Source organism: Streptomyces sp. NPDC002573, from assembly GCF_042889625.1.
In the GTDB taxonomy this organism is placed as follows: Bacteria; Actinomycetota; Actinomycetes; order Streptomycetales; family Streptomycetaceae; genus Streptomyces; species Streptomyces gibsoniae.
Map to the genome: position 1 here is coordinate 1 of NZ_JBIARC010000054.1, position 53,469 is coordinate 53,469.

Annotated in this window: 49 protein-coding genes and 4 pseudogenes; 33 read left to right on the plus strand and 20 right to left on the minus strand. The window is 68.0% G+C overall.

From position 1 onward, the window contains the following. Nucleotides 1–599: 599 nt before the first annotated feature. A pseudogene (locus ACFYX0_RS35100) lies at nucleotides 600–1,037 on the minus strand (ATP/GTP-binding protein); the annotation flags it as partial. 151 nt (nucleotides 1,038–1,188) lie between these two features. Between ACFYX0_RS35100 and ACFYX0_RS35105 the strand changes: the two are divergent. Beyond that, entirely contained in the window at nucleotides 1,189–1,488 is a 300-nt protein-coding gene (locus ACFYX0_RS35105) for a GNAT family N-acetyltransferase (RefSeq protein ID WP_388976724.1), read from the plus strand. 321 nt (nucleotides 1,489–1,809) lie between these two features. Next, a complete protein-coding gene (locus ACFYX0_RS35110; protein ID WP_355924051.1) occupies nucleotides 1,810–2,481 on the plus strand; it encodes a hypothetical protein in 672 nt (223 codons plus the stop codon). A 275-nt stretch (nucleotides 2,482–2,756) separates the two neighbouring features. Here ACFYX0_RS35110 and ACFYX0_RS35115 read toward each other — a convergent pair whose 3' ends face one another. Further along, on the minus strand, nucleotides 2,757–3,272 hold the full coding sequence (locus ACFYX0_RS35115) for a hypothetical protein (RefSeq protein ID WP_388976648.1): 516 nt from the start codon (nucleotides 3,270–3,272) through the stop codon (nucleotides 2,757–2,759). 692 nt (nucleotides 3,273–3,964) lie between these two features. Here ACFYX0_RS35115 and dnaE point away from each other — a divergent pair. Both dnaE and ACFYX0_RS35125 read left to right on the plus strand, forming a co-directional pair. After that, nucleotides 3,965–7,564, plus strand: a complete 3,600-nt coding sequence (dnaE, locus tag ACFYX0_RS35120; protein WP_388976651.1) for a DNA polymerase III subunit alpha — start codon at nucleotides 3,965–3,967, stop codon at nucleotides 7,562–7,564. After that, complete coding sequence (locus ACFYX0_RS35125; RefSeq protein WP_355924057.1) at nucleotides 7,546–7,920, plus strand: DUF6300 family protein; 375 nt, start codon at nucleotides 7,546–7,548, stop codon at nucleotides 7,918–7,920. Before dnaE ends, ACFYX0_RS35125 begins: the two co-directional genes overlap by 19 nt. 226 nt (nucleotides 7,921–8,146) lie before the next feature. Here ACFYX0_RS35125 and ACFYX0_RS35130 read toward each other — a convergent pair whose 3' ends face one another. Beyond that, a complete protein-coding gene (locus ACFYX0_RS35130; protein ID WP_388976653.1) occupies nucleotides 8,147–8,575 on the minus strand; it encodes a hypothetical protein in 429 nt (142 codons plus the stop codon). Between the two features lie 29 nt (nucleotides 8,576–8,604). Continuing rightward, nucleotides 8,605–8,934, minus strand: coding sequence for a WD40 repeat domain-containing protein (locus tag ACFYX0_RS35135; RefSeq protein WP_355924060.1), 330 nt, complete (start codon nucleotides 8,932–8,934; stop codon nucleotides 8,605–8,607). Between the two features lie 466 nt (nucleotides 8,935–9,400). Between ACFYX0_RS35135 and ACFYX0_RS35140 the strand changes: the two genes are divergently transcribed. The 3 genes from ACFYX0_RS35140 to ACFYX0_RS35150 all read left to right on the plus strand — a co-directional run bounded on the left by ACFYX0_RS35140 (nucleotide 9,401) and on the right by ACFYX0_RS35150 (nucleotide 10,926). Continuing rightward, nucleotides 9,401–9,916, plus strand: a complete 516-nt coding sequence (locus tag ACFYX0_RS35140; protein WP_355924062.1) for a sigma-70 family RNA polymerase sigma factor — start codon at nucleotides 9,401–9,403, stop codon at nucleotides 9,914–9,916. Beyond that, nucleotides 9,913–10,629 carry a hypothetical protein gene (locus tag ACFYX0_RS35145; RefSeq protein ID WP_388976656.1) on the plus strand — a complete coding sequence of 239 codons (717 nt, stop codon included), beginning with the start codon at nucleotides 9,913–9,915 and terminating at the stop codon, nucleotides 10,627–10,629. Before ACFYX0_RS35140 ends, ACFYX0_RS35145 begins: the two co-directional genes overlap by 4 nt. 108 nt (nucleotides 10,630–10,737) lie before the next feature. After that, nucleotides 10,738–10,926, plus strand: a complete 189-nt coding sequence (locus ACFYX0_RS35150; protein WP_355924066.1) for a hypothetical protein — start codon at nucleotides 10,738–10,740, stop codon at nucleotides 10,924–10,926. A 300-nt stretch (nucleotides 10,927–11,226) separates the two neighbouring features. Here the strand turns inward: ACFYX0_RS35150 and ACFYX0_RS35155 are convergent, their stop codons facing one another. Then, complete coding sequence (locus ACFYX0_RS35155) at nucleotides 11,227–12,867, minus strand: pentapeptide repeat-containing protein (protein ID WP_388976658.1); 1,641 nt, start codon at nucleotides 12,865–12,867, stop codon at nucleotides 11,227–11,229. Between the two features lie 119 nt (nucleotides 12,868–12,986). Here ACFYX0_RS35155 and ACFYX0_RS35160 point away from each other — a divergent pair. After that, nucleotides 12,987–13,868: pseudogene (locus ACFYX0_RS35160) on the plus strand (IS5 family transposase). On the opposite strand, the gene ACFYX0_RS35165 reads toward ACFYX0_RS35160, so the two are convergent. Then, nucleotides 13,823–14,407 (minus strand): GNAT family N-acetyltransferase, encoded by a 585-nt coding sequence (locus ACFYX0_RS35165; RefSeq protein WP_355923139.1) that lies wholly within the window; start codon nucleotides 14,405–14,407, stop codon nucleotides 13,823–13,825. The pseudogene ACFYX0_RS35160 and the gene ACFYX0_RS35165 sit on opposite strands and share 46 nt — an antisense overlap. A gap of 199 nt (nucleotides 14,408–14,606) precedes the next feature. Continuing rightward, nucleotides 14,607–15,290 carry a TetR/AcrR family transcriptional regulator gene (locus ACFYX0_RS35170; protein WP_388976660.1) on the minus strand — a complete coding sequence of 228 codons (684 nt, stop codon included), beginning with the start codon at nucleotides 15,288–15,290 and terminating at the stop codon, nucleotides 14,607–14,609. 159 nt (nucleotides 15,291–15,449) lie between these two features. On the opposite strand from ACFYX0_RS35170, the gene ACFYX0_RS35175 reads away from it, so the two are divergent. Continuing rightward, on the plus strand, nucleotides 15,450–16,802 hold the full coding sequence (locus ACFYX0_RS35175) for a serine hydrolase domain-containing protein (protein ID WP_388976663.1): 1,353 nt from the start codon (nucleotides 15,450–15,452) through the stop codon (nucleotides 16,800–16,802). A gap of 227 nt (nucleotides 16,803–17,029) precedes the next feature. Here the strand turns inward: ACFYX0_RS35175 and ACFYX0_RS35180 are convergent, their stop codons facing one another. Next, nucleotides 17,030–18,667 (minus strand): integrase, encoded by a 1,638-nt coding sequence (locus ACFYX0_RS35180; protein ID WP_355923145.1) that lies wholly within the window; start codon nucleotides 18,665–18,667, stop codon nucleotides 17,030–17,032. Nucleotides 18,668–18,831: 164 nt separating this feature from the next. On the opposite strand from ACFYX0_RS35180, the gene ACFYX0_RS35185 reads away from it, so the two are divergent. Beyond that, nucleotides 18,832–19,128 (plus strand): hypothetical protein, encoded by a 297-nt coding sequence (locus ACFYX0_RS35185; protein WP_388976666.1) that lies wholly within the window; start codon nucleotides 18,832–18,834, stop codon nucleotides 19,126–19,128. Next, complete coding sequence (locus tag ACFYX0_RS35190; protein WP_355923149.1) at nucleotides 19,125–19,496, plus strand: fic family toxin-antitoxin system, toxin component; 372 nt, start codon at nucleotides 19,125–19,127, stop codon at nucleotides 19,494–19,496. Before ACFYX0_RS35185 ends, ACFYX0_RS35190 begins: the two co-directional genes overlap by 4 nt. 32 nt (nucleotides 19,497–19,528) lie before the next feature. On the opposite strand, the gene ACFYX0_RS35195 is transcribed toward ACFYX0_RS35190, so the two are convergent. Next, nucleotides 19,529–20,470, minus strand: a complete 942-nt coding sequence (locus tag ACFYX0_RS35195; protein ID WP_355923151.1) for a PIN domain-containing protein — start codon at nucleotides 20,468–20,470, stop codon at nucleotides 19,529–19,531. 66 nt (nucleotides 20,471–20,536) lie between these two features. On the opposite strand from ACFYX0_RS35195, the gene ACFYX0_RS35200 reads away from it, so the two are divergent. After that, nucleotides 20,537–21,274 (plus strand): prepilin peptidase, encoded by a 738-nt coding sequence (locus ACFYX0_RS35200; RefSeq protein ID WP_388976669.1) that lies wholly within the window; start codon nucleotides 20,537–20,539, stop codon nucleotides 21,272–21,274. Between the two features lie 70 nt (nucleotides 21,275–21,344). Here the strand turns inward: ACFYX0_RS35200 and ACFYX0_RS35205 are convergent, their stop codons facing one another. The 3 genes from ACFYX0_RS35205 to ACFYX0_RS35215 all read right to left on the minus strand — a co-directional run bounded on the left by ACFYX0_RS35205 (nucleotide 21,345) and on the right by ACFYX0_RS35215 (nucleotide 23,542). After that, on the minus strand, nucleotides 21,345–22,073 hold the full coding sequence (locus tag ACFYX0_RS35205) for a hypothetical protein (protein ID WP_388976672.1): 729 nt from the start codon (nucleotides 22,071–22,073) through the stop codon (nucleotides 21,345–21,347). Nucleotides 22,074–22,451: 378 nt separating this feature from the next. Then, entirely contained in the window at nucleotides 22,452–22,784 is a 333-nt protein-coding gene (locus ACFYX0_RS35210; protein ID WP_355923159.1) for a PCC domain-containing protein, read from the minus strand. Continuing rightward, the gene (locus tag ACFYX0_RS35215) at nucleotides 22,781–23,542 is read right to left on the minus strand and encodes a helix-turn-helix domain-containing protein (protein ID WP_388976675.1); all 762 of its coding nucleotides are present in this window, start codon (nucleotides 23,540–23,542) and stop codon (nucleotides 22,781–22,783) included. Before ACFYX0_RS35215 ends, ACFYX0_RS35210 begins: the two co-directional genes overlap by 4 nt. Before the next feature lie 482 nt (nucleotides 23,543–24,024). On the opposite strand from ACFYX0_RS35215, the gene ACFYX0_RS35220 reads away from it, so the two are divergent. From ACFYX0_RS35220 to istB, 9 genes are all read left to right on the plus strand, one after another. Next, on the plus strand, nucleotides 24,025–25,221 hold the full coding sequence (locus ACFYX0_RS35220) for a TfuA domain-containing protein (protein WP_355923163.1): 1,197 nt from the start codon (nucleotides 24,025–24,027) through the stop codon (nucleotides 25,219–25,221). Next, the gene (locus tag ACFYX0_RS35225) at nucleotides 25,214–26,356 is read left to right on the plus strand and encodes a YcaO-like family protein (protein ID WP_388976678.1); all 1,143 of its coding nucleotides are present in this window, start codon (nucleotides 25,214–25,216) and stop codon (nucleotides 26,354–26,356) included. Before ACFYX0_RS35220 ends, ACFYX0_RS35225 begins: the two co-directional genes overlap by 8 nt. Further along, nucleotides 26,353–27,222, plus strand: a complete 870-nt coding sequence (locus ACFYX0_RS35230; RefSeq protein ID WP_355923166.1) for a class I SAM-dependent methyltransferase — start codon at nucleotides 26,353–26,355, stop codon at nucleotides 27,220–27,222. The genes ACFYX0_RS35225 and ACFYX0_RS35230 overlap by 4 nt, the downstream gene beginning before the upstream one ends. Next, the gene (locus ACFYX0_RS35235; protein WP_355923168.1) at nucleotides 27,219–28,241 is read left to right on the plus strand and encodes an NAD(P)H-dependent glycerol-3-phosphate dehydrogenase; all 1,023 of its coding nucleotides are present in this window, start codon (nucleotides 27,219–27,221) and stop codon (nucleotides 28,239–28,241) included. Before ACFYX0_RS35230 ends, ACFYX0_RS35235 begins: the two co-directional genes overlap by 4 nt. Nucleotides 28,242–28,306: 65 nt before the next feature. Continuing rightward, entirely contained in the window at nucleotides 28,307–28,660 is a 354-nt protein-coding gene (locus ACFYX0_RS35240) for a hypothetical protein (RefSeq protein WP_355923170.1), read from the plus strand. Beyond that, a complete protein-coding gene (locus ACFYX0_RS35245) occupies nucleotides 28,647–29,501 on the plus strand; it encodes a hypothetical protein (RefSeq protein ID WP_355923172.1) in 855 nt (284 codons plus the stop codon). The genes ACFYX0_RS35240 and ACFYX0_RS35245 overlap by 14 nt, the downstream gene beginning before the upstream one ends. Nucleotides 29,502–29,704: 203 nt before the next feature. Continuing rightward, entirely contained in the window at nucleotides 29,705–29,956 is a 252-nt protein-coding gene (locus tag ACFYX0_RS35250) for a hypothetical protein (protein ID WP_388976680.1), read from the plus strand. Nucleotides 29,957–30,026: 70 nt separating this feature from the next. Further along, nucleotides 30,027–31,058: a hypothetical protein gene (locus tag ACFYX0_RS35255; protein WP_388976682.1), complete on the plus strand. Its 1,032-nt coding sequence runs from the start codon at nucleotides 30,027–30,029 to the stop codon at nucleotides 31,056–31,058. After that, nucleotides 31,055–31,882, plus strand: coding sequence for an IS21-like element helper ATPase IstB (istB, locus tag ACFYX0_RS35260; RefSeq protein WP_355923177.1), 828 nt, complete (start codon nucleotides 31,055–31,057; stop codon nucleotides 31,880–31,882). The genes ACFYX0_RS35255 and istB overlap by 4 nt, the downstream gene beginning before the upstream one ends. Here istB and ACFYX0_RS35265 read toward each other — a convergent pair. After that, nucleotides 31,872–32,447 (minus strand): GNAT family N-acetyltransferase, encoded by a 576-nt coding sequence (locus ACFYX0_RS35265; RefSeq protein WP_355923179.1) that lies wholly within the window; start codon nucleotides 32,445–32,447, stop codon nucleotides 31,872–31,874. The genes istB and ACFYX0_RS35265 overlap by 11 nt on opposite strands. Before the next feature lie 563 nt (nucleotides 32,448–33,010). Here ACFYX0_RS35265 and ACFYX0_RS35270 point away from each other — a divergent pair. Continuing rightward, a complete protein-coding gene (locus ACFYX0_RS35270) occupies nucleotides 33,011–33,349 on the plus strand; it encodes a DUF2079 domain-containing protein (RefSeq protein ID WP_388976685.1) in 339 nt (112 codons plus the stop codon). Between the two features lie 134 nt (nucleotides 33,350–33,483). Here ACFYX0_RS35270 and ACFYX0_RS35275 read toward each other — a convergent pair whose 3' ends face one another. Continuing rightward, nucleotides 33,484–33,600, minus strand: a complete 117-nt coding sequence (locus ACFYX0_RS35275; RefSeq protein WP_355923977.1) for a hypothetical protein — start codon at nucleotides 33,598–33,600, stop codon at nucleotides 33,484–33,486. Nucleotides 33,601–34,068: 468 nt separating this feature from the next. On the opposite strand from ACFYX0_RS35275, the gene ACFYX0_RS35280 reads away from it, so the two are divergent. The 4 genes from ACFYX0_RS35280 (at nucleotide 34,069) to ACFYX0_RS35295 (ending at nucleotide 37,511) form a co-directional block, all read left to right on the plus strand. After that, complete coding sequence (locus ACFYX0_RS35280) at nucleotides 34,069–35,184, plus strand: bifunctional DNA primase/polymerase (protein WP_388976688.1); 1,116 nt, start codon at nucleotides 34,069–34,071, stop codon at nucleotides 35,182–35,184. Continuing rightward, nucleotides 35,181–36,701, plus strand: a complete 1,521-nt coding sequence (locus ACFYX0_RS35285; protein ID WP_388976691.1) for a phage/plasmid primase, P4 family — start codon at nucleotides 35,181–35,183, stop codon at nucleotides 36,699–36,701. The genes ACFYX0_RS35280 and ACFYX0_RS35285 overlap by 4 nt, the downstream gene beginning before the upstream one ends. Continuing rightward, a complete protein-coding gene (locus ACFYX0_RS35290) occupies nucleotides 36,698–37,099 on the plus strand; it encodes a DUF6009 family protein (protein ID WP_355923964.1) in 402 nt (133 codons plus the stop codon). Before ACFYX0_RS35285 ends, ACFYX0_RS35290 begins: the two co-directional genes overlap by 4 nt. A gap of 148 nt (nucleotides 37,100–37,247) precedes the next feature. Beyond that, nucleotides 37,248–37,511 (plus strand): hypothetical protein, encoded by a 264-nt coding sequence (locus ACFYX0_RS35295; RefSeq protein ID WP_388976694.1) that lies wholly within the window; start codon nucleotides 37,248–37,250, stop codon nucleotides 37,509–37,511. A 112-nt stretch (nucleotides 37,512–37,623) separates the two neighbouring features. Here ACFYX0_RS35295 and ACFYX0_RS35300 read toward each other — a convergent pair whose 3' ends face one another. Continuing rightward, nucleotides 37,624–40,188, minus strand: coding sequence for an ATP/GTP-binding protein (locus tag ACFYX0_RS35300; RefSeq protein WP_388976696.1), 2,565 nt, complete (start codon nucleotides 40,186–40,188; stop codon nucleotides 37,624–37,626). 291 nt (nucleotides 40,189–40,479) lie between these two features. Between ACFYX0_RS35300 and ACFYX0_RS35305 the strand changes: the two genes are divergently transcribed. Further along, nucleotides 40,480–40,758 (plus strand): hypothetical protein, encoded by a 279-nt coding sequence (locus ACFYX0_RS35305; RefSeq protein WP_388976699.1) that lies wholly within the window; start codon nucleotides 40,480–40,482, stop codon nucleotides 40,756–40,758. Here ACFYX0_RS35305 and ACFYX0_RS35310 read toward each other — a convergent pair. Then, a complete protein-coding gene (locus tag ACFYX0_RS35310) occupies nucleotides 40,722–42,548 on the minus strand; it encodes a zeta toxin family protein (RefSeq protein ID WP_388976702.1) in 1,827 nt (608 codons plus the stop codon). The two genes, ACFYX0_RS35305 and ACFYX0_RS35310, sit on opposite strands and share 37 nt — an antisense overlap. A 142-nt stretch (nucleotides 42,549–42,690) precedes the next feature. Then, on the minus strand, nucleotides 42,691–43,101 hold the full coding sequence (locus ACFYX0_RS35315) for a DUF4357 domain-containing protein (protein ID WP_388976703.1): 411 nt from the start codon (nucleotides 43,099–43,101) through the stop codon (nucleotides 42,691–42,693). A 209-nt stretch (nucleotides 43,102–43,310) separates the two neighbouring features. On the opposite strand from ACFYX0_RS35315, the gene tap reads away from it, so the two are divergent. Both tap and tpg read left to right on the plus strand, forming a co-directional pair. Beyond that, nucleotides 43,311–45,542 (plus strand): telomere-associated protein Tap, encoded by a 2,232-nt coding sequence (gene tap / locus ACFYX0_RS35320; protein WP_388976705.1) that lies wholly within the window; start codon nucleotides 43,311–43,313, stop codon nucleotides 45,540–45,542. Nucleotides 45,543–45,554: 12 nt separating this feature from the next. Next, entirely contained in the window at nucleotides 45,555–46,112 is a 558-nt protein-coding gene (tpg, locus tag ACFYX0_RS35325) for a telomere-protecting terminal protein Tpg (protein WP_388976708.1), read from the plus strand. 119 nt (nucleotides 46,113–46,231) lie between these two features. Here tpg and ACFYX0_RS35330 read toward each other — a convergent pair whose 3' ends face one another. After that, nucleotides 46,232–47,395 carry an endonuclease domain-containing protein gene (locus tag ACFYX0_RS35330; RefSeq protein WP_388976710.1) on the minus strand — a complete coding sequence of 388 codons (1,164 nt, stop codon included), beginning with the start codon at nucleotides 47,393–47,395 and terminating at the stop codon, nucleotides 46,232–46,234. Here ACFYX0_RS35330 and ACFYX0_RS35335 point away from each other — a divergent pair. Beyond that, nucleotides 47,369–48,097 carry a group II intron maturase-specific domain-containing protein gene (locus ACFYX0_RS35335; RefSeq protein ID WP_388976713.1) on the plus strand — a complete coding sequence of 243 codons (729 nt, stop codon included), beginning with the start codon at nucleotides 47,369–47,371 and terminating at the stop codon, nucleotides 48,095–48,097. The two genes, ACFYX0_RS35330 and ACFYX0_RS35335, sit on opposite strands and share 27 nt — an antisense overlap. A gap of 110 nt (nucleotides 48,098–48,207) precedes the next feature. Continuing rightward, nucleotides 48,208–48,699, plus strand: a complete 492-nt coding sequence (locus tag ACFYX0_RS35340) for a group II intron maturase-specific domain-containing protein (RefSeq protein WP_388976716.1) — start codon at nucleotides 48,208–48,210, stop codon at nucleotides 48,697–48,699. Nucleotides 48,700–48,770: 71 nt separating this feature from the next. Here the strand turns inward: ACFYX0_RS35340 and ACFYX0_RS35345 are convergent, their stop codons facing one another. Beyond that, nucleotides 48,771–49,361, minus strand: coding sequence for a roadblock/LC7 domain-containing protein (locus ACFYX0_RS35345; RefSeq protein ID WP_388976719.1), 591 nt, complete (start codon nucleotides 49,359–49,361; stop codon nucleotides 48,771–48,773). 427 nt (nucleotides 49,362–49,788) lie between these two features. After that, nucleotides 49,789–51,261, minus strand: coding sequence for an amino acid permease (locus ACFYX0_RS35350; protein ID WP_388976721.1), 1,473 nt, complete (start codon nucleotides 51,259–51,261; stop codon nucleotides 49,789–49,791). Between the two features lie 1,039 nt (nucleotides 51,262–52,300). On the opposite strand from ACFYX0_RS35350, the pseudogene ACFYX0_RS35355 reads away from it, so the two are divergent. Both ACFYX0_RS35355 and ACFYX0_RS35360 read left to right on the plus strand, forming a co-directional pair. Next, nucleotides 52,301–52,492 (plus strand): annotated as a pseudogene (locus ACFYX0_RS35355) (transposase); the annotation flags it as partial. A gap of 13 nt (nucleotides 52,493–52,505) precedes the next feature. After that, nucleotides 52,506–53,242, plus strand: a pseudogene (locus ACFYX0_RS35360) (IS5 family transposase); the annotation flags it as partial. Nucleotides 53,243–53,469 lie beyond the last annotated feature (227 nt).

Genomic DNA, 53,469 nt, shown 5'->3' on the forward strand with positions numbered 1-53,469 from the left:
CTCAGCCCCGTCGCCTACGAGGCCCGACACTCAGCTACACTCACACTTGCCGCATAAGCATACAAACCGGTGTCCACTTCTCGGGGGGAACCCCCGACCGGCGTCGATCATGGGATCGATCAGGACTTTGATCGGTTCGATGACCGTGGGAGGTCGGCGCCGGATCACATTCTCCGGGGACGGCTCTGGCGCGTTGAGGGCGTGTCGGACTGTTGCTCGGGAGACGTTAAAGCGTGCCGCCACTTTGCGTAGCGGGAGCCCTCGTCCCTCTGCGAGGCGTCGGATCTGGAGGAACAGCTGTGCTTGGGTATCTTCGTTTTCATCGTGGCCGGCGGGCCGGACCTTGACCAGCAGGCTCGTCGGGTCCACGAGGGATCGTGCGAGGTGCACTTTGGAGTACCCGGCCAGGATCGCCAGTCGGTCGAGCCGCGGTTTACCCCCTTGCCAGAAGGGCGGACCGTTGAGAAAGCCGGGCAGGTAGCTGGGGCTGAGGTGGTTGGCCAGGGCCAGTCGGTGGACGTAGGAGTCAACTGTCTCTCCCAGGACTGGCCGCACGCGTACTGGAAGGATTGTCAGCCGCTCGGGTATGTCGGTATCGGTCATCCTCGGTGTCCAGAGGCTGACTGTTGGGCGCTGTAGTCGAGCGGGACTGCTGTGAGGTCCTTCTTGGTGATCTTTTCTGTGCCGCTGAGGATCGCGTCCACGGCCGCTCCGCGGACCTGGTGGGACAGGGCGCCGATCATCCCGCCGGTCCGATCGTGTAGGTAGCGATCCAGCTTGGTGAGGGCCCCCTGGCTGTGATGCCGCAGCAGCAGTGTCTGCTCCATGGTGGCTACCAGCCCCTTCCACTCGGTGTTGTAGGGGAATGGATGGGTGGGGATGAGGGTGAAGCGTCCGGCGATCTGCGCTCCGCGGGTGCCGGATAACAGGTTGCTGTGCTCGATGCCGATACCGGCGTAGACGAAGGTGGCGGGGATCCGTTCGGAGAAGTACTTGAGGGTGTCGGCGACCTCGGCACCGTTTCTGGTGGTCAGCGTAGGCGCGGACGATCCGATACTGTTCAGCGCCCTGGCAGTTCCTCACCTCGCCTTTGCCGAGCCTGGAACCCACGTCGGTCTCGCGGGAACACCGCAATTGGCGGAAGCGGTCGACGCCTGTGTCGCCGACGGATCGGTGGAACGCGCGATCATGCGTATCCGGGCAGGTCTGGCGGTGGTCGCCGCAGCTGTCGAACTCGGGTCGGCCCTGTCCGCGGGCCAGCACCAACCGCTCGCAGGAGTCAGTGAGATCGTCGGCGTCGGAACGCTTCCCGCAGCTCGCCGTCGCGGTCTCGCACTCGCAGTCACCGCGGCACTGGTGGCCGACGCCCGGTCGCGGGGAGCGGAAACCGTCTTCCTGTCGGCAGGTGACGATGACGTCGCGCAGATCTACGCCCGACTCGGCTTCCGCAAGATCGGTACAGCACTGATCGCCGAACCCGCCGAATAGGCCCACTCTGTCCACTCCGAAGTGGCGTCTCGTTCGCGGGTGAACTGGAGCAGGCCGGGACAACACCGTCGGCCAGAAGGCGAAGCGTCCGCGTACCGCGCGTGCGGTACGCCGGGACGGGAGGCGAGCGCCGCGCTGGCCACGAACGGAGTGCGAGCTCCTGACCGCTGGCGTGCCGCGAACCCCTCCAGCAGCGCCGCGCAGCGGGGCGCGCGCGTCCGGGTCACCGGTCGCGCACCTGTGCGCCGGGCGGTGAGCGGTGGGAGGGCGTCCGTGTGGGGGAGCATGGGCCCAGTTGTCGCTCGTTAGTGAGGGGTCGTCATGGGTTCTGTCCGTCGTGCGGTGCCTCCGGTGCTGCTCTCCTGTCTGCTGCTGGCGGGCTGTTCATCGGGTTCGCAGTCCGCGTCGGACACCTCGGGGAAGGGCGGAGCGTCGGCGCAGGGGCCGTCGGGGAGTGCTGGACTTGCAGGATCGGTGAAGATTCCGGTGGGGGCGGGGCCTCAGGCGACGTACACGGTGCAGCAGCAGCCGCCCGCGGGCAGCTGTCACTACCGGTACGAGCACGGCGAGCCCCTCGAGGACCTGGCATGCACTCCGGGTGCAGTCTCTCCGGCGGTGACGCAGGCGAACCTGGCCACGACGATCTGCCGGAAGGGCGGCTACACCAAGAACATCCGGCCGCCGGAGGCAATCACCCGCAAAGAGAAGCAGGCGAACGCCGCCTCGTACGGCTACAAGGGCAGCCTCGGAGACGCCGAGTACGACCACCTGATCAGTCTGCAGCTTGGCGGTGACCCGAACGACGCCCGCAACCTGTGGGTCGAGCCGGCCGACCCGGGCCACAAGCCGGGCGGCGGCATCAACAACAAGAAGGACCCGGTGGAGACGAAACTGCACACCGCCGTCTGCTCCGGCAAGGTCACCCTCGCGGACGCGCAGCAGGCCATCGTCACCGACTGGACCACCGCCCTGTCCAAGCTGGGCCTGAGCTGACCAGCCCGGGCGACGGCCCGGCCTGATTCGATGAGCGAGGACGATGGTGACCGGTGCGCACGTCTGGGCGGCAGGTTCGGGGGGCGGCGGTGGCCGGGCGGCGCTTTGCCCATGTGCTCGTGAGGTCTACGGATCAGGCGGTGTTGAGGTCGGGGATCGGACTCCTCATGCAGTGCTCAGCCCGTAGTTCGCTTCGCGGGGCGAGCATGCGAACTCGGCATGTGGTGCCGGGACATCCAGCGGGCGTGGCCTGGACGTCCCGGCGGTTGGAAGGGTCAGCCGATTCCCGTGACCTGCAGGGCCGTGGTCCAGTTGTTCTTGATCGCGCTGCGGGCGGAGGACAGGGTGATGGTGCCCGCGCAGACGGCGTTCTTCAGCTTCGTCTCCACTCCGTCCTTGGAGTGCGCGGTCTGGGAGCCGGAGTAGGGCTCGGGCCACAGGTTGCCGGGGTCGCGGGGCGCGCCGCCGAGTTCGAGGGGGACGAGGTGGTCTTCCTCGTAGTCGGCCATGTTGGTGTCGGAGTAGCCGTAGTCGGTGATGCCCTGGTCCTTGAGGGGGTTGGTGTAGGACGTCGGGGGGCGGACGGTGGCGGTCCAGCCGGACACGCAGATGGTGCTCTGGATGTTCGACTGGGTGACGTCCGGGTTGTAGGCGCCGGGCGTGCAGGAGGAGTCGGGCAGCGGCAGGTAGGCGTGGGAGCAGGTCGATGTCTGGGCGGTGCCGGCCGAGGCGGCGATCAGGCTGGCGGCCGCGAGGGCCAGGGCGCAGGTGGTGGCAGTGATGCGGCGCATGTGGGGTTCTCCCGCAGGATCGGCCCGGCCAGTGGGGTGCCGGGCGGCTGACGGCATGACACCACCACCCGGGTCTATGCGTGTAGAGCCGTGGGATGAACAAGAGGCGACCTGCGCGATCCTTACCTTGCCCTGACCAAGTCTTTCCGAAGGTCCTTGTTTCATCCCAGAGTTGGGCGCCGTCTCGCGACTTCCGATCGGCGCGGGGGCAGGCCAGACAGCGCTGCTGGTGTCGGCGGCGTGAGCGTACTGGGAGCCCGCCGCTCTGACGGCGCCGCCTACGCCCCGCACACCCTCTGGGCGGAGGTGAGGCTAGGCCGGCACGCTCGTCAGCGTGCGCGGCGTCGTAACAGTCCTCACGCCACACCGCCGATCACCACAGCACCAGGGCGGGGAACCGTTCCGCGGACGGGGCGGGAGCACCAGGTGGCCTCCCATGTGCCGCAGCAGTTGGAGGCGCTGCACCGCTGACGGGCACGGCGTGAACACGAACAGCTGTGCCGGCCCAGGACGCAGCCGAGACACGCGCGAGGCGACACGACATGAGGTCTTCCGATACCTCTGTGCAATGAGGCAAGTCACTGGCTTCAGCTCTGTCGGGGCAGGTGAGCAGGGGCACGGGAAGCGAGTTCGATCTTCGTCTGAGGGATAGGGTGGCGGCTTCCCACGACCGCCTGCGGAGGTGCCCGCCCGTGGATGACAGCTTTGTTCACCTGCACAATCACACCGAGTATTCGATGCTCGACGGCGCGCAGAAGCTGAAGCCGATGTTCGCCGAGGTGGCCCGTCAGGGCATGCCGGCCGTGGCCATGAGCGACCACGGCAACATGTTCGGTGCGTACGAGTTCCATCAGGTGTCTCAAGGCTTCGAGAATGTCAAGCCGATCATCGGGATCGAGGCGTACGTCGCTCCCTCATCGCGCCGGAATCGCAAGCAGGAGTTCTGGGGTCCCGGTGGGCAGCGTGCGATGTCGGATGACGGCGAGGGCTCGAAGGACGTCTCCGGCGGAGGGCGCTTCACCCATATGACGATGTGGGCGCAGAACGTCCAGGGGCTGAAGAACCTCTTCTACCTGTCGACCGAGGCGTCCTACACGGGCCAGTTCCCCGCGGGCAAGCCGCGCATGGACATGGAGCTGATCAACGAGCACTCCGAGGGCATCATCGCCACGACCGGCTGCCCCTCCGGCGCGATCCAGACCCGCCTTCGCCTGAACCAGTACGACGAGGCCCGCGAGGTCGCCACCGCCTACCAGGACATCTTCGGCCGTGAGAACTATTTCCTGGAGCTGATGGATCACGGGCTGTCCATCGAGCGGGAGGTCCGTGATGGTCTGCTGCGCCTGGCTAAGGAGCTGAACATCCCGCTCCTGGCCACCAACGATGCGCACTACATCCACGAGGACCAGGCCGACGCGCACGACAACCTGCTGTGCATCGGCGTCGGCAAGAACAAGGCCGACGAGAAGCGGTTCCGCTTCCAGGGCAGCGGCTACTATCTCAAGACCGCGGCCGAGATGCGGGAGTTGTTCGCGGAGCTGCCGGAGGCGTGCGACAACACGCTGCTGATCGCCGAGCGCATCGAGTCGTACGACGGTGTGTTCGAGAACGTCGACGAGATGCCGCAGTACCCTGACGTGCCGGAGGGGGAGACCCAGGAGTCCTGGCTGCGCAAGGAGTGCCTCAAGGGCCTCGCCAAGCGCTACGGCGACCCGATCCCGGCCGAGGTCATGGAGCGCTTCGAGACCGAGATGTCGGTCATCGGCCCCATGGGGTTCTCCTCGTACTTCCTCGTGGTCGCCGACATCTGCCAGTACGCCCGCGACAACGGAATCCCGGTCGGCCCTGGCCGTGGTTCGGCCACCGGCTCGATCGTCGCGTACGCGACCCGGATCACCGAGCTGTGCCCGATAGAGCACGGCCTGCTGTTCGAGCGGTTCCTGAACCCCGAGCGCATCAACCCGCCGGATGTCGACCTCGACTTCGACGACCGTCAGCGCGACACCATGGTGCGCTACGTCACCGAGAAGTACGGCGACGAGTACACGGCCATGGTGAACACGTTCGGCAAGATCAAGGCCAAGAACGCGATCAAGGACTCGTCCCGCATCCTCGGCTACCCGTTCTCACACGGTGAGCGGATCACCAAGGCGCTCCCGCCGGACATCATGGGCAAGTCGATCCCGCTCGACGGCATCTTCGACCCGGAGCACCCCCGCTACGGCGAGGCGGGTGAGATCCGGCAGATGTACGAGAACGAGCCGGACGTGAAGAAGGTCATCGACACCGCCAAGGGTGTCGAGGGCCTGACCCGGGGCACCGGCGTGCACGCGGCCGCGGTCATCCTGTCCAAGACGAAGCTGACCGAGCGCATCCCGCTGCACATGCGCGCCAAGGACGGCGTCAAGATCACCGGCTTCGACTACCCCAGTTGCGAAAACATGGGGCTGGTCAAGATGGACTTCCTGGGCCTGCGAAACCTGGGCGTCATCGACCACGCCCTGAAGAACATCCGCGACAACCGCGGCGTCAAGCTCGCCACCGTCGACCCGGGCAACGGTGACGACAGCGTCACCGTCATCCCGCTCGACGACAAGAAGACCTTCGAACTCCTCGGCCGCGGCGACACGTTCGGCGTGTTCCAGCTCGACGGAGGCGGCATGCGCGCCCTGCTCAAGCTGATGGAGCCGTCCCGATTCGAGGACATCGCGGCCGCGCTCGCCCTGTACCGGCCGGGCCCGATGGCCGCTAACGCGCACACCAACTATGCGCTGCGCCAGAACGGCAAGCAGGACCCGGACCCCATCCACCCGGAGCTCAAGGAAGTCCTCGACCCGATCCTGGGCTCCACGCACCACCTGCTCATCTTCCAAGAGCAGATCATGGCCATCGCCCGGACCCTGGCCGGGTACACGCTCGGCGGCGCCGACATGCTGCGCCGCGCGATGGGCAAGAAGAAGCCCGAAGTGCTGGCGGCCGAGTGGAAGAACTTCCATGCCGGCATGACCGGCAAGGGCTACTCGGAAGAGGCCACCAAGGCGATCTGGGACGTCATGCTCCCGTTCTCCGGCTACGCCTTCAACAAGTCGCACACCGCCGGGTACGGGCTGGTCTCCTACTGGACCGCCTACCTCAAGGCGAACTACCCGGCCGAGTACATGGCCGCGCTGCTGACCTCTGTCGGCGACGACAAGGACAAGGCGGGCGTCTACCTCGCAGATGCCCGCAAACTGGGTGTCACGGTCCTCCCGCCGGACGTGAACGAGTCGCTGGCCGAGTTCGCGGCCGTCGGTGACGACGTGCGCTTCGGCCTGCTGTCGGTGCGCAACGTCGGAGAGAACGTCATCGAGGCGATCATCGACGCCCGCAAGTCGAAGGGGAAGTTCTCCTCTTTCCTGGACTTCCTCGACAAGGTCGATCTGCCCGCGCTGAACAAGCGTGCCATTGAATCCCTCATCAAGGCCGGCGCGTTCGACTCCCTCGGGCACACCCGCAAGGGTCTGTCGGCCGCGCACGAGATGGCCGTTGACGCCGTCGTGCCGCTGAAGAAGGCTGCGGCCTACGGCCAGGACGACCTGTTCGCCGGCATGGGCGCAGACAGCAGCGACGGCGACGGCAATCTCGGCATCACCGTTGAGATCAGCGAGGACGAGTGGCCGCGCAAGCACCTCCTTGCCACCGAGCGGGAGATGCTCGGCATGTACGTCTCCGCGCACCCGCTGGACGGCACCGAGCACATCCTCTCCGACAACCGTGACACCACGATCGTCGACCTGGTCTCCTCCGGCCGTACGGAGGGAGTGGTCCGCCTCTCCGGTCTGATCACCAGTGTCCAGCCGAAGATGACCAAGCAGGGCAATGCCTGGGCGATCGTGAACTTGGCGGACCGCGACGGCACGATCGAAGCCCTCTTCTTCCCGGCGACCTACCAGCTTGTGGTCGGCGCCCTCGTCGAGGACGCCGTCGTCTCGGTGCAGGGCCGCATCAACGACCGGGACGGCGCGATCTCCATCTTCGGCCAGGAACTGCAGGTGCTCGACGTGTCCTCGGCGGAGCGGGCAGGTGCGGCCCCGGTGCAGCTCACACTGCCCTACCACCGCATCAACGAGCCCTCCATGAAAGAGCTGAAGCGAATCATGGGCGCCCACCCGGGGGAGAACCCGGTGCGCCTGGCCGTACGAGGCCCGCAGAAGACGATCGTGTACCAGCTCCAGTCACTGGTGAACGCCACGACGATCGCCTCCGACATCAAAGGCTCCTTCGGGCAGGACGCATGGCAAGGAGTCGCCTGATCGGCAAGAAACCGGAGGGGGAGTCGATCCTCTTCAAGATCGAAGAGACACCGCTGTGCCCTCGTTGCGGAAAGCGCACACTGCTCCTCACTCGCTACCAGCATTCCTGGACAAACGGCCGTGGCGAGGACATCGCCAGCCGGAAGGAAGCCGCACTGTGCCCGGCCTGCGACCACAAGGACCAGGCCGCCGCCGAACTCCTGGCGTTGTTCGCAGTCGACGGCCAGGTGTCGACCAAGAACGCGGAGGCCTTCGCCGGCCTCCTCGCGGCCTGGATCGAGTCCGTACGGCACCGCACTGTTGACGAGGTGCTGCTCGCCGACGAATACGAACGGTGGCAGCGAGGCGACTTATAGATGCAGATGTGCCCAGGCCTACTGCCGGGGCACATCCCGTCGCACGGTCAGGGCAGGGCCTGGTGCAGGCGCAGTGCGTGCCCGAGCAGCGTATCCTCGGGGCGCATGCTGCGAGGCTCGATCCGATCTGCAGCCTGGTGGCGGGGCTGCGTCCTTCGGCGGCAACATCATCGAGACCGGCAGCGACTCCTACCGCCTCGCCAGCACCCGGGCCCGGCGGACAGGCTCAAGCCGACTGACAAGACGTATCGCCAGAGATTCCCGTCTGCCGCCGGTTAAGCTTCTCCATGACACGGTCGCGGAGAAGCTCGTACTCCTCACGAAGCCTGCGCCATTCGGTCACGGGCGGTCGCGGAATGACAACGCCTCCGGCGACAGACTCCTCCGGCCCGAACTGCTCGTGGGTGAGGTCGATCTCAATGCCTATGCCCAGGCGGTTCCACCAGTGGTAGTCCACACGCTCTCCGTTGACGTGGACCTCTCCCCGGATCAGCTCGCCTCCCAGCAGGTCATTGAGCACCATGGCAGTGACACCGCACTGGTCCCGAGCCGGGTTGTCCGGGCTCCAGCGCGATCGGAACTCAGGCGTGCATGTCTCGGCACTCCAGCTGCTGCGAACGGCTCGTTCAATATCGGTGAGAAGCAACGGCGTCATGCCGGTGATCCTCCCAGCCAGCACTGACATCAACGGCCGGATCGGCAAACGCTGTCGGCGGACACGGTCGCGGCGCACAGCCGCCAGATCCACATTCGAATGGTGTGGTCGTCGCTCGCGCTCGCGAGGGTGTGACCGGAGCTGAAGGCCACGTCGTCGATCGGCCCGGTGTGGCCGACAAGATGGGCGGCGTGCCCGGGTGCCGCACCGGTTGCCCGTGGGAACAGTCGTCCGGCGAGGCCCCACACAGCTCCGCGTTGAGAGGCGACCGCTCTTCGTGACTCGTCCTGAACGGCTCCGGCGGATGTTCTCCGTACGGCGCGGAGTGTTCCTCCGCCCGCACCGCACGTCGCCTGCACCGTTTCGGAGGCCGAGGCGGGGCGGCGCCGCCGGACCGGCCCTCAACGGGCCTCGGGCTCCCGCCCGTGCCTCGTTCGGTACGAGGTGATGCGTTTTGGCCGTTGTTAACGCGCAGGTAGCCTCCCGGCGCAGTGAGCTCCGCCGCTGCCGGGCAGTCGATTCGAGTAGATGTGCGGCCGTTCGTACAGGCGAGCCTGACACTTCCGCCCGGCCAGGCTAGTGACCTGCATCACAGGGGGCGCATTGCGCGGGGCGCACGCCGGAGATGCACGCTCTTAAAAGGGCAGTTCACGGCATATGAGCACCCCTCAGTTGATCACGTAATGCACCCGGTGATGCTCCCTGAGTGATTTTCGATGCCAAACGCATGCGTTTTTGCCGGACCGGCCCGCTTGAGTAGTCCTCGTCAGCGGGCGGACCAGACGTCACCTCCGCCCTCCCCTTCAGCCTCAACGAAGAGGACTCATGACCGAAGACGTGCGCGCGGAGGACGGCAGCCACGCTGCCGAGGCGGTACTCCCGCTGCCCCTGGAGTTCGAGGCGCTGTACCTGGCCACCCAGGAGGCGTTCCACGCCTACGCCCTGCTCTACCTCGGCACCAACGACGCCGCCGAAGAGGCGGCGCACCGGGCCTTCCTGGAGATCCTGCGGCACTGGGACGCCCTGCTGGAGGAGAGCAACCTCCAGCAGCAGGCCTGGTCGATCCTGCGACGGGTCGTCATTTCGCAGGCGATCGAGGGGTTTCGTAAGAAGCTGGCCCTCCTGGACAGCGACATCGGCCTGTACAAGGCGATCTGCAGCCTCCCCCCGCGCCAGTTCGACGCCATCGTCCTGCGCCACGTCCTGCTGTGCGACACCAAGAAGATCAGCTGGTACATGGGCGTGACCACGAGCACCGTCGACTACCACTGCCGCAAGGCGAAGGACCGTCTCCAACAGGCTGTCTCTTCGTACCTCAAAAAGGAAGGCGACCAGGCATGAGCCGTGTCGAAGAACTCCTCAACGCAGCAGGAAAGACCCTGAAGCAAACCCGCCGCCCCTTCGACGTCGGCGCGGGACTGCGCCGCCTGGCCGAAGAGGCCGGCTACGTCCCGCGGGGCCGCAGCGCCCCACGGCAGCGCACCCGGCGGGCCACACCCACCGAATCTGACACGCCCCCGGAGCCCCGTGCCCGTCACCAGCTGTCCGTGATCGCCCGATGGGTCCTCAACCAGCCCCAGGCAGCGGACCACGTCGAACGCCTGGCCGAGGAGATCGGTGCCAACGGCCCCACCGAACACCACACCCCACAGGCCGACCTGGACGTCGACGGAGCCCACGTGTTCGCCTGCATGCTCTACCTCGCCGGACACCCGGAAAGCGCCTCGTTCTGGTGGCAGCTGGCCGCCGGCGCCAGCCACCGCACCGCCACCTACTGCCTGCACCTGCACCATCTCGAACTCGGCGAACTCAAAGAAGCCGACCACTGGCGCCGACAGCTGCAGAAGGAGGACGACGGCCCCGACGACGCTTTCCTCGAAGTCGTCGAGCTGTTCGCCGGCTACGTCCACCGCAACTGCGCAACCGCACCAGCCTTACGGCAAAGCCTGACAGCGGAAGTCGAACGCCTCGCCACCCGGGAGACCGGCGACGTCCTGGTCCTGCCCGAACGCGAACTCGCCGACCGCTTGCAGGACTACGCCAATCAGCACTAGACCCGCCAACGCGGAAGAGCCCACCGGGCGATCAACCGGTTCGTAGGCCACCGATCACCCGACAGGCTCTTCACTGCGCAAACCCCTCAGAACAGGAGCTGCTCTGCCATGAAGCGTAAACCCCCCATCCCCGGCACGGCCACACCGCCTGATATCAGGACCCGGGGCACACGGGTGTACCGGTGGGCCCGGCAGCGACGCCGCGACGCCGCCACGTACCTGCTGCGCGGTGCCTGCTACGGCTTCGGCACCGGCGTCGTCGGCCTCGGATTCTGGTGGCTGGAGCAGCACATGTAAGTCACTGAACGACCAGCCAATGCCGTGCTTTCTGGTCGCTCCGTGAAGTCCAGAATTGAGGCTCCGGCCGCGAACGGCACTTTGGCGACCGTGCGGGCGCGCTCCTGGTTTGTGGCCCCAGGCGTGGGTCCGCAAGCCGGCAGGGCTGAAGGACGGCCAGAACTTCAAGGTGTGCCGGCTGTGCCCCGCCGTCTGAGCACGACAAGGGGACACGCTGAGCGTCGTCCTCCCGCGCCTGCCTGCCGTGGAGAGTAGGGGCGAAATGAAGGCCTGAGGGGTGACGTAATGCTGGGGTGCTGTTCATCGTTTGACCCGGCCACGGATGGCCAGGACGGCGAGGCCGAGCAGTACCGGTTCGGTCAGCCGGGAGGCCATCTCGATGTAGCTGCCGGCAGTGGTGAGGTCCTCGCCCGAAGAGCGGAAGACGACCGAGTTCACCACAATCCTCACAGAGTTCTCCCAGCGTTCGGAGCTGAGCCGGGAAGAGAGGGAGCCGGTGGGGTTGACCGGGTCGGGCTTGTCAGTGGTCAGTGAGATGTCCTGCCCGGTCAGCCGTCCAGTGGTGACGGACTTCGGGTCGTCCGCCGGAAGCCCCCACAGCATCATGACCAGCACCGTGGCAGCCATGGCACCGAGCAGCCAGGCCAGTGCCCGCGACGCCCGCAGACCGTACCCGGACACTGCCCAGTACAGGGCCAGCAGCGCATGCTCGGCGCGGGGCCGTTGGCGGTCGTGGCGGCGCATCTCCATCTCGCCGTAGTAGAAATCCGCCGCGTCCGGCTCGTTCTTGCTGTCCTCAAAGGACTTCCGCAGCTGCCGGTAGATCGGCGCCAGCTGAGCTGGACCCACCACCTCCACCCCGGCCGGAGCAGCCGTCCACTCGGACCGTCCCTGGGCGGCACGCCAGTGCTGCTCCTCGGCCAGCGTTCGCCGTGCGGTCCATCGCACCACACGCAGCGCCCGCCGTCGCAGGCCAGACGGAGCGGACTCGAGAGGGCATTCCCCTTCCAGCCGCAGCTGGTCAAGGTGCACCGTGCCGGACAGCAGGCAGGTGCTGAGGTCCACGTCTTGGAGCACCAAGTGCGCTGCGTCCGCTCCCCGCAGGGACGCCATACGCACACCTGCATCACTGCCGGCCAGAAGCTCTTCTGCAAACACTCCTCCGGACCAATCAGTGAAGGGAGCGCTCCGAGCGATGATGCTTAGCGGGTACTCGAATACCGCGTCGCTCAGGTCGACAGTGGCGTATCTCAGCCGTAGTGCGGCGGTCGAGGCCCATCGCGTTCGCCTGCATCCCAGCGTTGTCGCCGCGATCGCAATGGTTACCGGACCGTCGAACACGGCCCCGGACAGTTGCACAAACCCTGCGCAGATCAGAGGGCCGAATTCCGATGTCGACTCAAAGGCGGCATTTGTGAACCAACCGTCGCGGTGGAACGTGGCTCCGTTGAACTCGGCGCGTCCCGTGAATGTCGCCCTGACGAACCAGGCGTCGTCGGTGAAGGTTGTCTTTCCGAACCAGGCATCGCTGCCGAACGTCACCCCGCCGAAGATGACGCGACCGGTGAACGTTGCTTCGCGGAACTCGGCGTGACCGCTGAACGTTACCCCGCCGAACGAGGCCTCGCCAGAAAACGTCGCCCCATCAAAACGGACATTGCCGAGGCAGGGCCGTCCAGTAGCGGGATCACGGAGCGCGTCCAGGAGTTGCTGCAGCAGACCCTCAGATATCTGAGTGCCGCGGTGGTCGAGGTCACTACCAGGCGCCAGCGCGCTGAGGTAAGTGGTCCGATCTGCGTTCGTGAGATGAGCCAGGCACGCGCCGTACGGCTCCACCTGACGGCCACGGCAGCCGACCGGGTCGCTGGCCGGGTCCGCACCGCGTGCGCAGTGCAGCCAGGTCGGCGCGGACGAGAGGGGCGGTGTGCCGGTAGTCGTCATGACCGCTGGGACGTTCCGGGCCGATGCGCGGTTGCTGCGAGTGGTCGGCCACGATCGGCCGTGTCGGCTTCTAGGGCGTGTGCCGAAAGTAGATCTCGGCCGTGAGATGATCTTGGTTCGTGGCGCGTGGAGATCTGACGGACGAACAATGGGCGATGCTGGAGCTGCTGTTGCCGAGGGGCAAGAAGCCCGGCCGACCGCCGATATGGACCCGGCGGCAACTGATCGACGGCATACGATTCAGGGTCCGCACCGGCGTCCCGTGGCGGGACGTGCCCGCCGAGTACGGGCCGTGGGGTCGGGTGTACGACCTCTCACTCACTCCGCCGCTGGCAACGGGACGGAACGTGGCACCAGATCTTCACCGCCCTCCAGACCCGGGCGGATGCGAAGGACCTGATCACCTGGGACATCAACGTCGACTCTACGATCGTGCGGGCCCACCAGCACGCCGCCGGGGCGCGTAAAGGGGGGCCCTTCAGAAGGAGCCGCCAGGCGGCGTCGCCGTCGAGCCGGACGACCACGGGCTCGGACGCTCGCGCGGCGGGCTGACCACCAAGGTGCACCTGGGCGTCGAGCAGGGACAGAAACCCATGTCCATCGTGATCACCGCCGGGCAGCGCGGGGACTCCCCGCAGTTCGAGGCCGTCCTGGGCCGCATCAGGGTGCCCCGCCTGGGGTCCGGCAGGCCGCGCACCCGGCCGAGGCGGGTGCGCGCGGACAAGGCGTACGCCTCCCGGAAGAACCGCGCCTACCTGCGGCGACGCGGTATCCGCTGCACCATCCCGGACAAGGTTGACCAAGCCCGCAACCGCAAGAAGCGCGGCTCGCTCGGCGGCCGTCCGCCGAGGTTCGACCCGGAGGACTACAAGGCGAGACACGCGGTCGAGTGCGGCATCAATCGCCTCAAAAGACACCGCGCCGTGGCCACGAGGTACGACGAGCTCGCGGTCCGCTACGAGGCGACCGTCCTCGTCGCAGCCATCAATGAATGGCTGTGACCCGTGTCGTCGAGAGTGATCCAGTAGCGGCGCTTGACCCCGGTTTCGGTGCTGCGCACATCTTCGAGGACGCCGCCGTTGCTTTCGATGGTGCGCGCCGAGCCGACGTTGCCATCATCACAGGTGAGAAGGACCCGGTCCAGACCGAACGCCGGCGCCTTGAGCAGAACCGCTCCCAGCGCCCATGAGGCCAGTCCGCGTCTCCTGGCAGAAGGCCGAACGCTGTAGCCGATGTTTCCGCCGCCTTCCAACAAAAAGGCGTTCAGATAGTGCCGAAGGTCGATGGCCCCAAGGTACGTCTCGCCCTCGACGATCCACCAGTGCGTAGCGTGGACGCGCCCTTCCCCGACAGGCAGCGCCCGGTCCGATTGCTGTCGCAGCCGCTCGACCCATGAGGCGAACCCTTCCGGGCTGTCGAGGTCATCGTCACCAACCAGACGCAGGCCAGCCCCGTCCTGGTGAGCACCAGGCTGCCACTCGTCACGGGCCGTGAGCCACGAGGAATGCAGCCGTCCCGTGGGAGCGATCAGTTCAGCCATGCCAGGGACGATAACACCCGCACCCCCTGCGCGATCAGGCACTTTGTGCCAGATCGGGAGCCCGGCCCGTCGGATGGGGTGCAGGTAAGCCGGATCGGGGCGCGATCCCCTCATCCCGTCGCGGAGCAATGCTCAGGGCTTGTGGATCAGCCCTGGGTGGGACGCGGAGGGCGTACCTTCCCCAATGATCGTGTGATGGTCACCGAGCAGGCCCGCGTTGCAGCGCTTCCAGCCCGTCGAGGATGGTCTGGAGGCCGAACTGGAAGGTGTTGTCGGGCGCCGCGCCGTAGTCGGCACTGTGGGTGTCCAGGCGGGCGCGCAGCCGAGGGAACTGTGCGGCAGTCTCGCGGGCTTCGGCCTGGGCTTCGCCGATGGCCTGTTCGGCGTTGCTGCTGCCTTCGCGCCGCAGTCTGCGGGTGAGTGAGGCTGCTGCGGCTGGGCCGAGGGCGTTGCCGAGGACGAAGGTGAAAACGGCGGACGCGGCCTGGTCGGCTGCGGGGCCGGCGAATCCCGCGGCTTCGTAGACGGCCAGGAGGTGGTCGTCGTGGCGGGCCTTGCCGGGGCCGAACATGAGGAAGGAGCCGAAGGCCTGCAGCAGCCACGGGTGGCGGGTCAGCATCGCATGCAGGTCGGTGGCCATGGTGGTGGCTGCCGTGCGCCAGTCGACCAGGTCGGGGTCGGGCAGCGTTATTTCGTGCCACAGTTGGTCGCCGGCGAGGGCGATGAGGTTGTCCTTGCTGCCCACGTGCCAGTAGACCGCGGTGGCCGCCGAGCCCAGCCGCTGACCCAGTGCCCGCATATTCAGGCCCTCCAGCCCTTCGGCGTCCAGCAGGGCGATAGCAGCAGTGAGGATCTGTTCGCGGGTCAGCGTGTTGCGGGGCATGGATTCACGATAGCTGTCGACTTGCACGGCGTTCAAGAAATCTCTTGCACTGCGTTCAAGTGGTTCGCTAGCCTTCACTTGAACAAAGTGCAAGTCGCTGCGACGCCCGGTGGGCATCTGGGGACGTGCGCGAACCACACTGACCGAGGGGGAAACGAGATGTCACGCGATGCGCTGGCTGAGTTCGTCGAGGCGACGGCCAAGGAGTTCGACATCCCAGGCGCAGCGGTGGGGGTCTGGGTGGACGGACGGGAGCTGATCGCCTGTCACGGCGTGACGAGCCTCGACAACCCGCTGCCCGTCGACCGGGACACGCTGTTCGTGCTGGGCTCGGTCACCAAGACCTACACGGCGACCGCGATCATGCGCCTGGTCGAGGCGGGGCGGGTCGAGCTGGAGGCGCCGGTCCGCCGCTACGTTCCCGAACTCCGGCTCCCCGACGAGGGCGCGGCCGCGCAGATCACCATCTTGAACCTGCTCAACCACACCGCCGGGCTGGACACCCGGATGGTCTTCGACAGCGGAGACGGAGACGACGCGCTGGCCGGCGAGGTGGCCAAGATGGCCGAGGTGACGCTGATCGGCCCGGTCGGCGGCCGTGCCTCCTACAGCCAGCTCGGCTACAACCTGCTCGGCCGGGTCATCGAGAACGTCACCGGCGAGACCTTCGAGGCCGCTGTCACCTCACTCGTCCTGGATCAGATGGGCCTGGCCAACAGCGTCTTCACCGCCGGACAGGCCATCACCCGCCGGTTCGCCGTGGGCCACAACTTCAGGGAAGGGGCGCTCAAGGTCGCCCGGACATGGAAGGACACGCGCGGCAACAACCCGGGCGGCGGCCTGGTGTCCTCGGTCTCCGACCAGCTGCGCTGGGCCCGGTTCCACCTCGGCGGCGGTGACCTGGCGCGGCGAATGCAGGAGCCGACGGTGGAGCTGCACGGCTCCACGCTCGGTGACGCCGTCGGCCTCGGCTGGTTCCTGCGCGACGTGGACGGTGTGCGCACCGTCGGGCACGGCGGATCGACCAATGGCCAGTTCGCCAATCTGCTGCTGGTTCCGGAGCGCGAGTTCGCCGTCGTGGCGGTGTCCAACGCCGGGCCCGACAGCGGGCTGGAGTTCAATCAGGCCGTGCTCCGCTGGGCAATCGAGCACTACCTCGGCATAGTCGAGGGCGACCCCGAGCCGCTCCCGTACGACCCGCAGCGCGCTCAGGAGATCATCGGGCACTACGAGAACGAATTCATGACGCTGATCATCGACACCGACGGTGACACGATGACGGTTGAATGCAGGATCAAGCCGGAGATCCGCACAGCGTCCGAGAGGGAGCTGCCGCCGGACCTGCCGCCGGCCGGGCTCGGCCTGCTCCCCGGAAGCGGCGACGAGTACATCGTCACCGGCGGCGGCTTGATCGGCCAGCGCGGTTTCCTCACCCGCGACACCGACGGCGCCATCATCGGGGCGGACCTGGCCGGACGGCTCTTCAACCGGGCTCCGACACCCGCCGAGTGACACCTGCGTACCCCCGGAGAGCACCGCAGGCGAGACCGGTGACCGGCCTCGCCTGGGTAGACAACATTTGACAATTGCTCCCCGCCGCGATTCCTCAACCACCACCTTGATCCACTTTCGGCACACGCCCTAGCCGTCCCTCGGGGAATCCGGCGGGATCAACGCGGGATCGGCCAGAATCTGAGCCGAAGACCTGCAGATAGATGAAGTCCGTCGGTGGCTTGCCGTCAGACGGGTTCCAGGAGGTCGACGACGGAGAGCCCGGTTTCGCCGTTGACCAGTTGGAGAGCGACGTCGGCCCGGGCGGCGAGGTCGAGCGGGTCGAGGTCTTCGGCATACGCGGCGTGCACGATGCGGTCCAGGCCCGCGCCGACCAGCGGAGCGGCGGTGCGCAGCGAGGCTTCCAAGGCCACGCCCTGTGTGGCGCCGCCGTGCAGGATGATGTTCCGGGTGCGGTACAGGCGTCGTAGCGCGATCCGGAAAGCGCCGACGACGTCGCCCAGCACCGGGCGGGGATCCTGGACCAGGTCGGCCATGCGCTGGGCGGCGGGGCGGTCGCTGTACTTCGTGGAGGCCCGGGTGAAGTCCAGAGCGGAGGCGCCGCCCGCGTGCAGCGCAGCGGCGACCAGACGGGCGCGCTCCTGGTTCGTGGTGCAGTCCACGATGCTCCGGCCGAGATCATCCTGGGTGCGGGGGTTGTGACGGTGAGCGAGGGCGGTGAGCTCGGCCCGGGGCCACGAGCAGGCGATGATGGCCGCCATACGGTCGGCCGCCACGGCTTTCCCGGACCGCTCGTTCTCCCCTTTGGGATCGTCCGGGTGCGTCAGCAGCGATTCGACGGCCGCCCAGGCACCCGCGACGGCCGGAGCCATCGGACCGCGGTTGACCACGGCCGCGAGCTCCAGTGCGTCGTCAATCCGGCTGCGGGTACCGGCGACCTGGTAGAGGTGTCCCTCGTTGACCAGCGTCAGGACGTCGGCACCCCGAGCCGGGGGAGCGAGCGGGATAGCCCCCGGGTGTCCAGCGACCCAGATATAGGGGAGGGGCTCCACCCCTCCGCGGTCCTTGCGCAGAAACTGGGAGCGGGCAGTCATCCGCTCCACCATCTGCCGAGCCTGCTCGGCGGCGCTGAAGGCGTCCAGAGCCGTGAACCGGTAGACGAACCCGCCTCCGGGCCGGACACCCGCAGTGTCGTGGCCGTGTTCACGCAGCCAGGCGATGACCTTGCCCTTGTCGTACCAGTGCTCCAGCGGTTCGGCGAGATCCCGGCGCGGCACTTTCTCCAGTGCCACCAGCACCTCGTACGCACGGGCCGGCGTCCCCGCAAGCGCGGCGGCGCTGTCCGCTATATCCGCCGTGGTGGCGCGCGCGTCGTAGAGATCTTTGGCCCAGGTCTTGAGGAAACTGGCGCTGTAGCCCAGGTCAAGGAGGTGAGAGGCCACCGTGCGGGAGTACCGCTCCGGCTTGACCCTCTTCTCGACCGGAACATTGACCGCCACCGCCCACCGCTCCAGATAGCCGGCCCGGACGTGCCCGATGATCTCCTTGAGGCGGCGGCGCGCGGGGCTGGGATCCGGCAGGGCGTTCTTCAGCAGACCGGTGAGCACTTTGCGCAGGTCCTTGTCGCCGAGGCCTCGGTCGGGTCCGATCAGGGCGTTGAGCTGGATACGCTGCCAGTCGCACGCGGTCTGCGACAGCACCCCGTGGGCCTGCCAGTACCCGGCCTCGAAGAGTTCCTCGAGGGCCAGGACCGAACCTATGTCCCACAGGCGGCGCGCCCACGGTGTGCCCTCGTCGGTGAAGAAGTCCGACATGCGGGCCAGCACGTGCCGGGCGTACGGATCGGATGCAGGAGCGGAGGCCATCGCAGCACCCTAACGGAGCACACAGGACGGAACTCGCGCGGCAGCGATCACGTGGTAGCCTCAGTCCAGACTTAAAGGGGCACCCGCCGTCTAACGGCCGCTGCCCCTTTCTTCTTGCCCGAACGCCTTCGGCCGGGACCGATCCCGCTGGTACCGTCGCTCGTATGGACCAGAACGGACAGGTGCCGCCCTTCGAGCCGGAGGAGTACGCGCGCGTCGAGGCGGCCGCCCAAATCGTCGGCAAGTCACCCGGGGACTTCGTCCGTGACGCGGCCCTCGCCGCCGCCGACGACCCGTTCGTCAAGGCGCTCGGACAGGCCCGCGACCGCGTCCCCCAGCTGGCCGAGGTCTTCGCCACCCAGGACACACCCGCGGCTGACATTGGCACGGCATCGTGGCCTGACCCTGCTCCGCTGAGCAGCCGCGACCTGCACGACAACCAGCACGGTCACGCCGCGTGACCCGGTTCCTCACCCCGCAAGAGCTTCTGCAGATCGCGCAGACCCTCCCGGGTGATCCGGCCTGTCTCGACCTGGGCGTGCTGGACGCCGTCTGCGCCCGGGTCCAGGCCCACTACATGGGCCGCGACGTGTACGCCAGTGACTGGCTCAAGGCCGCGGCCATGCTGGAGACCATCGCGCTGCACGAGCCGCTGGAGGCGAAGAACGAGTTCTTCGCCTGGCTGGTCGCCGAGACGTTCCTCAACAGCAACGGGCAGACCCTGCACTACGAGCCGGAGGAAGCCCTCGCTCTCGTCATGCGGGCCAAGCACAAGGGTGCCCGGGTTCAGGAGATCGCCGCGCAGCTGCGTGGCTGGTCCACAAACTGACGATCCCGAGCTCCGAAGGCCGGCCCCCGCCCCTATCCGTCTTCGGCGGGTACCTCGAAGGTGATGGCCTGCTCGTTGTCCGCCTTCTCCGTAGCGCTCAGTCGTTCGATCTTGTACTTCTCGTCCAGGACGCGGGCCTGCAGCCCCCAGGACAGCGCGCGAGCCCGCATCCCGTTGTCCCCGGTGATGACTGTGACCGGCGCAGGGGCGATAGCCTGCTGCAGATAGCAGGCGCGGGCGACGATCTCGTCGTCGTTGTTCGCCAGCCGCACGTGCCCGGGCTCGTCCCGCAGGACGTCGACGACGGTCTCCCCGTTGTTGACGACCGCACGGCCGTCGGCCTCGATCTGGGTGAGTATTTGTTCCAGGAGTGCGAAGACTGCCCGAGCCCGCTTCCGGACGCCGGTGTCGTGGGTGTCGTACGACTTCTTGTCGATCTCGTCGATCACGACGTGCGGGATCATCACAGATGTGCCCAGGCCGAAGAGCCGCTGCCAGGGAATCTTGTCGAAGCGCATGTAGTGCAGCAGGTCGTTGGTGTCCAGGACCACCGTTCGTACCTGGTGACTGGTGAACCGGTCTTTCATGCGGCGCAGTTCGTTGGCCAGTTCCATGAAGTAGGTGCGCAGGTCCTGCAGTTCGGAGTTGATCAGGAATGTCCACCGGTCGGGAGTGAACTGGCCGTGCACGATGGCGTTGTAGCGCTCGCCCCGCAGTCGCGCCGGCACAGCCTGGTCGGCGAACGCCTCCAGGAGCTCGGCCGCGGCCTGCGTCGTCCAGTGGTCGTACTGGCGCACGACCGGAATGACGCCCTTCTCCCAGCCCTTCGCCTCGTCACTGGACCAGCTCCCTGCGACGGTCACGGGCCTGGGGATGTGGGGGATGGCGTTCTGGACGTCGTTGAGCCCTTGCCAGGTCAGGCCTTCCAGCAACTTGATCGCCTGATCGCAGGTGGTGCCGGGCTTCAACAGCATGCAGGTGCTCCTCACGATATGGGCCGTCCGCAACATCCGAACGGAGCTGAGCTTAGGCTCCGTTCGGTGGAGACGTTCTGGATCATCACGGCGGCCGTCCTGTGGGGCGCCGGCACGAGCCTGCTCATACCGCGCGCTGCGTACCGACTCTCCGTGACACCGGAGGAGCGCTGGCGAACGGCCTGCCCGGCAGAACATCCCCTCGTCGGGATCGGGGATGGGTGGCTGGGGCAGGCCCGCTGCGCCGACGGGGATACATTCGGGCCGCGTACGCCCATCATCGCCCTGGTGATGACCGTGGTCTGCGCCGTACTGACGTCCGCTACCGGGGCCCGTCCCGAGTTGCTGGTGTGGCTGCTGCTCGCACCGATTGCCGTGCTGCTCGCCACGGTCGACTTCGCGGTGCACCGTCTTCCCGACGTGGTGACCCTGCCGCTCGCGGGGACCGCGCTCATCGGGCTCGGAGGGGCCGCGCTGCTGCCTGGTGCCGGCGGCAGCTGGAGGACCGCGCTTCTCGGCTCCCTCACGCTCGGCGCCTGCTACTTCGTGCTGTTCCTGATCAACCCCAGGGGCTTCGGCTTCGGCGATGTGAAACTCGCCCCGGCACTCGGCGCCGTCCTGGGCTGGTACGGCTGGGGAATCCTGCTGATAGGCACGTTCGCCGGGTACTTGTTCGGTGCGCTGTACGGTGTCGGCCTCATCCTTGCGCGCCGGGCCGGGCGCAAGTCAGCGATCCCCTTCGGCCCATTCCTCCTGGCCGGAGCACTCGCCGGGATCCTCCTGGGCTCCACCCTGTCCAGGTGACGCTGTCTCCTGTCCGGCTCAGGGGACAGGGAAGCTGGATGTCCAACCGTGCCGGTGTCGGAGTGATCAATCAGGCGGTGGGGAGGCCTGCAAGCCGGTCGTAGGCGGGATCGCCGGGGAAGGCGATGGACTCAATATGCTGCGGCGGGATCGGGTTGCGGTACAGGACGTCGGCGTTGGCAGGGGTGTAGCCGATGGCCTTGCCTACGAAGGTGTGCACCACCGACTTGAAGACGAGGTGCCTGCCGGGACTAGCGAGGTCCACGTAGGCGGTGACCAATGCTGGCCGGCCCAGGGAACGCAGCTTATGAGCAACGCCGGCATGGTCGTCGCAGTGCTGCCAGTAGATCGCCTCGCCACCCCAGAAGGACAGCAGCCGCCACACCCCATTGATGTCGTGAGAGGTGGCCTCGGCTGAGAGCGTCAGGCAGACCTGGCCCTCGCGATTGCCCAACTTCTGCCTCGCCGGGACGACCATGCTCTGGGAGCGCAGTACCTCACGCTCAGCGTCGGTCAGACAGCCCCGCTCGTGGGCCTGGTTCAGACGGTCATCAACCAGAGCGACGTCCAAGGGGCGCAGGCCTTGAGCACGAATCGCATCGGCCTCGTGGTCGAGCAGCCTGGTGCCGTGCTGCGCCCGTAGAAGGTGGCCACGAAGGAGGTCGAGGACCTGCGCCTCCCTGTCCTCCAAGTCCAGGTCGACGTACAGGTCCGGCTCGTCCAGTTCGGTTTCGTCGGCAATGCTGTAGATGAGATCTGCCAGCGCCTGGGGCCAAGTGTCGGCGTTGTCTACATCCACGACGGGCCGACCGTTGGCAGCGTGAGCCAGTGTCATGGCGGGCCAGTATTCCACTGCCAGGTCAGCAGGCTCCGGACGCGTCAACAGGAAGCAGCAGGATGCAAAGCCGCTCGCGCAGACCGGCCACGTACACGGAAAGACTGGTGGCTCGGGCCTGTAAGCGGTCACGCAATTCGTGACCGTCGACAGGGCCAGATAGTCGAGTGCGGTGGCCGGCCGGAGCCGGCCTTCTTTCGATGCGCGCCCCGGTTGCCGTCGATCTCGACGATGACGACGACGGCCAAGAGGAGTGAGCCGAAGCCTGGCAGGTGTTCGGCCCCGGTGCGCCATGGGGAAAGGGCGGTGTTGGGGCGGAGTACGGACTCCCTGCCGGGACGGTCAGTTGACGGGGATGACGTACGCGCGGGCGAAGTGAGTGGCGATGTGAGCCTCGTGGAGGTGTCCGGCAACAGCGCGGTCGCCTTCGACGCCCATGACGACGTGGATGTGGACGAAGCCGTTGCGGATCTCGCCGGTGCCGGTCATCTCGCCGGGCAGGTCGTACGTGCTGATGATGTCTTTGAGTGCGTCGCCCTCCGGCATGGTCGAGACGGTGAACGAGTCGGCGGCCCCGATCAGAGAGACGATGGCCGCGTCGATGATGCCGGCCTCGGCAGCCTGGCGGTTCAGCTCCGAGACGAGCTCACCCTGGGGCACTTCAAAGACGATCATGCGGGACTCCGTCCGATCATGGGACTCAGCTCCTGCAGCATGACCGAGGAGCACCAGCGAGCGCCAGAGTCCCTGGGGTTGAGGGCCTCCTTGGCGAAGCGAGTGGCGAGGAAGTCCGCGCGGTGATAGTAGGAGGCGGGCCGTGAAGCGATCCGGCCGGCTGTTGTCCAGTCCACGGCGCAGACACGGGAGGTGACGGCCGTCAGGTAGAGGTGGCGAACCTCCTCGTCGTGGGCCAGCACACGGGCGACCTGGTCGGCCTGGCCCTGGCCAGGCAGTTTGGCGAGAATGCCGGCGGCGTTGACACGCAGGATCGACATGTCCCCGTCCAACATCCACCGGCGCAGGCTCGCGGCGGACGCCTTGTCCGTCAGTGACGCGGTGACAATGTCCGCGCCGTGCGTGGTCTGGACGCGGGCCAGAGGGGCCGGGTCGCGGCTGGCGATGCTGGCCGCCATCTCCGATGCCAGCGCGCCGTGCGTGACGGCCAGGGTGGACAGTCCCAGGAAGGCTCGTCGGTTCACGCGGTCGAGCGTAGCCTCCGCGGCCAGTTGCGCGGCGGGGACTCCCAAGACGCGAGACAGGTGCCCGATCCAGTGTTTGCCCGGGATGACCTTGCCCGTCTCCCACCGCTTGACCGCGTCCCGGCCCGGCGCTCCGGTGGGGTCACCGGCGTAGATGGCCAGTTCCTCAGCGAGCTGTGCTTGTGTCCAATGCTTGAGGGTTCGCAGATCACGGATTAACTGTCCGATCGGCATGGGCACATGATGCCCCCCAAGATGCCCCTCCGTAGTCGCCTCGGCGCGGTTCACCCTTGCGGGAGCCCGACACTCAGCGCTGAGCACCCTACTTCCCGTCCCGGTATGGGACGGGCAGACGGGCCCGCGGGGTGATAGGCCCCCTGGCCCGTGACACCACCGGTACGAGCAGGAGATGCCCGCACCGTCTGCATCCGCATGCGAGAAGGAGAAGCCCCATGGAGCAGCCCAAGTCCGCTGTCGCCGCCACCCGTACCTCGGTGGAAGACACGGAGGAGATCACCTCGTCCTTGGTGATCGCTGTCGACGTCGAGGACGAGGAGTAGTCCTCGCTCGTGCTCTGACCAGGGCGTCCCTCCCGCCCTTTCCGGCCCTCTTCGGGCCAGGGAGGGACGCCCCCCTTGCGTCGTCACCAACTGGAGAGTGCAGTGATCCACGTCTACGTCGGACCGACGCTGCCGCGGTCCGAGCCGGTTCTAACGATGCCTGGCGTACAGGTACGAGCGCCGATCCAGCACGGGGACCTGTTCGACATCACGATCCGCGACGGCGACACCGCAGTGATCATCGACGGCGTGTACCACCAGGCGCCTGCCCTGCGGCACAAGGAGATCCTGGCCGCGATGGGTCGGGGAGTCCGGGTGATCGGGGCGGCGAGCATCGGCGCACTGCGGGCGGCCGAACTGGCGCCGTACGGGATGATCGGCGTCGGCAGCATCTACACCGCCTACGCCCGCGGCGAGATCAGGGGCGATGACGAGGTGGCGGTCGGCCAGGCCCCGGATGGCGAGTGGGACGCGCTGACCTGGCCCCTGGTCAACGTCCGGCATGTCCTCAAGCTGGCTGCACTGGCCGGCGTCGTCGACGGTGAGCGTGCTGCCGCGCTCCTCGCCGGACTCCGCGCGGTCTACTACCCGCAGCGCACCATGGCCTCGGTGCGGGCGGTCTGCCGCAGCCACGGCGAGACCGAGTTCTCCAGGTGGCTGGGCGGGCAGCGTGAGCGGGACCAGTTCTTCGGGGACCTCAAGCGCGCGGATGCCCTCGCAGCCGTACACGCCGCCCTCGCCGTGCCGGGCCTACAGGCCGGCACCCAGCCGACGCCGGACGTGTGGGAGACGACGCACTTCCGGCGATGGTCCAACGCTTTCGCCCATCCCCGGGTCGACGGCCTGGACCTGTCCATCCAGGATCGCCTCGTCTACCAGCAGGTGTTCGATCGGGCGTTTCCCGGACGGTGGATGTCCTACCTCGAGTACCGCTCCCAGCATCCAGCACACGGCGCCCCAGGGCTGCCGCTGGCCGAGCGGCTTGTCCAGGCCACCGGCGGCGACCTCCCCGCACACCGGGTGTTCCACCCGACCGTCGACCTGCGGGACCAGACGACCGTGGTACTCCTCCTCGCGGGCGAAACCCTCGAGGACCGGCAGGCCGTCGCGCGCTACGCCGACACACTCACGCTCACCCGCCATACCCAGCCCGGCTTCTCCACCAAGGCGATCCGAGACGACCTCACCCGCCGGATCCTGCTGCAGGTGTGGCAATGCCCTGAGCAGGACCTCGATGCGGAAGCATCCGCGCGCGGTCTGGTCTGCGCGGCGCGCGCCGTCGAGACGGCCAAGCGCCTGGTGCCGGGATTCCTCGCAGAGACCACCCAGCCGATGGAGGCCACCAGTGCCTGACGATCCCGTAGTGCTGCCGGGCACGGTGCGCGCCCAGACCCCGGAGCAGACGTGGGAGCTGGTGGCCGGGCGCCTGTCGGAGTGGGGCATCACCAGGGTCGCGGATCTGACGGGCCTCGACTGCATCGGGCTGCCGGTCTGGACGGCGATCCGGCCCGCCTCGCGGACTCTGAGCACATCGCAGGGCAAGGGAGCTACCTCTCTTCTCGCGAAGCTGTCGGCCGTCCTGGAAGCCATCGAGCTGTGGCACGTCGAACAGCCGCTGCCCGTCGCCGCGTACGGTCCGGCCGAGGACGTCCGTCCCGGCTATCCCGTCTCCGCACTGCCGCTGACAGTGCCCTACCCAGAGCACATCGTCGCCCGCATGGTGTGGGAGTGGACACCGGCCACAGGCCTCCTGTCCGGCACCAAAACTGTCGTGCCGGTCGACCTGGTTCGCCGCCGCGCCCAGCGGCCGGAGTGGACCCCGGATCTGCTCCGCGCCACCAGTACCGGTCTGGCGTGCGGCAACAGCCGCGACGAGGCTCTGCTCCACGCCTTGTATGAGGTCGTCGAGCGGGACGTGCTGTACCGCGACGGAGCTCTCGGTGGCCGACACCGGACGCTGATCGACCCGCGCACCGTCGACGACCCGTACGCCTGCGAGGTCCTCGACCGGCTGCTCAGCGCGGGCATGGCCCTGGAACTCGCGCTTGTCGACGGCCCATACGGGCTGCCGGTGTGCGTGGCCTACCTGTGGTCCGAGGATCTCTCGACGGTGTTCGCCGGCGGCGGCTGCCACACCAGCCCCCACATCGCGGCCACCAGGGCCCTGACCGAGGCCGCCCAGTCCCGTCTCGCCGCCATCGCCGGGACACGGGACGACCTCCCCAGCGACTACGCCTCGCCCGACACACCGCTCCACCAACCCCAGCAGCGCGAGCGGCTGGCTGCGTGGGCGGAAGCAACAGCCCACTTTGCCCCGGTCCCAGGCGGCTTCGAGGACCAGGCCGCGTATGTCGCACGGCAGGTGCACCACGTCACCGGTCACGAGCCGCTGGCCCTCGACCTGTCGGATCCGGCCGAGCCGATCCACGCCCTGCAGGTCGTCTGCCCCGGCACCCGCTCCCGGAGCAGGAGATCGATGCCCCGATGACACACCCCACCGACACCCCGGCCACGGAGCAACTCGCCGCCCAATACGACGCGTTCCACGCCGCCCGGGCCCGCACCGATCTCGTCGCCCGCCTGTACGCCGAGGCGATGGGCGAGGACTACCCGCACGAGATCACCGCCTCCAGCTCCTGTGACTGGCCCCTGCTCGCACTGCTCGCCTCCCGCCTGCGGATGCGACCCGGCCGACTCCTCGTCGATGCAGGCTGCGGCACCGGCGGCATCGGCCTGTGGCTGGCCCGCGCCCTGGCCATCCGCCTGCACGGCCTCGATCTCTCACCCGAAGCCGTCGAACAGGCCACCGCCCGCAGCCACCACTTCGTCCCGTCCGGCCGCGCCACCTTCCGCATCGCCACGCTGACCGCCACCGGCCTCCCCGACGGCTGCGCGCACGGCGCCATCTGTATCGACGCCCTCAGCGCCGCCACCGACCGGGCCGCAGCGCTACGCGAACTCGGCCGCATCCTGGCGCCCGGCGCCCGGCTCACCATCACCCGCTCCCAGCGGCACGGCGCTGCTCCTGTCTGGGACGAGCAGGCCCACGCCGCCGGTCTCATCGTGGAACACGTCGACGAGCGGCCCGACGAGCCCGCGATGTGGGGCCGCCTGTACAAGCTGTGGATCGACCACGCCCACGAACTCCGCGCCCAGCTCGGCAACGACCAGGCACACAACATGCTCACCGAGGCTCACCGCGTGCTCCCGAAGCTCCCCGGCCGCCGAGCCGTCCTGCTCACCCTGCGGCGCCCCGCGACACAGCAAGCGAACCCCGACGCTAAAGATAAGATGGCCCATCCCGGCCCGGCCCCCGGCGACGGCCGAGTACCCAGCGAGAGGACCCCGCAGTGAGCCAGCACCGCCCCGCCCACGCGGTCCGTGCGGCAGTGCTCTCAGCCGGATCCTGGGGTACCGCAGTCGCGAAAATCCTCGCCGACGGTGGCGCGAACGTGGTCGCCCACGCCCGCCGGGACGAGATCGCCGACGCGATCAACACCCGCCACCGGAACCCCGCCTACTGGCCCGACATCGAGCTGCCCCCCAACCTGACGGCCACGACCGACCCAGCCGCCGCCCTCGACGGCGCGGACTACCTCGTGCTGTCGATCCCCGCACAGACCCTGCGGACCAACCTCGCCACGTGGGCACCGCTCATCGGGCCCGACACCGTGATCGTGTCCCTGATGAAAGGCATCGAAGCGAGCACCGGCCTCCGGGCAAGCCAGGTCATCACCGACGTCACGGGGCTGCCCACCGACCGTGTCGCCGTACTGTCGGGCCCGAACCTGGCACGCGAGATCATGGACGGCCAACCCGCCGCCGCCACCATCGCCTGCACCGACGAAACCGTCGCGCAACGCTTCCAGGCGGCAAGCCACACCAGCTACTTCCGCCCCTACACCACCACCGACGTCATCGGCTGCGAGCTCGGCGGCGCGCTGAAAAACGTGATCGCCCTCGGCGTCGGCATCGCCAACGGCATGGGTGTGGGCCACAACGCGACCGCCGTCCTGATCACCCGGGGCCTGGCAGAGGTCACACGCCTCGCCACCGCGATGGACGCCCACCCCGCCACTCTCGCCGGCCTGGCCGGCCTCGGTGACCTGGTGGCCACCTGCTCATCCCCGCTCTCCCGTAACTTCACCTTCGGCACCCACCTCGGCCACGGCCTCACCGTCGACCAGGCCGCCGCAGCCACCCGACAGACCACCGAAGGCGTCAAGAGCGCCGCGGCCGTCCTCGGCCTGGCCCGCGCCCACGGCGCCGAGATGCCCATCACCGAAGTAGTCGCCGCGCTGCTGAACGAGCAGATCACCCTCGACGAGGCCGTCGCCGCGCTGATGCAGCGGCCCCCTAAGCCCGAGCGCTGACCCCCGGCGCCCTGCCACACGGACGCACCCCCACCTCACCCTCCCCTTCCCGGAGGCCCTCCGCCATGCACGAATCCGTGCTGTCCGACACGCAACTCGCCATCACCACCGCCCTGGCGGCCTGGATGATCACCGGCTTCACCCGCCTGCCCGGCCGCTGGCTCCGCTGGAAGATGTTCTGCCAGGCCACCTTCACCATCCTCCACCTCACCGGCACCAAAGACGGACGCACCGAGCCCGTGAACGTCTACGACTACCTCTCCCCAGGCAGCTTCATCCTCGGGCCGCCCCAGCTCCAAGCGATCCTCAACTACCTGACCCGCAGCGGCCGATACGACCACATCGCCGGGCACGGCCGTCTCCTGACCGCGCGTGGCGAGCAGCAGATCGAGGTGAGGGACAGCCGTGTGGTTCTTTGAGGCCATCGCCGACGGATTCCAGGCCCCCACCGACCCCGCGCGCCTGCAGCTGTTCCGGATCATCTTCGGCACCGTCTGCGCTGCCCGCTTCGCCCTCTCCATCGGACAAGGCGGCTGGACACGCTTCGCCCCCACCTCGATCAGCACGCACCTCGCCCACCAGCGCTACGGCCCCACCCGCGCCCGGCTCCTCGCCATCGCCTACCAGCCCATCCTGATCGCCCGCACCGCCGCCGCGGTCGCCCTCGCCGCCGGCCTCGCCCCGCGCCTTGCGCTCCTCCTAGTACTTGCCGGAGCAGCCATGGAACTTCTCTACCTCAAGAGCCCGAACGCCATCCGCTACACGCTCCTCACCGGCACCAGCCTCCTCCTTGCAGGCAACCTCGGCCACGGCCTCCACATCGACCACACCCCCAGCACCACCAACACCTGGGCGCAATGTCTCCTCGTGCTCGTCACGACAGACATCTACTGGAACTCCGCCTGGCAGAAACTCCACAGCCCCCAGTTCCGCAGCGGCCTCTACCTCGCACAATGGGTCCACGTCTACGCCCAGGTCAGAGAACATCTCCCGTACCGGCGCCAGTACGCTGTCCCTGGCCTCGTCCGCCGCCACATGGGCAACCTCACCCTCCGCGACATTCGCCTCTGGCGCCTGACCGCAGCAACGGTCATCGCCACGGAGATCGCCTTACCCCCCGCGCTCCTCGTTCCGCAGACCATGCCGTACGCCGTCGCCGCCGGGATTGCCATGCACGGGGCCTTCACCTGCCTCAAACCCCGCCAGCTAGTGACGTTCTCCGGCCTTACCGTCGGCACGTACATCGCCTTTGCCGCCTAGCGCCCCAGGACACACCATCCATCGCCAGCAGCTCGTGGAGTCGCTGGCACCCGGCTCCTGGTCACGCGCGAACGGGGGCGTTGCGCTGTCAGTCCTCGCCCGGCTCAGGCCCCGTGTCTCGGACAGCCTTCTTCACGGCCATCTCCACCTCGACCCGCGACATCCCCTCGGCTCCGGCGTGCTCGGTGACAGCCTGCTGAAACTTGGCGGCGGCCTTGATCCAGGCTTACCGGGCCGCGGCGCGTCTGCTCCTGCGCGACGCCTTCATCCTGAACTTCGTCACCCAAAACGCCCCCGTCAACGCCGACGTCGCCTCCTGGGGACCACGCCGAATCGCCGGCATCGTCGCCAACATGCAGGCATACCTGGACACCCCGACGTGGGTAGTCTCGGCTCCTGATGCGCCCTCGGGGAACATCGGGGTCGGCGACGTTCTGTTGCGGGTCCGCTTGTAGCGCAGCCGCTCCAACGAAGTCCTGTCATCCCGCGCGAGTTCACCCGCCGGTTGGCACCGTGGACTCAGGCGTGGTCCCTCACTCCCGGACCGAGTCGGCCCGCTGGGCCGCTTTCCGATCTTGGTATGGGTACTCGGCGTTCTACTGCACGCCGGGAGAGGAAGGCGCCCACGAGAAGGGCGGAGTGGAGCACGAGGGAGGAAGGTTCCGCCGCAAGCACCTGGTCCCGCCTCCGGTGGTGGAGAGTCTGGCGGAGCTGAACGAGCGCCTGGCGGCAATCGATGCCGCCGAGGACGCAAGGCACGTGCACGGCCGGCCGACCTCCATCGGCTTCGACTTCGAGCAGGAACGTCACCTGCTGCGGCCGCTGCCCGCGGACGAGTACGACACGGGGATCGACCTGACGCCGGTGGTACACCGCAACGGCCGGGTGACCGTCCGCCAGTGCTACTACTCCGTGCCCGCCCGCTTCATCGGGACGAAGGTGCGGGTGAAGCTGAAGGCGAACGAGGTATGGGTCTTCGAAGGCCGCAGTGTGATCGCCCGCCACCCCAGGCTGACACGTCGCTATACCTACCACGACATTCTCGACCACTATCTGGAGATCCTGCTGGTCAGGCCGGGTGCGTTCGCGGGGGCCGCGGCGCTCGCGCAAGCACGAGCAGAGGGCTCCTTTACCAGGACGCACGAGGCGTTCTGGGCCGCGGCCAAGAAGAGGGCGGGTGACCGTGAGGGCACCCGGATGCTGATCGAGGTGCTGCTCTTGCACCGGCAGTTGCCCGCCGACGCTGTGGTCGCCGGCATGGCCACCGTTCTGAAGGTCGGCTCGGTCAGCACCGATCTGGTGGCCATCGAGGCCCGCCAGGCCATGGAGAACCAGGAGCCCGAGGAAGTCGGCGGCGAGGCGGATACCGGCGGCGGGCACGACAGGCAGGCGAACGACACCGGCCATGACCACGAGGCGACTGGCGCGAAGGTGATCTCGCTCCACGCCCGGCGCCTGCCGCCGGACTTGCGCACCTCGCTGCCGGACATGAGCAAGTACGACCGGCTGCTGAAGCCGGTGACCACTCACGCGACGACGAAGGGCACGAGCGCATGACCCCCACCAAGACCGCCGAGGTCACGGCCGAGCGGGTGCCGCCGACGAGGATCCCTCTGCCGGGCGATCCGGAGGACGCGCTGATCGACGAGGCCTGCCGCGACCTTCGGCTGCCCGCGTTCCGTGAGCGCTTCGTCGAGATCGCGGCCACCGCGCGGCGCGAGCAGGCGTCCTACAAGCAGTTCCTGCTGGAGCTGCTGCAGATCGAGGTCGCTGACCGAGAGGTCCGCCGCCAGCAACGGCTGGTGCGGGCGGCGAAGTTCCCCCGGCCCAAGCGGCTGGAGGACTTCCAGTTCGAGAAGAACCCCAACGTCCCGCCCGAGGTCATTGGCGAGCTGAAGAACCCCGCCTGGGTGCAGGAAGGCCGCCCTCTGGTTCTGATCGGCGACAGCGGCACGGGCAAGAGTCACCTGCTGATCGGAGTCGGTACAGCGATCGCCGAAGCGGGCCTGACGGTCCGCTACACCACAACCTCGGCCCTGGTGAACGAGCTTGCCGAGGCCGACGCCGCCAGGCGCCTGTCCAGCGTGATCGCCCGCTACAGCAAGGTCGATCTTCTGTGTCTGGATGAATTCGGCTACCTGAATCTGGACAAGAAGGGCGCAAAGTTGCTCTTCCAGATCTTCACGGAGCGGGAGGAACGCAAGGCCACCGCGGTCGCGACCAACTCACCGTTTGCGGAGTGGGACAAGATCTTCAACGAGCCGCGGCTCTGCGCGGCCATCGCCGACCGCATCACCTTTCGATGCACCCTGATCCAGACCGGCACCGACTCCTACCGCTTCCAGGCCACTGAAACCGAGTGGCAGACCACTACGAGGTGACTGCCAGGCCCTCGTCTGCCGACCCGATCTGCGTGTGAAGGCGCCAGATCACACGGACTCCCGCCTCGCCAGGGGCTGTCGGTCCGTCGGGCAGCCGCACACGTTCCGCCTCGGTGAAGCCCAAGCGGCGGGCGACGGCACCGCTGGCGGGGTTGGCCTCATCGTGGTGGATCTCGATGCGGTCAATCTCCGGAAGCTGCTGTCCCGCATGCACAAGTGCCGCCGCCGCCATGGTGGCCAACCCCTTCCGCGTCCATGTGGGGTGCAGCCAGTATCCGATCTCAAGCCCGCCGGGACCGATCCGGCGCATCAGCCCGCAGCTGCCGATCACCGCTCCACCCGAGGTGATCGCATAGTCATAACCCTGCCCCGAACCCCACTGCTCTTCGCAGCGGGCCAGGTACTCCTCGGTCTGCTTCCGACCATGACTGGCTGCCCAGGGCATCCACGGCAGCAGGTGATCAAGCGACTCGGTGATTACCGGGTGCAGGGTCTCGATGTCGCTGACGCGCCATCGGCGCAGCTCGACCTGGTCAAATCGGAGAGTTTCAGCAGGCTGGTCCATGCGCAGGATGCTGCCTCAGCCCCACATGATCGACAACGCATTTACCAGCGTCCACGGAACCGGGCCCTTCTGAGCCACGCCTGTCAGGGACGCGAACCAGCCGGGCCCGGGGACCACAAACTATCGCGTCACGCCTACACCACCGCCTTGGACACCCCGTCTCCGCCCAGGCGCCACAACATGTCACCCGATAGGGGCGGCTCTCATTCTCGTTGCCGATCACGAAGCCATGGCGTTATCCATGCCCGCCACGGGCGGAGCAGCGTGGCTCTCAATCCCGTTGCCCAAGTGGCTCCAGTTCAACCTGTCGAAAACAATCCACCAGCCTTGCGACTGCTCGCCGCAAAGCGCGGCGCCTGCGTCACTCGGCTGGCACCCCGGGCGAGCACAGCACCGTACAAGGCCCTAGCGTGATCGTGCCTTGCGCTGACAGAACCGCAGGGCCCGGCGGCCCCTCTCACCGCGCCCTGGAAAGGGGCCGCCCCCTCCTCCAGCAACCGGCCTCATCCACTCGGCACAGCCGACATGTGCGCGGCCCGTGGGTATTCCATGCTGGCTCCGCCGTGGTCGGCCGAGCGCATACACCCCGGCCGGACCCCGGAAACACCGACCCCCGGCTCGCGACCGCCTGGCGGCTGATGGACCGTATCCCGGACGGCGCCACCGTGGCCGCCTCCAACCGGCTGGTCCCGCAGCTCACCAGCCGCACCCTGGTCAGCGTGTTCGGCCTGGGGGACAGCCGTCCCGACCCGGAGTGGATCATCGACGACAGCGCGCAACCGCAGGGCTGGCCGATCTCACCCGACGACGACCGCAGGCTGCTGTCCGAGGCGCGGAACAACGGCCGCTACCGGATTGTCGCGGACCAGGACAGCTACGTTCTCCTGCAGCGGCGGCCCTGACAGAGCCGCAGGCCGGCGACGCCGTGGAACTCGTGGCGCCTCCTACGTCTACCAATTTCACGTATGCGGCAGCGTCGAGCAGATCGTTGGTAGAGGCGCCCGCTGCCATCTTGATCTTGAAACAGCCAGGCGTCTTAGGCCTCGCTGTTGACCTCCTCGGGAGTGTCGGCGACGTCACCGTTCACCGCAATGACTTCGCCGGTCACCGGGGTGTAAATGGTCGGACTGCCGATCGCGGCTAGCCCCTCCAGGTTGTCCGGCGGTCGGTCGCTTCAGTCGCTTGGGTCGCTACCTCCTGCTCGATGCAGCGACCCAAGAGCCAGCGACTGAGCGACTCTTCGGTCGCTCCAGCGCACCGCGGCAAAGATCCAGGTCACAGCGCCCTTCCCTCGGTCACAGCGACCGAAGCGACTGGAGTACCGCATATATCAGAGCCATAGAGTGCGCTCGTGTGCGTCATATATAGAAAGCTTCAGTCGCTTCAGTCGCTGTTGGCGGTTCCATACCCTGTCTGAACTGGCGTTTTCTCCGTAAGACCGAGCAGCGACTGAAACACCCGTCGGTCGCTCCAGCCCCGCCCCGGTCGCTGGCAGACCCTCATCGATCGCATCATCGACACGGCGTCAACGTTGTTCCGCATGTGCTCCACGACCAGACCGGCCTCGTTCGCTAGTCTGTGTCCGTCGTTGAGTCGCTTCGGTCGCTGCTAGGGGGTGCAGATGCCTGCTGATCTGCAGTTTCCCCACAGCGACTCACATATGCCCACCCTCGCGGCTTCAGTCGCTGACCGCTCGCTCGCCACTGCGCAGTCGTGCGCCCGGCGCGGCTGGCCTGTGCATCCCCTTGCCCCTGGGCGCAAGACCCCGGCCGCGAACTGCAGCGACTGCCGCGCCAGCGCCCACGCGCCTGCCGATTGCCCCTGCCTGCGGGCAGACCGCTGGTGTCACGGCTTCCACGCGGCCACGCTCAACCACGACCGCATCCAGCAGTGGTGGGGGAAGCACCCGCAGTTCGGCATCGGCGTCTCCTGCGGCCCGGCTGGCCTGGTCATCCTCGACATTGACGCCCACCCCGCCGAACCGCCAACCCGCAACCGTGTCCTGCCCGGCATTCCCATCGGCGACCACGTCGACCTCACCGGCCTGGCCAACGGCTTCCATACCCTCGCCGTCCTCGCAGCCCTCCGCGGTCAGCAAAGCCCCGCCGACGACACCACCACCCTGCGGGTGCGCACCCCCTCCGGGGGACTTCACGTGTGGTACCGGGCCACCGGCAACCGCCAGTGGCTGTCCTCCGTCGGCTCCAGCGCCGGCCGGGCCCTGGCCTGGCAGGTCGACATCCGAGCCCACGGCAGCTACATCATCGCCCCAGGAACCACCACCCACCACGGCACCTACACCCCTGTCGGCGAGGCCCGCGAGCCCGCCGCCCTCCCCATGTGGGTCGCCCAGGAGCTCGACCGCACCGGCCACCTGCCCGCACCCAACATTGCCGCTCCCCGACCAGTCCCGCCACGTGCCCAGCAGGCTGTCCTCGCCGCCGGCGGCGGCCGGGGCCAAGCCGAGCCCACCCTCGCCGCAGTCCTTGCGCCGGTAGAGGCCTGCGGCCAGGTTGCCGAAGGGGCAGGCTTTTCCGCCACCCTCAACCGCGCCGCTTACACCCTCGGCGGCCTCATCGCTGCCGGCCGCCTCTCCGAGCAGGAAGTCGAGCAGGCACTCAAGGACACCGCGGCCGCGGCCCGCCCGGGCCAGGAGCGGCGCATCGAGCAAATCATCCGCAGTGGCCTCGCCGCAGGCCTGAAAAGGCCTCTCTACGCCAGCGGGAGGCGCTCATGACGTCCCCCGGCAAGGAGACTCTCTTCGAGTTCGACCCTGAAGCCGTCGCCGCCCAGATCCGCAACCAGGCCGCCACTGTGCCGCTGCCCGCCCAGACCACCACCGAGCGGCCCGTCGGCGAAGCAACCGCCAATGGCCTGTTGCCGGACACCCTGACCGACCGGGGCAACGCCAAACTTTTCGTCAAGCTCTACGCCAACGACTACCGGCATGTCCCCGGCATCGGCTGGTACCGGTGGGACACTACCCGCTGGCAGATCGACGAGGACGACACCGTCCTGTGGGCCGCTGGCGACCTGGCGGAGAGCATCGCTAGTTACGATCCCCGGGGTCTGTTCACCAACACCGCCCTGCAGTCGCACCGTCGCCGTGCCCTGTCCACCACCGGCATCAACGCCATGCTCACCCAGGCCAAGTCCGCGCCCGGCATGGTCCTCAACGCTGCCCGACTGGACGCCGACCCCTACGCCCTGTGCACCCCCAAGGGCATCGTCGACCTGCGCACCGGCCTGCTGACGACCCCTGATCCGAACAAGGACTTCCATTCCCGCTCCACAACCGTCGGCCCGCAGCAGATGCTCACCCCGCGCTGGCTGCGTTTCCTGACTGACACCTTCGGCGCTGAGTCCGTCGGCCACGAAATGATCGACTATCTGCAGCTGCTTCTCGGGTACTCGATCACCGGCGACGTCGGAGCCCAGATCCTTCCGTTCCTGTTCGGCTCCGGCAAGAACGGCAAGTCCGTCCTGCTGGACGTACTGATGAAACTGCTGGGCGACTACGCGGACGCGGCCCCGCCCGGCTTCCTGATGGCTAAACCGTACGAAGGCCACCCCACCGACCTCGCCGAACTCCACGGACGGCGCGTCGTCGTTTGCTCGGAGGTCAAGCCCGGCGACAAGTTCGACGAGGCCCGGGTCAAGCTGCTGACCGGCGGCGACCGGATCAAGGCCCGCCGCATGCGGCAGGACTTTTTCAGCTTCGAACCCACCCACAAGCTCTGGCTGCTGGGCAATCACCGCCCCGAAGTCGGCACCGGCGGCTTCGCGTTCTGGCGCCGCATGCGCCTGATTCCGTTCGAACGAGTCGTCTCCGACAGCCGAAAGATCGACAACCTGGCCGACATCCTCGTCATGGAGGAAGGCCCTGGCATCCTCGGCTGGCTCATCGACGGCGCCCGCCGCTATCTGGCCGGCGAGCGCGACCTCACCGGGCCCGAGCGAGTCAGGATCGCTACGACCGCATACGCCGAGACCGAGGACCACACCGGCCGCTTCTACGAAGAGTGCTGCCGCGTGGGCCCCGACCTGCGGGCCGAGCAGACGGCGCTCTACGCCGCCTACAAGGCGTGGTGCAACAATGAAGGCGCTCCGGTCATGTCCTCGCGTGCGTTCGCCTCCCGCACTCGCGAACTGGTCGGGCTGGCTTCGCCCAAGGAGATGATCCTGTCCAATCAGCGCAAGCACTACCCGGGCATCGGACTGCTCACCGACGACCAGAGGGATACCGACGCATGAGTTCCCTGATCAGCGCGGACGAGATCAGCCACGAGACCGAGTTCGTGTGGCTGGAGGACATCAACCAGCTCGATTACGTACGTCAGAGCCTGGACCGCCTGCCCACCCGCAAAGGCCGACCCGCCTACCACCGCGACGGCCGCATGATCGGGTACGCGATCCTCGGCTCCGATGCCAAGCCCTCCCGCGCCTCCGGTACCTTCCGGCGCCGCGTCTTCTGGCTTCTGCCCCACGACCGCGACAGCGAGCCCGACGGCCTGTACGCCAAGAGCGCACCCGCCGAAGCCGTCGACCCCCGCACCCTCGAACCGCGCATCAAAGGCTACAAGACCGAACGCTCCGAAGGCGGCCCTCCCTCCCTCGCCATGCAGGAACTCGGCATACAACTCCCGCTGTAACTCGCGCCCCTGACAGCAGCGACCGCGATGAACCAGGCGCCGACGAAGGTCGCCGCCGCTGCTGGCGTCATGCCTCAGCCACCTATGTCGGATGCCCGATCTGCCGGGGGTGGCTGATCGCGGCGCGGGAGCCTGTCAGGATAGTGGCATGGCGAATGAGACGGCGACGCACGACGAGCGGCTGCGGGACCTGGAGGCGGAGGCGTTCCGCACCGGTCGGACGCTGGCGGAGCACAGCGAGCAGCTGGCGACGATCCGTGAGCAGCAGCGCACCGCATTCGGGAACATCGACTCCCTTGCCGACGCCGTCGGCGCGCCGGGAGACCGGTCGGTCACCCAGCGCTTGGACACGATCGAGCGTGTCCTGTTCGCCCTCGCCCGGGCGCAGGATATCGACCCCGACGCCCTCTGAGCTTGCCCGTTTGAACGGCTGCGGCCCGCGAACACCAGGTGTTCGCGGGCCGCAGCCGTATGTGGGCAGGCCTGACGGCTGGACCGCGGTACCGGCTGCCGTATCCCCTCTGCTACTGGTTGTGATGGAGGCGGTGCTGGCGGGCGGTGACGAGCGTGCGCCACCGGGTGCGGGTGGCCTGTTCGCTGTCCAGCCACCGCGGCGCCGTGTGGTCGGCGGGGAGGGGGAGGCCGGCCATGAAGGAGGCGATGTCGGTGTAGTAGGCGTAGTCCCCGTCCTGGGTCTGTTCGCGCAGCTGGGAAAGGGTGGCGGCAAGTGCGTCGTGGTCGTCGAAGACGGCCTGGTGGAACGCCGCGGCGAGTTCGAGGGTGGGAATCATCGAGGCGAGGCCAGCGATGTCGAACTCGGTGCGCAGGGTGTGAATGCGGTCGTCGAGAGCAGGATCGCCGGCGTCGCGGATCAGAGCAGCGATGGCCGCGTTGATCGTGGTGGCGCGCAGGTCGAGGTTGGCCAGGAGCTGATGGGCCAGGTCGATTTCGTCGTCGGCCTGGTGGGGATCGTAGAAGGCGACGGCGAGAGCGCGCAGGGCTTGGTTGTGTGCGGCTTCGCCGGCTTTGGCGTGCTGTTCGGCTTCCGTGCGCCCGGCAAGGTAGGCCGCGGCCGCGCGTTCCGGTTCTCCCTGCAGCCACCACAGGTCGCCCAGGACGCGCTGGTGGCGTCCTTCCCATCCCAAAGTCTGTGCGGCGGCGTGCGCGGTGGGGAAGTCGCCGGCAAGCCGGGCGGCCTGGGCGAGGCCGCGCCGGGCGGCGGGGGCCAGGCGTCCGTTCCCGTCGGCGACCTGCTGGTATCCGCGGCGTGATTCCTGGCCGTGTCCGATGTCGCGGTAGGCCTTGGCCCGGTAGTACAGGGCCATCTCGTCAAGATCGGCAGGCAGGAGGCGGGTGTCGAGCACGGTGGTCAGCCGGGCGACGGTGCGGGTGCGGTGTTCGTGCTGGCGGCGGGTGAGGGCGCTGAGGAGTTCGACCAGGGCGTCGGCGGCCGTGTCCAGGCCGGTGTGGTCGCCGGTGTCGGGCGGGGCGAGGGGTTCCCAGACGGAGTCGCTGATGTATGCCCAGGCCGCGCCGGTGAGCCAGCCGAGGTCCAGGCGGTGGTCGCGGGCGAGGCGCAGGCCCTGGCGCAGGCAGGCGACCAGGAGGAGGCGGTCGCGGTCGGGGCCGGTGTGCCACTGCTCGCCCAGGGCGGTGAAGGCCCGCCTGGCGGCGTGCTGCCAGGCGCGCGGTGTCCAGCGGTCGTCGGTGGTACGGACGGCGGAGCGGATCAGGCCGTGCAGGTGGAACGGCCAGATAGCGAAGGGGTCTTCGCGGATGAAGGGCCGCTCGGTCAGCCGCTGGGCGGGAGCCTCGTGAGCGAGGCCGGCCGCCTTGGCGGCCAGGGGGATGTCGAAGGCGTCCAGGAGGCTGACCGAGCGCAGGACGTGCCGTTCGTCGGGGGTGAGGTCGGACAGGGTGCGGGAGACCAGGGCGGGGAAGTCGTGGTCGAAGTCGGCGGGCTGCGGGGCGCGGCCGCTGCGGCTCAGTTCCAGGAACCGGGCGACCGACAGGTCGAGGTACAGCGGCAGACCATGCGACCTGGTGGTGATCACCTGCCGGATGGGTTCGCCGATCAAGGGCTGCCCGTCGCGGGTGAGACGGCGGGCGAGGTAGTCGTCGCAGTCTTCGGGAGAGAAGTCGCCGATCAGCACCTGCCGGGGCGCGCCGGCGCGAGCGGGGGTACGGGCGGCGGGCACTGCGGATTGTGCGAGTCCGGGCCAGGAGGTGGGGCCGGTGTAGTCGAGCTGGCCCTGCAGGGCTGGATCGGCCCACTGCAGGCGGGAACGGCCGGTGATCACCCAGAAGGCTCCCGGCATGAGCCACACCGTGCGCTGGATGAGCCGCTCCAGGTCGCGGCGGGTTCGCTCACCGATGTCCTCGAAGGTGTCCAGCAGGATCACCGGCGTGACGCGTTTGCCCTGGGGGAGGCGGGCGAGCTCCCAGGCGAGCAGGTGCGGATAGTAGGACAGCGTGTCCAGGTCGGCCTCGGCCTCCAGCAGGTCCGCCAGCCGCGCGCATCCCGCCAGCGCCCGCGCGGTCTGCCTGTGCTCGCGCAGGGCCCTGATGAGCGCGCCGGTGACGGCGCCGACCACGGCGCCGACGGTGCCGGGCAGCGTCGGGCCTTGGGCGACTTCAGCGAGCGCGGACTCCATCTGCTGCGGCAGCACCTCGCCGAATCGGGCGGTCAGGCCGCGGCGGCGCAGGTATTCCTCCAGCGGCTCCCCGGGGTGGTTGGCCTCCCAGTAGCGGCGCAGCGCGATGTCGAAGGCGGGCAACGGCCGGCCGATGCGGGCCAGGGCGAGCCGGATCATGAGCACGATCTGCTCGAAGCCGGCCGTGGCGGACCGCGCGAGGTCGATCCGTACCGGGAGGATCCGGTCAGCCGGCCAGCCAGGCTCGCCCCACTGCGCCGGGCGCCGTCCCGCGTCGGCGAGCGCCGCCTCCAGCTGACGCGAGAGGGTGCTCTTCCCGACCCCGCCCACCCCGTGGAACACGATCACGTTGTGGCGGGGCGCCTCGAAATCCTCGACGTCGAAGCCGGGCGCGCCGGTGCGCTGCAGGTGAGGGCGGCGGCCAGAGCCTCCCACTGCGCCTGCCGGTTCGTGAACGTCTCCTGCGCCGCGACGCCACGGTCGTTCGTACTGAACAGCGCCCTGAGATCCCGGCCTGCCACATCCACCCCCGAAAAATGATCACTCGCGGGTCAACCTATGCCCGCCCTGCGGGATTTGGGGAGTCCGCCCCGCTGCCGTGACCCGCCTGAGCGACGGATTCAGGCCTGCCCACGCCGTGGAGCGCCATGGCGGCACCGAACCGGGCAGGCGGGCCGGGAGGACAATGACCCATCCGATCAAGATCAGAACAACGAGGGGGTTGCCATGCCCGGTACACCAGACGAGCCCGACTTCTCCGGCCTGGGCGGGGGCGAGGACCAGCAGGCGGACGACATCGTGCGGGAGGTGGTGGGCTGGTACAACGCTCAGATCATCGCGGAACGCCGCGCACCGGTGCCCGACGATGAGCGGATCGAGGCACTGAAGGCCGGCCGTGAGGCCGCGCTCGCTGACCAGGCCCAGCTGGCAACCGCCGACCCGGAGGAGGAGGCCCAGATCGCCGCCGTCTACGCGGCCCGGCTGAGAGAACTCAAGGAGTCGTAGCCAGAGGTCTGCCGTCGTACGGGCAGGGACCAGACAGTCGGGTGCGGCCGGTCGATACGGGCCGGCTGCATGCGAGGCGGCATCAGGGGCCGGGCGAGCGCGGCGATGTCGTCCAGTTCGCCGCGGTGGCGGGGCAGCGCGTGGTGGAGCTGGAGGAATGCCATGGCCTCCTGCTCGGTGTACGGGCGGAACCGTTCCGCGGCGAGCGCCCACGATGCCTGGCCGGAGCCGTCAGCTTCGTGGCGCAGCAGGGCCCGCCCGTCACGGCGGATCACGGTGATGGCCGCGATCTGCGGGTGCCGCTCGGCGACGGCGACGATATCGGCGAGCGCGTGGAAGCAGGTGTCGTGCCCGGAGCGCGTGGTGAACCGGCCGGTGCCGCCGATCTGCAGCGCCCGGGCGTACCGCAGCGGGGTAGCGAGCCGGCTGTCGGCTGCGCGTACGGCCAGGACGACGAGCTCCACCGGATAGCCGTCGGCCGCGAAGGACAGCGCGCTGTCGACAAACTCCTCCACGCTGCCGGGGGCGGCCTCGATCAGGACGTCGCCCCGGCGTCGGCGCACATATTCCTCGGCCCGGGAGAACCATGCGCGGCAGTCGGTGCGGATCGCCGCCCCGGCGCTGCGGGGATCGTCGCGCAGCAGCTGGAAGTAGTCGGGGTGCGAGGCCTTGAAGTCGTCGCCGACCAGCCTGGTCGTGCCGGTCCTCATCGCGCGCCGGACCATCCTGGCTGCCAGCAGCTTGCCCGCCCCGGGCTGGCCCAGGACATACACGGCGCGCGGGTCGTCCCGGGACGTGACATTGGCCAGGACGGCCGGGGCGATCAGCTCGTCGAAGATCCACCGGTGCTCATCGGCCGACAGCCGGTGATACGCGACCCCGGGCGGCGTCGCGGTGGGCTGGCCGGTGCGGCGGACCCGCTCGGACCAGGCGGCCGCGCGCTCGCTGTCACGCTGTACAGCCAGGCGCCGGTCCTCGTCGGCCAGTTCGGCGTGCACGCGCCGGTCGGTGCGGGCCAGTTCCCGGCGGAAGACGGCGGACTCGCGTGCGGTCCACGGCCGCGCCCGCTCCGCCCGCACCACCCGCTCCGCAGCTGGACGGCGCGTCCAGTTGCCCTCAGGGGTGAGCTCGTTGGAGTAGAGGACGGTGCCGTCGCGCCGGACGACGGTGACGCGGTCGGCTAGCTGCTCGGCCTCGATGACGGCAAGCGTGGCGAGCAGGCCCTTCGCGCAGGTGTCGTGGTTCTCCCAGGACACGTAGCGGCCGCCGCCGTCGGCGGCGGCCTCATTGAGGAAGCGATCCACAACGCCCAACTGACTCAAAGCCTCCGGAGTAGCCAGCGCGACCACCTCGATCCGGTGGCTGGCTGCGCGGTAGGTGCGGGAGGAGGCGCGGAATTCGTCCGGGTCGGCGAGCGCCGACTCCACCACAGCGTCGTAGCCCATCTCGCGAACGTGCGCTTCGACGGCGGCCTGCCACCGCGCGGTGTCGGGACGCACCAGGGCTCCGGCCGTACGGACGTCGGCCGCAAGGGCACTGGCGTAGTGATGGTGGAGAGGCTTGTACAGGTCCCGGCCGATCCGTACGGAGCCGCCGCGGCGGTCCAGGACGGCCTGCACGAGATCGGCAACCTGGGTCTTCCCGGCGCCAGGCTGCCCAGCAACGACGACCACGACGGGCCGGGCCTGTGCGACGGCGCCCTGCGTCGCGGCCGGGAGGATCACCCGGTGCAGCACGTCGAAGCTCTCCTGTTCGCACAGCATGGCCAAGCCGGTGTTCCTTTCTGCCACCGATCGGCCACCTGGGCGGCCATGCTCTCCAGCACACGGTCGGCTTGAATGCCTGCATCCCCAGGATGCGGCTCACGATCCGATAGGGGCACCACGTAGGGGCCCCGACCTCAGGGACTGGGTCTACAGCTCAGGAATGGGACTACTGCGAGTTGCGTGACTCCAGCTCGCGACGCAGGACATCGAGCGTGCGCCCATCCTCCACGTGCCACAGCGTCCATCCGTTGATCACGTTTCCGGTCACTGCCTCTGCCGCCTTGGACGGCGAGGGATACGGAGTGGCCTGACCATCGACGACCAACTGGCCGTCGGGTGTCACCACGGCGCGCCCGGACCGGTTGGCGCGACGCTGACGGAAGGACAGGACCGTGCCCGCCTCCAGCAGGCCCGCCTGCATGAGATCGGCCAGCGGACCGTGGGGGACTACCTGCCTCGGTGATGACGGCTTGTCCCCGGTACCGAGGGCGAGGGTGACGTGCACGGTGTCATCACCGCTCGCCTTCATCAGGTGCGCGATGACGGCCGGGTCGAAGTGGATGCTGAGCGTAGGCATGCGGCCTCCCCTTGCGGCAGTCCGGCCAGCCCGGACCACTCGCGCCACTCCCATCGTAAGGCATTCAGGAGGCTTTGTTTAGCTTCGATCTCAAGTGATTCAGGAGAAATCCGTCCGAGTCAATATCGGCTGCCTCGTACGCGATCCGTACGGTAAACGAACGCGAATATTACGATTATGGGATTAAGCTGCCGCTGGGGAGGTGCTTCATGTCCGAGTTGTTCGACGCGGTCGACGCGCTGGTCGCATCCCGCGCTCCGCTGCCGCCGGCGGAGGAGCGCAAGCGACTGCGCCAGGCCCACGGCCTGACGCTGGACGACGTGGCCGCCGCGCTGAAGGTGCGCCGGGCGACAGTGTCCGGCTGGGAGTCGCTCAAGAAGACGACCGAGCCGCGCGGCCCCGAACGTGAGGCGTACGCGCGGCTGCTGAACAAGCTCGCGGAGCTCTACCCCACGCCCACCGCCGCCCCGGACCCGGTACCGGCCACGCTCACCAGCCAGCCCGCCCCGCAGGAGCGAACTCTGTCCACCGGCCTAGCCCCGAACGCTGTGGTCATCACTGAACACGAGAACACCCAGACCATCTCCGCTCCCGTCGCCCCTGCCGAGCAGGCCGCGCCGCGTCCGGCGCGCGCCGCCAGGCTGTCGTCGGTGTCGGGTCGTCCGGGCGCGAGGAAGGCGGCGCCGGGGGGTACTCCGGCGGGCGGCATCGACCCGCGTTTTGAGAACGGGCCGCTGGCGGTCGTCGACGTCGAGGACCGGCAGGTGCTGGCGTACTGCACCGGCGGCCTGGTCCTGGACGTGCCCGCCAAGTCCCTGCCGTCCCTGGTGGACTGGACGCTCAAAGAGGCGCAGCTCGGGCAGCCGAAGCTGTCCGGGCCGGGCAAAGACGCCGACCCGCTGCTCGTGCTCACCCAGGCCGCGCTGGAGCGCTACGGCCTCCCCGTCGCGCTCACGGAGGAGGAGCGCCTCGCCGGGCGCATCCCAGAGGGCCACAAGGTCATCAAGCAGCTGGCACGCGCGGACTGGCAGCTGACGAAGCGCGGGTTGGGGCCGTGGGCGCGGATCTACCGCCCCGCCACCGGCTCGGACCGCCAGTGCGTGCAGCTGTGCATCCCGTCCTGGCACGCGCTGGACACCCGGCACTGGGGCGAGGCCGGGCAGCTGGCGCCGGCGGAACTCGCCCGGCTCCTGGGCGTGTACGCGTCCCGAGTGATGACGCCGCGCGGCTCCACCGCTGTCACCGGCCTGGAGCTGATGACCGCACTGCACCCGCCGACCCGCGCCTCCGAGCCCGACGCCGACGGCAAGCGGCACTCCGAGCACAACCCCGGCAGCCTGGGCAAGGACCCGGTGGACTGCGCCCCGTGCGAGGCCCCCGACGGGCACCCGCTGCTCAAGGATCTGCCGCGCTTCCACGTCCGCGGCCCCGGCGAGAAGCTGTTCGAGGAGGCCTACGACTGGGCGCGGCCGATGACGGATGCCGAATGCACCCTGCGGCACCTGGTCGGCATCGACGTGAACATGGCCTTCGCCGCCGGAGCGAACGGCCTGGTCGTCGGCCTCGGCGCGCCGACGCACGTCAAAGCGCCGGTGTTCGACCCGAAGCTGCCCGGCTCGTGGCTGGTGGACCTGTCCCACGTCGACCTGTCCCGGGTGAAGGTCGCCAAGGACAAGTGGGCGGACCTGGACACGAGCCTGCTGCCCAGCCCGTTCACGCCGAAGGGCGAGCGGCCCGAGGGCCCAGCCTGGTACGCCACGCCCACCGTCGCGTACGCGGTGGAGCTCGGCTACGACGTCGCGCCGATCGAGGCGTGGGTCCGGTACGAGAACGGCCGCTACCTGGACGGTTGGTACAACCGGCTGCGCGACGCCTTCCTCGCCACGATGGCCGACCTCAGCGTGCACGCAGACATGGAGCCGGCCGACTTCCTGACAGCCATGGACAGCTACAAGGAGCGCGACCCCGAGCTGGCGATCGTCGTGTCGGCGATCAAGGCGACCGTCAAGGGCGGCCTGGGCAAGCTACGCGAGCGCCCGCGTGGTGAGGGCTGGCGGCCCGGCGAGCCGTGGCGGGCTCTGTCCCGCCCGACGTGGCGGCCGGACATCCGCGCGGCGGTCATCTCCCGCACCCGGATCAACCTGCACCGCAAGCTCGTCAAGCACGCGGCGTTCACCGGGCAGTATCCGGTCGCGATCCTGTCCGACTGCGTTGTCTACGCGGCAGGCGGGCCCTCTCCGCTGGACTTCCTGCCCTACCGGGACGGCAAGCCGCTGCCCGGCGGCTTCAAGCTCGGCATCAACCCCGGCCTGGTCAAGCACGAGGGCACCCAGAGCGTCCTGTGGGGCGAAGAGGTCCGCGAGCGGTTCAACGCCCCGGAACTCAACCTCGCCCGCTACATCAAGGACGGCACCGTCACCGACGCCGACAACGGAGAGTAGGAGAAGGCGACGATGAGCCTGTTCGGCGACGGCCTGGACGCCGCGGTGCAGAAGTCGTTCACCCGCCCGGCGCCCAAGAGCGCGGGCGCCCAGATGCGATACCTGGTCAAGCAGCTCAAGGGCACCAAGCCGGTCGCCCAGATGCTGCGCATCTCCCAGCGCACCGTCGAACGGTACGTAAAGGACCAGATCAAGAAACCGCGCCCGGACCTCGCCGCACGCCTGGAGCGCGAGGTGAAGAAGCGGTGGCAGCCCCAGATCCGCGCCAAGGCCCGACAGAAGGCGGCGACCACCGGCGGCATCGTCATCGACACCCGCGCCCGGATCGGCTACACCGCGCCGATCGGCTCCACCGACGAGGACCGCCTCCGTCATCTCACGGTGGCGCTGCCGCCGCAGTACGCCGCCCGTCTCTTCAAGGCCCAGGAGGCCGGCGCCACCGAGCAGCGGCTGCGGGAGATCGCGGCCGAAGGACTCAAGGAGGTGTACTTCCAGGACGGCGGCCGCCGTGCCGGCCAGCTGGAGGAGGTCCGCTTCACCGACATCGAGCACCTCGAGTTCGACCTGTAGCAGCCACGTCCCGAACAGCCTACGAGCCCGGACCAACTGGTCCGGGCTCGCTCGCGTATCCGCGGGGGTCGGATGTTCATGCACGCGACGCCGTGCTCAACGACGTCCCCGCGCGCCGGTCACCCCGCGCCCGTGGCGTCGCCGGGCGACGGCCGGCCATCGCCCGCGACGAGTGCCGTATCGACGAAGGCCCGCACGAGCGCGGCGACCTCGGACGCCGTGACGTCCTTCGTCCACCGGCTGGCGTGCCAGCCGCTGCACTCCAGCTGGAACCGGTGAACACCGTGCTCGTGCTCCACCTCGCGGGCGTACGGCTGCCTGCTGCACCGCCCGTGCCGCTCGGTCTGCTCCAGGTGCGCGCGGACAACACTGGTGTGGAACCGGCGCGGCAGCGTCCGCTGTTCGAGGCAGCCGCGGCACTCCAGGAGGTGCAGCGCGGCGCCTTCCAGCCGGAGGAAGCAGTGCGGGAGGCCGGTGCCTTCGCGGGTGTTGCAGCTGCCGCAGAGCGGGCCGCGGACGTAGCCGTGCTCGTGGCAGTGATCCCACGCCGTCGCAGGACTCTCGTTGCACAACCGGCACAGGTAGTCGTCTGCCCGTGTGCTGAGCCGGCGCAGCGCGTCGTACAGCACGCCCCGCAGGTGGCCGGTGTACAGCTGGCAGGCTTCCCCTGCGCAGGGCGGGCACATGGTGACGTACCCCGTCCTGGTGTTGTACCGCCTCCAACCGCCCCAGTAGGGCCCCTGCGCCCCGCAGGAGCAGAGCCGAGCCCGGGCGGTCAGTTCACTCTCCCGCTGCTCCCAGCGGCCCAGCAGCTCCGCGTAGGCGCGAGGCAGAAGCCAGGTCTCGCCCGACCAGGCCATCAGTTGCAGAGGCCGGGTGCCGGCGATGTTCTGCAGGTGCCGGGCCCGACTGCTGGACGTGACGAACTCCTTCCACGTCAGGTCGCCGGGCAGACCGTTCGGCCCGATGTCCCTCCAGGCGCCCCACTCCTCGTACGGGCGCTCCTCCCGGAGCAGCTTGTTGCGGGCCCGGTCGACCATCCACGACACCAGCCGACGCCGCCAGTCGGGGCGGTGGCACTCCTCCGGATCGCGTTCCGGGATGTCGCGGTACGGGGGCAGCTGCACGTCGACGACGTCGTCCAGGTCCAGCTGCAGCTCCACGAAGGCCCGGCCGGCGGCGCGGATGTCCCGCTCGTCGTACATCCAGCGGACCTTGTGCCTGTAGCAGCGCACCGCTATGTCGCCGAAGAAGACGTGACCGTGCTGCCGCAGGCCAGGCATGTGGAGGAGTTCGTCGGGGTCGTGATCTCGCCTGTGATAGCAAATCTGTATCTCCACTACGCGTTCGACATGTGGCTGGTGCGGGAGTTCCCGCAGGTCACGTTCGAGCGTTACTGCGATGATGCGGTGATTCACTGCCGCAGCGAGCATCAGGCCCGCCGGGTGCGGGACGCGCTTGCTGCGAGGCTGGCGCAAGTCGGTCTGGAATTGCATCCGGACAAGACGCGCGTGGTGTATTGCAAGGACACCGACCGGCGTGGCTCGTTCGAGCACACGTCGTTCACGTTCCTCGGGTACACCTTCCGGCCGAGGCTGGCCAAGAACCGGTACGGGAAGCACTTTGTGAGCTTCCTGCCCGCGGTCAGCAAACAGGCGATCAAGGCTATGGGCAAGGAGATCCGGTCCTGGCGTATCGCCCGTCGCAGTGACAAGTCCCTCAACGACCTTGCGCGGATGTTCAACAGCATCGTGCAAGGGTGGATCAACTACTACGGGCGCTTCTACAAGTCCATGTTGTATCCCCTTCTCCAGCGCCTCAATGACTATCTGGTGCGCTGGGCTTGCCGGAAGTACAAGCGGCTTCGCCGCCGGGAGAAGAAAGCTCGGGAACTGCTGGCGGGTACTGCCCGCCGGTACCCGAATCTATTCGCCCACTGGCGGCTCGGTCTCAAGCCTGCTGGCTGGACGATGGGAGCCGTGTAAGCCGAGAGGCTTCCGCACGGTTCTGCGAGCGGCGGCGGGTGAGACTCCCGCCGCCGACTCACCTCGTGGTCCTGTGCCCGACCAAGGAACGTGCAGAGCAGGCACGGAAGTTGGCGGGCGCGGTACTGGCCGGACTCGGGCTGCGGCTGCATCCGGACAAGACCGGTATTGTCCACCTCGCCAGGGGTGGTCAGGGCTTCGACTTCCTCGGCTTCCACCACCGCAAGGTGGAGTCGTGGCGTCGGCGCGGCAGGTTCCACCTGCAACGCTGGCCGTCCGAGCGGGCGATGGGGGTGCTGCGGGACAAGATCCGCGCGGCCACCGACCGCCGCCAGGTAGGACGGCCGCTGTCGGCCGTGGTCGCCGACCTCAACCCCGTACTGCGGGGCTGGGCGGCGTACTTCCGCTGGGGCAACTCGGCCGGGAAGTTCTCCACGATCGACAGCTACGTTCACGAGCGGCTCGCGATCTTCGACAATCGCAAGCGTGCCATCCCCGGCCGCCGGTGGGGCAAGCGCCACGACGGCGCATGGCTCAACCGGCTCGGGGTGTTCCGCCTGTCCGGGAACGTACGCAGGGTGGCGGTGCATGCCAGCCGGTGAACGATGTCGGTAAGCCGGGTGCGCGAGAAGCGCATGCCCGGTTTGACGGGCGGGGGCTGGAAACGGAGCCCTCACAGGCCACCGCGCCAGTCCCCGACCCTACTCAGCCGCGCTGCCGTGCGCACTCGTAGGACCTCGTCGCCCGCAACGACACACACGGGCATGCGCATGTATGGGGCGAACCTCTTCAGCAGGCGCCCCATCTCGTACCCGACGGTGCCAGCGTCGGTGTCCGCGGTGGTAATGACGGCGATGACCATGTCCACCACTCCGCGTGTGATACCTGGATGGTTCTTGAAGGCCGCGGTGCGGCCGGCACTCTGGACCAAGAACAGACAGTCATCTCGCTCGATGACGACCTGCCTTGGAGGCATCTGCTTGTTCGTCGGGCCGGTGATGTTTGCCGCGAGCGATGCCACCACGCTGAGTGCGGCCGAAAGCTCGTCCGCCCAGTCCTTGCCGACCTCGTTGTCCAGCAGGCGCAGTCCGTCTTGTGAGAGCAGGACGGCGTGCGTGACTCCCGGCACCTCGGAGACGAAGGCCCGCAACTCGGAGGCGAAGGTCCGCAACAGCCAGGCACTTTCAGCCTGTTGTCCTCTCGCTCTCGCATGGGACGTCGGCTCGCCACCGGCCACGTTGAACATCTCGAGATGGGTGCTCATAGGAATCGCTCCGGAGGAGGAAGGAGGGGCCGACGGCCGTAGCAGGGCCATCGAGGACATGGATCGGTTAGAGATGATCAGGACGGGGGCTGGTCGGACGAAGCGGACGGCGGCCCGACGGTGCCGCCGTCCTTACCGTCGTTGCGGAAGGCGGCTGCCAGACCGGGCGTCGCGACCGTCACATGGCTTTGGCTACCACCTGCTGCTGTGCTTCCTGGACAACACTGGCGAAGCCCTGGCCCGTATACCGCGGCCAGGGCTTCGCCGGTCATACCGCCGCTGACCACATCACCACTGCTGCATGCAGCAGCCCGCATCGCCCGTCAAGGCCGCCTCCACTTGCGGATTTCCGCCGACTGGGCCTGGCGACATGAGCTGCCGAACGTTTTTCTGTCTTGCGAGCCAACAGGCGGTGCTTGGAAGGGAGTTAACAGTCGGGGTGCGCGGTATCGAGCTGATCCGACTTCGCCGCGTCACGTATGGCTTTGACTCGCCCTCGCACACAGAACCAGCCGATGACAAGCGCAGCGACGATCACCGGCAGAGCCATGACAGTGATGCGTCCAGGGCCATTGTCAGCCCACATCAGGATGAAGACGCTGAAGAGGAAGAGAAGGGTGACTATCTCGGTAAATGGCGATCCAGGGAGCCGGTAGGAGGGCCGAGTGATCAGCCCGGCCTGCGTCTTCCGCCAGAACAGCAGATGGCAGATCATGATCATCCCCCAGGTGGTGAGGATGCCGATGGCAGCGAGGTTGAGCACGATCTCGAACGCGTCGGCCGGTACCACGAAGTTGAGTCCCACGCCGAAAACGCAGAATCCACAAGTGAGCAGTATGCCGCCGTAGGGGACCTGGGACCGGCTCATGGCCCCAGTGAACTTCGGCGCCGATCCTGCGATTGCCATCGAGCGGAGAATCCGACCGGTCGAATAGAGCCCCGAGTTCAAGCTCGACATCGCCGCGGTCAGTACGACGAGGTTCATCACGCTGCCCGCTGCGGGTATCCCGATGTGGGACAGCACGGTGACAAACGGGCTCTCCTTGGACGTGTACTCGTTCCAGGGCAGCAGCATGGCGAGAAGTACCACCGAGCCGACATAAAACAGCGCAACACGCCACATGATCGAGTTGATGGCTTTGGGAACGCTCTTTCCGGGCTCGCTGGTCTCGCCCGCGGTCACTCCGACCAGTTCCACTCCGGCGTAGGCGAAGACGACGCCCTGTACCACCATGAGCATGGGCAGCAGACCATTCGGAAAGATGCCACCAGTGTCCTGGATCAAGTGGGGCCCCGGCGTGTGGTCACCGATCGGATGCTGGGTCACCAGCAGATAGATCCCAATACACATGAAGGTGACCAGCGCTCCGACCTTTATGATCGCGAACCAGAACTCGAGCTCTCCGAAGATCTTCACGGAGATCAAGTTGACCGCCAGCACGATCGCGAGCGCGATGAGCGCGATAAGCCACTGGGGCATGGAGCTGAACATGCCCCAGTAGTGTGTGTAGGTCGCTACCGCCGTGATGTCGGCGATCCCCGTAGTCGCCCAGTTCAGGAAGTACATCCAGCCGGCCGTGTACGCGCCCTTCTCGCCCATGAATTCGCGGGCATAAGAGACGAACGCCCCGGATGATGGGCGATACAGAACGAGTTCCCCCAAAGCTCGCACCACGAGGAATGCGAAGACGCCGCACACGGCGTATGCCACCGCCAAAGACGGCCCCGCCACGGCAAGCCGCCCACCCGCGCCCAGGAACAGCCCGGTGCCGATGGCGCCACCTATAGCGATCATGCTGACGTGCCGAGACTTGAGAGACTTGCTGTAACCGGCGTCGCCGGCATCGACGTGAGAGCCGTCAGGATGGTGGTCGAGTGACTTGAGGGTTTGCTGAGTCACGTGTTCGTTCCGCTTTCATGGGAGACTGGTGCGGCGAGGCCGCATGGAAGTGTCAAGAGTTGTCTCGACACAGTCGAACAACGCTCCATCGCCTGGACGGCAGCGTCTTCCGAAGCCGGCGACTACGTTGAGGGGGCCTTGAGTTGGTGATGCGGCTGTCGGGTGCCCACCAGCTTTGGAGGCCGGAAGGGTGGCGAAGATCCAGATGATCTCGGTAAATACTCAGGAGAACCGGGCCGCCTGACCGTATGTGAGAACAATTCGAAGCAGGACGCTCACGTCCCAAGCGCCGATCTCGGTCTCCTGAGCCGCCCCCGTGAGTCGACGACGGAGTCGCGCGGCTTCAGATGGGAACGAAAAGTGCGCCGGTTACAAGCGGCACGGGATGTCGGTGCGCCAGCGGCCAGCGGCCAGCGGGCCCGGTCATGCGTCACCCTGCTGAACACAGGGTGGTGAGCCATGCTTGCGGGCGCGACGAGAGTGACCTTGCCTGGGCCGGTCTCCTCCCGCCCCGGGCCAGGGGTTGCCCACGAGCGGATCCCTAGCGCCCGGATCGCACGTGGTATCGAGCCCACCCGAAGGTTTGGTCCCACTTATCTTGCAGTATGACAAGTCCACGGGGGGCAGCATGGACTACTAGGCGCCTTCGAATCGAGGATTACTTCATGAAATGATCCGAGGGGCCTCAAACGATAGGTCCGTGGGATCATTCACCTTCAAATCGTTACCGAGTAGTCGATGGTCGAGTGAATATGCGGTTCGTCTATTTTGCCCAGATAGAGTGCGGTGTGCTCATGCGGGTCCACGCCTCCTTCTCTGTCGGACGGTCCATCACCGACCCGTTTGGCCACCAGCCTCAGCAGGTCTGGCGCCCCGCCCTCGGACAAGACGGCCCCTGCGAGAAGGCGCCCAGGTGCCGAAATCACCGGCCTGGTCGACCTGCCTGGCTTGACCGAGGGCACCTAGGGCGCGTATCGGGTCGTGATCAATCTGCGGGAATCGCCCTCGCGGCGGGGCCTGGACCGGTAGATCTTCTTGCGTGACACGAGTGCAACTGACTGACGAGGAATGGGAGTTCATCGAGCCGTACCTGCCGATCGGCGAGTACGGCCCCTACCCCGAGCGGCTGCGGCAGCAGTTCGAGGGCGTGATCTGGCGGTTCAAAACCGGCGGGCAATGGCGGGAGATGCCACAGGTGTTCGGCGCCTGGTCGACCGTCTCCAACCGCTTCCCAGCGGGGCGAGGTGGACCTGTCCCTGGTCAGCATCGACTCCACCACCGCGCGCGCTCACCACGACGCCGCTGGGATGCACCTGGACCAGGACGTCCTTACCGCCCTGGAGAAGGCCGCCGTCGAGGAGGAGAAAACCAGGTCAAAAGGGGTGGCTCGGAAGAACGAAACGGTCATCAAGCCGAAGCAGATCCCGAGCGGGAGGAGCGACGACGCACCCGGCGCCGACGCAGACTCGGCCTGAAGGCCGCCCTCCTGGGACGCTCCAGGGGCGGGCAGACCAGCAAGGTCCACCTCGCCGCCGACCGCAAGTGCCGCCCGCTGGCGTTCATCCTCACCGCGGGCCAGGCCGCGGACAGCCCGCAGTTCATCCCCGTGCTCAACAAGGTACGGGTCCGCGGGCCCGTCGGCCGCCCCCGCACCCGCCCGGACGCGGTCGCTGGGGACAAGGCCTACTCGTCCCGCGGCAACCGGGCCCACCTGCGCAAACGCCACATCAAGGCGGTCATCCCCGAGAAGTCGGACCAGGCCGCCAACCGGAGGAAGAAGGGCTCCAGGGGCGGTCGGCCCGTCAGCCACGACGCCGACCTCTACAAGGAGAGGAACACCGTCGAGCGCCTGATCAACAAGCTCAAGGCCTGGCGAGGCATCGCCACTCGGTACGACAAGACCCCGGACAGCTACCTCGCCGGTCTTCACCTACGCGCCTCAATGATCTGGCTCAAGGACCTCACGAAAACCGCCCCTTGATCACAATTCGATACGCACCCTAGTACCTCGACTTTCGCTGTTCTCGCGGAGCCGGTGTGATCAGGCTGTGTGCTGGATGCCGGCTTGGGCCCAGGCTTGGTGGACGGCCTGGATTTCGGCGTCTGTCGGCTGGATAGTGTCCCTGCTCGTGGTGTAGGCGATCAAGGCGCCGGAATCCCCAGGTCAGGGGCAGTGACTCCTCCGGGCCCGGGTTTCAACTCGCCTCA

Excerpts from the sequence above, each read along its gene's own strand:
- ACFYX0_RS35305 (WP_388976699.1), top strand. The coding sequence starts at position 40,480 with ATGCCCGGTACACCAGACGAGCCCGACTTCTCCGGCCTGGGCGGGGGC.
- ACFYX0_RS35165 (WP_355923139.1), bottom strand. The coding sequence starts at position 14,407 with ATGGCTGAACTGATCGCTCCCACGGGACGGCTGCATTCCTCGTGGCTC.
- ACFYX0_RS35150 (WP_355924066.1), top strand. The coding sequence starts at position 10,738 with ATGAAGCGTAAACCCCCCATCCCCGGCACGGCCACACCGCCTGATATC.
- ACFYX0_RS35210 (WP_355923159.1), bottom strand. The coding sequence starts at position 22,784 with ATGATCGTCTTTGAAGTGCCCCAGGGTGAGCTCGTCTCGGAGCTGAAC.
- ACFYX0_RS35130 (WP_388976653.1), bottom strand. The coding sequence starts at position 8,575 with ATGACGCCGTTGCTTCTCACCGATATTGAACGAGCCGTTCGCAGCAGC.
- ACFYX0_RS35330 (WP_388976710.1), bottom strand. The coding sequence starts at position 47,395 with ATGCCTGGCCTGCGGCAGCACGGTCACGTCTTCTTCGGCGACATAGCG.
- tpg (WP_388976708.1), top strand. The coding sequence starts at position 45,555 with ATGAGCCTGTTCGGCGACGGCCTGGACGCCGCGGTGCAGAAGTCGTTC.
- ACFYX0_RS35140 (WP_355924062.1), top strand. The coding sequence starts at position 9,401 with ATGACCGAAGACGTGCGCGCGGAGGACGGCAGCCACGCTGCCGAGGCG.
- ACFYX0_RS35240 (WP_355923170.1), top strand. The coding sequence starts at position 28,307 with ATGCACGAATCCGTGCTGTCCGACACGCAACTCGCCATCACCACCGCC.
- ACFYX0_RS35345 (WP_388976719.1), bottom strand. The coding sequence starts at position 49,361 with ATGAGCACCCATCTCGAGATGTTCAACGTGGCCGGTGGCGAGCCGACG.
- ACFYX0_RS35290 (WP_355923964.1), top strand. The coding sequence starts at position 36,698 with ATGAGTTCCCTGATCAGCGCGGACGAGATCAGCCACGAGACCGAGTTC.
- tap (WP_388976705.1), top strand. The coding sequence starts at position 43,311 with ATGTCCGAGTTGTTCGACGCGGTCGACGCGCTGGTCGCATCCCGCGCT.
- ACFYX0_RS35280 (WP_388976688.1), top strand. The coding sequence starts at position 34,069 with ATGCCTGCTGATCTGCAGTTTCCCCACAGCGACTCACATATGCCCACC.
- ACFYX0_RS35295 (WP_388976694.1), top strand. The coding sequence starts at position 37,248 with ATGGCGAATGAGACGGCGACGCACGACGAGCGGCTGCGGGACCTGGAG.
- ACFYX0_RS35155 (WP_388976658.1), bottom strand. The coding sequence starts at position 12,867 with ATGACGACTACCGGCACACCGCCCCTCTCGTCCGCGCCGACCTGGCTG.
- ACFYX0_RS35115 (WP_388976648.1), bottom strand. The coding sequence starts at position 3,272 with ATGCGCCGCATCACTGCCACCACCTGCGCCCTGGCCCTCGCGGCCGCC.
- ACFYX0_RS35105 (WP_388976724.1), top strand. The coding sequence starts at position 1,189 with ATGCGTATCCGGGCAGGTCTGGCGGTGGTCGCCGCAGCTGTCGAACTC.
- ACFYX0_RS35315 (WP_388976703.1), bottom strand. The coding sequence starts at position 43,101 with ATGCCTACGCTCAGCATCCACTTCGACCCGGCCGTCATCGCGCACCTG.
- ACFYX0_RS35285 (WP_388976691.1), top strand. The coding sequence starts at position 35,181 with ATGACGTCCCCCGGCAAGGAGACTCTCTTCGAGTTCGACCCTGAAGCC.
- istB (WP_355923177.1), top strand. The coding sequence starts at position 31,055 with ATGACCCCCACCAAGACCGCCGAGGTCACGGCCGAGCGGGTGCCGCCG.
- ACFYX0_RS35195 (WP_355923151.1), bottom strand. The coding sequence starts at position 20,470 with ATGCTGTTGAAGCCCGGCACCACCTGCGATCAGGCGATCAAGTTGCTG.
- ACFYX0_RS35125 (WP_355924057.1), top strand. The coding sequence starts at position 7,546 with ATGGCAAGGAGTCGCCTGATCGGCAAGAAACCGGAGGGGGAGTCGATC.
- ACFYX0_RS35175 (WP_388976663.1), top strand. The coding sequence starts at position 15,450 with ATGTCACGCGATGCGCTGGCTGAGTTCGTCGAGGCGACGGCCAAGGAG.
- ACFYX0_RS35170 (WP_388976660.1), bottom strand. The coding sequence starts at position 15,290 with ATGCCCCGCAACACGCTGACCCGCGAACAGATCCTCACTGCTGCTATC.
- ACFYX0_RS35145 (WP_388976656.1), top strand. The coding sequence starts at position 9,913 with ATGAGCCGTGTCGAAGAACTCCTCAACGCAGCAGGAAAGACCCTGAAG.
- ACFYX0_RS35230 (WP_355923166.1), top strand. The coding sequence starts at position 26,353 with ATGACACACCCCACCGACACCCCGGCCACGGAGCAACTCGCCGCCCAA.
- ACFYX0_RS35180 (WP_355923145.1), bottom strand. The coding sequence starts at position 18,667 with ATGGCCTCCGCTCCTGCATCCGATCCGTACGCCCGGCACGTGCTGGCC.
- ACFYX0_RS35110 (WP_355924051.1), top strand. The coding sequence starts at position 1,810 with ATGGGTTCTGTCCGTCGTGCGGTGCCTCCGGTGCTGCTCTCCTGTCTG.
- ACFYX0_RS35185 (WP_388976666.1), top strand. The coding sequence starts at position 18,832 with ATGGACCAGAACGGACAGGTGCCGCCCTTCGAGCCGGAGGAGTACGCG.
- ACFYX0_RS35220 (WP_355923163.1), top strand. The coding sequence starts at position 24,025 with ATGCCTGGCGTACAGGTACGAGCGCCGATCCAGCACGGGGACCTGTTC.
- ACFYX0_RS35265 (WP_355923179.1), bottom strand. The coding sequence starts at position 32,447 with ATGGACCAGCCTGCTGAAACTCTCCGATTTGACCAGGTCGAGCTGCGC.
- ACFYX0_RS35215 (WP_388976675.1), bottom strand. The coding sequence starts at position 23,542 with ATGCCGATCGGACAGTTAATCCGTGATCTGCGAACCCTCAAGCATTGG.